The sequence below is a fragment of the Bradyrhizobium roseum genome, from assembly GCF_030413175.1.
GTDB classification, from domain to species: domain Bacteria; phylum Pseudomonadota; class Alphaproteobacteria; order Rhizobiales; family Xanthobacteraceae; genus Bradyrhizobium; species Bradyrhizobium roseum.
On sequence record NZ_CP129212.1, the window covers coordinates 1,362,247 to 1,419,917 of the forward strand.

The window sequence follows — 57,671 nt, forward strand, 5'->3', positions numbered from 1 at the left end:
TTTGCCAAAAAGGAGAGCTCCGATGAAATGTTACGTTGGATTGGACGTCGGCATCGAAGAAACCAGCGTTTGCATCCTCGACAGCCAGGGTCTCACGGTCCGCGAAGTCAAGGTCAGCACGGAGCCAGCGGCGATCCGCTCCGCTGTTGAGGGCTACGCGGATCGCCTCGATAGGGTAGGGGTCGAGGCGTCATCGCTGGGCATCTGGCTGTATCGTGAATTGCAGCCGACCGGGATGCCGATCGTTGTCGTGGAGGCACGCCACATGCGCGTCTCGCTGTCGACGATGCGCAACAAGACCGACCGCAACGATGCGCGCGGCATCGCGCAGATGATGCGGTTGGGCTGGTACCGCGCCGTGCATGTCAAGAATATCGACATGCAAAGAATGCGCACGCTGTTGACCAACCGGAAGCTGCTCAAGCGCAAATTGGTTGACCTCGAGAACCATGTTCGAGGCGCTCTGCGGGCCTATGGTTTGCTCGTCGGCGCCGTCGCACGAGGGGCCTTTGAGGACCGCATCCGTCAGCTGATCGAGCACAGCGATCCGATTTTTGTGATGTCCATCCAGGTCATGCTCGACGTGCGCCGCGCCATCCTCGAGGGTTATGATCGGCTGCATCGCGTGCTGCTGCAGGTAGTCCAGCATGATCCTGTTTGCCGGCGTCTGATGACGGTTCCTGCTGTCGGTCCAGTGGTGGCCTTGTCATTCAAGGTTGGCGTCGATGACCCCCATCGCTTTGCCCGATCACGTACGGTGGGCGCCCATTTTGGCCTGACGCCGAGGCGCCACCAGTCCGGTACATCGATAGACTTCGAAGGTCATATCAGTAAACAGGGTGACATCTCCGTGCGGGAGGCGCTCTGTGAGGCAGCTGCGAGTCTGCTGCTCCGGGTCAGAAAATGGTCCGCCTTGCGGGCTTGGGGCCTGCGAATTGCCAAACGGTCGAGCATGCTGTGCGCGATTGCCGCGGTGGCGCGGAAGCTCGCCGGCATTCTCCACCGGATGTGGGTCAGCGAGACCGACTTCCACGTCGGGTTTGGTGCTAAGGTCACGCAACGGCTGCGCCTGAAGCCGGCGCAGTAGCGACTGAGAATACGAGCAGGGAAGGGCTGGGTTTATCCTAGCAGCTGAGGAGGGAAAGGAACCAGAGATCCGCGCGCGCGGTGAGCGTCCCCTGGCGGGGCCGCGAAACGGGGAATGTCCGCTATCTCTTGCCTGCTGCCACCCTTCGGGGATGAGAGCGCTAAAGTGCTTGGACAGCCCTGTTTACGAACCTGATGAAGAGCATGCGACGGCCCTGGTGCTGAGCGCGAAGGAACGCATGGACCCCGCCTGGTGAATGCCCGTCGCAAGCGCGGCTGTGGCTAGATTTGTCCGTGTAGATGGAGGGAAGCAGCGATGCTTGGTCTGCGAGGAGTCGAGAAAATCTGCAGGAGGGAGTTGACTTTGCCCGCCCGATTAGGAATGGCGGCGTAATCGGGCTTGAGCAAGAGGCGGCGGGTTCGCCGGAATTGTCGCACCATGGCGGTGGATCAATCCTGATTCGCCGAAAAGGACGTCCCGCCATGAAACTCTCTGCAGCGCTTGATACTTCCAGCTCCAGGACAGCAGTTTGTGTGGTCAACAGCCGCGACGGTTCTGTCGTATTCGAAGTGAGCGTCGCGACAGATCCAGCTATCATCTTTGCTGCGCTGGCGCCGTTCCTTCCTCGGCTCGATCGGGTCGGCCACGAGGCCGGCAGCGTGGCACCGTGGCTGCATCGCAAGCTGACCGCTCTTGGCCTGCCCATGGTGCTATTAGAGACCCGGCATGCAGCGGCCGCGCTGGATGCTCAGCGCAACAAAACCGACAAGAATGATGCGCGGGGACTAGCACATCTGGTGCGGTCAGGCTGGTATCGCCCGGTCCATGTCAAAAGCGAGGAAAGCCACAAGCTCCGCCTGTTGCTCGGGCATCGGCGCACCTTGAAGCGCAAGCTGCTCGACATCGAGAACGAGGTTCGCCAGTCGTTGAAGGTCTTTGGTTTAATGGTTGGGCCGCGTGCGCAGCGGACCTCATTCGAGGCGCGGGTCCGCGAGTTGGTTGCTCCTGATCCGCTGGTTGCGGCGGTGACCGAGTGCATGCTGCGGGCTTGGGCGGCGCTATGGGCCGAGTACAAGCGGTTACACCAGGTGCTGGTCCAGATTGTCGGCAGGGACGAACTTTGCCGGCGCTTTTGCCGGATCCCGGGCGTTGGTCCGGTCACGGCCCTCTCGGTGAAAGCCGCGATCGATGATCCGCGCCGGTTCGTCAAATCGAAGACGGTTGGGGCGCATTTTGGTCTGACGTCGCGACGCATTCAGACCGGCGATTCGATCGATATCGAGGGCCGCATCTCCAAGTGCGGCGATGGAGAGGTCCGCACCGTACTTTATGAGGCGGCGAGCGCCATGCTGGTGCGCTCGAAGCAATGGTGCGCCGTCAAGGCATGGGGTATGCGGATCGCGGCCAGGCGCGGCCACAAACGGGCCGTTGTCGCAGTGGCGCGGAAGCTCGCCGTGATCATGCACCGGATGTGGCTGGACGGCAGCGAATTCCGGTTTTCTTCAGCAGCCGGGGATAGTGGCAACGGAGCAAGCGGGACGACGGCGCTCGCCGCCGCTTGTTGAGGCTCTGGCGAGCGCCGTCTCGCTGACGGGTTGACGGCAGAAAATGGTTTTGGGTTCCGCCGCATGGCGGACAGACGTCTGGTGGATCGAAGCGGATGCGGAGAGCACGATATCTTGCCGGCGCCGACACCTCCCTGGAGGTTGAGAGCGCGCGGGAATGCCGGTGTTGCCCCGTGATCCCGACATCGACATGTGCGCCCGCGCGGCACGCGGGGCTGAGCACGAACTACTGCATGGACCACCAGGTGTCGTCTTCTAGCGCAATCAGAATCCCAACTAAGCCTGGAGTTGGTGTAGAATGCTCTACATCTGCTTCAACGCGCGCCCCGTCATTGCAGATCACCTGGCGTCATTCGATGTGCCTGATTGATACAGCCGAGGGAGAGTTTTATGGCAAAGAAGCAAGTGGATAAGCGCCCGATTACTACGGCTCTTCAAATCGGGCTTCGAGATATCGGTGCACGGGGATAGGAAGGTGGTGGCCGAATCCGGAGCCTGGTGCAACGACTTGGAAGGTCGTTGCCAAAAGGGAGAGCTCCGATGAAACTGTACGTTGGATTGGACGTCGGCCTTGAAGAAACCAGCGTTTGCATCGTCGATGGCGAAGGTCTCACAGTCCGCGAAGTCAAGGTCAGCACGGAGCCAGCGGCGATCCGCTCCGCTGTTGAGGGCTACGCGGATCGCCTCGATAGAGTAGGGGTCGAGGCGTCATCGCTGGGCATCTGGCTGTATCGTGAGTTGCAGCCGACCGGGATGCCGATCGTTGTCGTGGAGGCACGCCACATGCGCGTCTCGCTGTCGACGATGCGCAACAAGACCGACCGCAACGATGCGCGCGGCATCGCGCAGATGATGCGGTTGGGCTGGTACCGCGCCGTGCATGTCAAGAATATCGACATGCAAAGAATGCGCACGCTGTTGACCAACCGGAAGCTGCTCAAGCGCAAATTGGTTGACCTCGAGAACCATGTTCGAGGCGCTCTGCGGGCCTATGGTTTGCTCGTCGGCGCCGTCGCACGAGGGGCCTTTGAGGACCGCATCCGTCAGCTGATCGAGCACAGCGATCCGATTTTTGTGATGTCCATCCAGGTCATGCTCGACGTGCGCCGCGCCATCCTCGAGGGTTATGATCGGCTGCATCGCGTGCTGCTGCAGGTAGTCCAGCATGATCCTGTTTGCCGGCGTCTGATGACGGTTCCTGCTGTCGGTCCAGTGGTGGCCTTGTCATTCAAGGTTGGCGTCGATGACCCCCATCGCTTTGCCCGATCACGTACGGTGGGCGCCCATTTTGGCCTGACGCCGAGGCGCCACCAGTCCGGTACATCGATAGACTTCGAAGGTCATATCAGTAAACAGGGTGACATCTCCGTGCGGGAGGCGCTCTGTGAGGCAGCTGCGAGTCTGCTGCTCCGGGTCAGAAAATGGTCCGCCTTGCGGGCTTGGGGCCTGCGAATTGCCAAACGGTCGAGCATGCTGTGCGCGATTGCCGCGGTGGCGCGGAAGCTCGCCGGCATTCTCCACCGGATGTGGGTCAGCGAGACCGACTTCCACGTCGGGTTTGGTGCTAAGGTCACGCAACGGCTGCGCCTGAAGCCGGCGCAGTAGCGACTGAGAATACGAGCAGGGAAGGGCTGGGTTTATCCTAGCAGCTGAGGAGGGAAGGGAATTAGAGATCCGCGCGCGCGGTGAGCGTCCCCTGGCGGGGCCGCGAAACGGGGAATGTCCGCTATCTCTTGCCTGCTGCCGCCCCTCGGGGATGAGAGCGCTAAAGTGCTTGGACAGCCCTGTTTACCAACCTGATGAAGAGCATGGTATCCCTCCGCCAGAGGCCGTCTTGTTTGAGGGACGCGAGGGCTGCAGGTCCTAGGAGTAATCCTAGGAGAAGCACTATGACGATTTCGCGGGCGGAGGTGATCACATCGGTCGCGCGGCGGCGCCGGTGGTCGCTGGATGAGAAGGAACGGCTGGTTGCAGCATCGCTCGAGCCCGGAGCCAGTGTTTCCGAGGTGGCCCGCGTGGCAGGCCTACATGTGAGCCAGCTGTTCAGGTGGCGCAAAGCGCTTTGCAAGCATGGTGAAGCGAGTACAGCGCCGTTCGTGCCGGTCGAGATTGGGCCGTCTGCACCGCCGCGGGAGGTGGCCAAAGCGCCATTGACGACGACGGCGGCTCGTCCACGGAAGAGCCAGGGCATCATCGAGATTGATCTTGGTAGCGGGCACTGCATCCGGGTCGATGGCGACGTCGATGGAGACGCGCTACGTCGCGTTCTCGATGCTTTGGTACGCCGATGATCCCGGTTCCGACGGGCGCGCGAGTGTGGCTGGCGACAGGCTACACGGACATGCGCCGAGGCTTTCCATCGCTGGCACTCCAGGTGCAGGAGGTTCTTCGCAAGGACCCGCTCAGCGGTCATCTGTTCGTGTTCCGCGGTCGCCGAAGCGATCTTGTGAAGGTGATCTGGCACGATGGCCAGGGAGCCTGCTTGTTCACAAAAAGACTGGAGAGAGGAAAGTTCATCTGGCCATCGGTTGCCGGTGAATCGGTAACGATCTCGCCGGCGCAGTTGAGCTATCTGCTGTCCGGGATCGATTGGCGTAACCCTCAAGAAACCCATCGGCCGACGCGGGCCGGATAGCCGCTTTTACGGTTTGAATCTGCTGCTTGATCTGATTCAATGGCTTCATGATATCGAAGCCGGACGATCTTCCATCGGACCTTGCGAGTGCCCTGGCGGCGCTGCAGGCCGAGCGTGAGGCGCGGCTGCGAGCCGAGGCGGTGGCTGCCAGTGCGCAGGCGGAGCTGTCGGACAACGAGGCGCTGATCGCGCATCTCGAGCTGCGGATCGAGAAGCTCAAACGCGAACTGTACGGGCCGCGCTCCGAGCGCACGGCGCGGCTGATCGAGCAGTTGGAATTGGAGCTCGAAGAGCTGATCACCACGGCGAGTGAGGATGAACTCGCCGCGCGTGCCGCGGCTGCAAAGGTACAGAACGTTCGGGCCTTCACGCGCAAGCGGCCGGTGCGCAAGCCGTGGCCGGACGACATCGAACGCGAGCGGGTCGTCATTAAGGCGCCAACGACCTGCGCCTGCTGCGGTGGGGCGCGCTTGGCGAAGCTGGGCGAGGATGTGACCGAGACGTTGGAGGAGATTCCGCGTCGGTTCAAGCTGATCGAGACGGTTCGAGAAAAGTTCACCTGCCGCGATTGCGAAAAGATCAGCCAGTCGCCCGCACCGTTCCATGCCACGCCGCGCGGCTTCATTGGTCCGCAATTGCTGGCGACGATCCTGTTCGACAAGTTCGGCATGCATATCCCGCTCAATCGCCAGAGCGTGCGCTTCAAGGCCGAGAGGATCGACTTGCCGCTATCGACGCTGGCCGACCAGGTTGGCCACGGAACCTTCGCCGTCATGCCGCTGTTCCAACTGATCGAGCGGCATGTGCTCGCGGCGGAGCGCCTGCATGGCGACGACACCACCATCCGTATCCTGGCCAAGAGCAAGTGCACGACCGGACGAATCTGGACCTATGTGCGGGATGACCGGCCCTACGGTGGGCCTGCGCCGCCAGCGGCGGTCTATTACGCCTCGAGCGACCGACGAGGTGAGCATCCGCAGAAGCATCTGGCCGCCTTCACCGGCATCCTGCAAGCCGACTGCTACAATGGCTTCGAGCCGCTGTTCGACCCGCAGAAGAAAGCGATGCCAATCACGCCGGCATTTTGCTTCGCCCATGCGCGGCGGGGCTTCTTCGAACTGGCCGATATCGAGAAAACCGCCCGGGACGGACAAAAAGGCAAACCGGTCTCCCCGATCGCGCTGGAGGCGGTCAGGCGTCTGGACGCCCTGTTCGAGATCGAGCGCGCCATCAATGGCCGCAGTGCCGACGAACGGCGTGCCGTTCGCCAAGAGCAGAGCAAGCCGCTGCTCGACGACATGCACGCCTGGCTGCTCCGCGAGCGAGAAACCCTATCGCGCTCCGCCGAGGTCCTGAAGCCCATGAACTACATGCTCAGGCGCTGGGACGACTTCGCCCGCTTCCTCGACGATGGCAGGATCTGCCTCAGCAACAACGCCGCCGAAAGAGCGTTGCGCGGCATCGCCTTGGGAAGGCGCAACTGGACCTTCGCCGGCAGTCTGCGTGGCGCTGACCGCGCCGCCATCATGCTGACGATGATCACGACCTGTCGCCTGAACGACGTCGATCCCAAAGCCTGGCTCGCCGACGTCCTCGCCCGCATCGCCGATCTTCCCGTATCCCGTCTGCACGAGCTGCTGCCATGGGAATGGAAGCTCCTGCGCCAAGCCGACAACCCCACCGATCAGCGAGCCGCCTGACCTTCACGCATCGCCATCATAGAACTCGCCGTGCCCGCGCGCATGCGTCAATCAGGCGGTCTTCATCGTATGCGTACAGAGCATGCGACGGCCCTGGTGCTGAACGCGAAGGAACGCATGGACCCCGCCTGGTGAATGCCCGTCGCAAGCGCGGCTGTGGCGAGACTTGTGCGTGTAGATGGAGGGAAGCAGCGATGCTTGTTCTGCGAGGAGTCGAGAAAATCTGCAGGAGGGAGTTGACTTTGTCCGCCCGATTAGGAAGGCAAGATAAAAGCAATGGCGCCTGAGTGCGGCTAAGTCACTGTCTGCACATCCAAGAGTTGGAGCTAGCGGCACGTGCGGTGTCGTTACAATGTCGCTAAGCACTCTAACCCGCTCGGCCCAAGAGCTTACGTTGGACCTTGGGCATGTTTGCCGGACAGATGCATCATGGCTTCCCTTACAAGAGCCACTGAACGACAGAGCCGTTGCAAAAGAGAATTCAAATCGGCAGAAGTGATTTCCTCAAGGTGTAGGCTGTCGACCGAAACGGTCTGAGCGATGACTCGGTCAATCGGTTCGGTGACCGATGGCAGGCCATCTCTGAGGCTAAATTGAATGTGTCCGTCCGACGCTATGGCCACCGCTAGCTCCGCATCTCTAAAAATTGCGCTTTCGACGATTGAGGCAGGAAGTTCCAGCGCGCAAACGACATTTCCCGTTTCACTGCAGCGATAGCCTGCCCGGTAGGTAACCGGGCCAAGCGGTCCGCTGCTTCCAATTGTGAAGAAAGCTTCAATCCTATTGGTCATCTCGTCTATGGCTTTCGTCGAACGGGCGAGAAACTGAGATGGCCTGCCATCGGTCATCCGCGGTCAGCTTTACATACTATAGTTGATAAACTTAAAGTGTGTAATCGATTTTGTTTCCGCGCATGGATATGCGCAGGCTGGTCGGCCAAAACGTCAAGAGGATCAGACTTGAGAAGAAGCTAACTCAGGAGCAGTTCAGCAACATATCTGGGTTCAGCCAACAATATCTAAGTGGGCTAGAGTCTGGGCGCCGCAATCCGACTGTCGTCACTTTGTACGAAATTGCAAAGGCCTTAGGAGTCAGTCATTTGGAGCTGCTGGAACCGCTGTCGTCTCGACAGAAGCGCAGCAGCTGAGGTCGCTTTCGCCGGCTTCCCCGGCGATTGATTCCTAAGTGTTCATCTGAGGCGAGCAAAGCCACTCTCGGGTTCTTCTTATAGTATTGCATGGCTCGCCTAACTTTGTTCGTACGACAAAGCTTACCGATCGGCTTTCAGTTGAATGGCGGGTACTTGTCTGCGGCAATATTGCGTTTTCGGCGGATTACTTTATCAAGCCAAGCACACGGATCGAGCGAAGCGAGAACTAAAGGGTTTCTCGCGCCGCGCCTTCCATGCAAGTTGTGTAGACGGTCCTGTATGTATCGCCGTTAAAGTTGTCGCGAATCTCCAAAGCCCCGCGCGTTTATCAATGGGTCGTCGAAAAAGGTCACTAACCGGTTTTACGGCAGAGGCGGCGAAGTCCCTCGAGATGGTTGGGATCGACGATCTCCATAAGCGCCACCAAGGCAGCTGCGGCAGCCTTGCTCTCTTCGAGAGTCATGGCCGAGAAGCCGATCAGGTCGTCAATATTATCCGAATGGGATTCGAGTTGCGCAAGGCGCTCTAGCGCGGCAACCCGGTCCGCATCGAGGGCGCTATGTTCTCGGCGCAACTGCTCCATTTTAGACGCAAATCCCGCACTGCCTGGGCATCGAAACGCCAAGAAGACGTCTAGCACGCGCCGGAGAACGTTCGGCATCATATAGGCATATTCGTAATCACGGTCGTCGCTGGCGTCGAACGACAGGACATGATCGACGAGGTAGTGATACTCCGAGTCGTACTCGCGCAACAGCCGCGACATCTCAACGAGCGTCGACGAGCGGATCCCGCCCTTGGGCACTTTCACGTCGAGAAACAGCAGGGACGCGGTTGGCTGGGTCGCTGGATTGCGCGGCCTGTGAAACTTGCTCCACGCCTTCTTAAACTCGTTCATGCAATTCTGATTGTGCGTCAGCACGAAGACCTGTGCCGCGTCACCAAGCCGGCTCAGCAAGAGCGAACAGGCGTAATTCAGCGCCTTGCTGTCGAGGCTTGAGATCGGATCGTCGACAACGACAATGCGATCTTTGATCGTGCGGCCTTCGGCTTCAAGGGTGGAAAGGAAATAGCAAAGCGCGATCGCCGTCTTCTCGCCTTCGCTGGGGCTGCCTGCAATCGGCTTGCCACGGCGATGTATCTCGTAGCCGTTTTCGACGCTGACGATCGACAGCTCATTATGTCCCAGGTATGCCTCTATCAGCCGATTGATTTTGGCTGCAGCTTGCCCGTGCTCCTTCATGCGCGTGCGTAGGTCGGTCGCCGTTGCATTTAGGCCGGTGAGCTCACTAGTAGCGTCATCAACGGCCTTATTCGCAATGTCGATGGCGTCACCTGCCGCTTTGTACCCACCTTGCTTTTCAGCAAGGTAGTGGCGTCTCAGCGCAATGCGAGCTGCTTCCTGGCGATCGGCGAATTTATCACATGATTCGTTATGCCGTTGAGCAGTGATGTCGATCACTTGTGCCCAGGATTGAACCAAAGCCAGGGACTCGGCCACGGCGTCGATCCAACCCAATGCGGATGCCGGCAGCCTGGTGGTTGGTCGTGCGAGCTTGGCGTCGATAGCCGCAAGCGCCGGTTCGAAAACGTTGACAACCGCGTCTCTCACCGTTTCGTTCACCCGGGCCGAGGCTTCGTTGTAACGCTCTCGCCAATCCGCCGTGACGTCTTTCGAGGCGGCCAACGACAGGGGGAGTTTGAGATACTGATCTTTCTGCAGCGCGAGGGTGCTTCGGGCCTCACTTAATTGATCAATCAGCGTGTCGAACCCTTCGTCCAAGGACTGCGCCAGCATCTCCTTTCGGGCGTCGGAAAGAGAGCCGCCACAGAGAAGGCAGTCCGCGAGTCCGTGATCGGCGTGATATTTGCTGCCCTCCTTCACCCACAACAGCATCTCCGGATGCTTCTGCAGTTCGGCAATCACCGTAAGAGCTGGCGTCTGTTGAAGAAGGCCGACGATGGTGTCGAGCGTCTGCTTAGCCTCTTTGCTGTCGAACGCCGGCTTGCTTAACTGCGCCATGGCCTCTTCAAGACGGCACAGCTCCTTGTGCGCAGATAACGCTTTTTCATCAAGGGTCGCGCCGGTCCCCAGATCGAGGGTCGCAAAGTCGGCCGTCAATTGCGGCGCTTCGTACTTTCGATTAGCCAGTCGGATATCGCGCGAGATGAGGCGGGCCTGCTCACGTTTGAAGGTCGTCAGAGCCTGTTCCTCAGAGCGCATCATGCGCTCGGCGGCAACTTTTCGCTCTGCGGCGGCAGGAATCGCCGCTTCGGTTTTCTTGAGCTCGGCCGCGACTTCGGCCTGCTCTTTGCCGATGTAGAAGACGGGCCTTGCTTTACCTGACGACCACTGCAGATTCTCGTTAATGAAATTGTCGTTGAAGACGGCAACTTGGCGGCTCAAGGCATTGCCGGCACCGATACGCACCGTTGCACCGTCGCTGGTCAAGACCTCGAATTCCCAGCCGGTCGGGAGGCGGCCTGTTTCCTGATCGCCTTGCATAGCCGCAAAGCAACGCGACAACGTGCTCTTCCCTGAGCCGTTGAACCCGTAGATCAGGTTGTACCGCTTAAAGCCGATACTTGGCTGTTTAGCCGACAGCTCGGCCAGAATGGCCGCTTTCCGCAGTTTGCAGATATGTTCGATCAACATCATGCACCTACGCGTGCAGACTATTCTTGATGGGAGCTGGTCACAAACGGGGATTGCAAAAATGTTGTGAACAACCTTCAATAAAGGTTACATTAGTGGGCCCGGAGGGACTCGAACCCTCAGCGGGAGATTACGCCGTATGAGTGGGTGGATCCTGATGAGGAGCGTTGAGGTCGTGTCAAAGGGGATGGGAGCCCTTCGGCATCGACGCGTTCCGCGCCCGCTAACCGTGTCAGCTCAAACGAGCGCCCTGAAGATAGCAACGACGCCTCCAACAAAGACGCTGAGGGCTAGGATCGGGCCGCGGGGGTATTCGGCGATCCTTCGGACAGTAAATTCGATCAGCGCTAAGGTAGCTGAAGCGAGATAGACAAGGACTAACGGTAATACGGCCACCATCCAAGCAAGGGTAATCATAGACCCAAAAAAGGCGGTGATTCCAAATAGTCCGGAGCTGAAGTTGAATTGACCCGGCACGGGAGGATATCTATTTAAGCCATAAAGACCAAATGCCGTGACGCCGCAGACCAGAAAAGGAAGTAGCCAAAAGAAAATGCTTCTTGGCGACGTCGCAACGACTGGCAGAATATACTTGATCGTCCATCGTCCAAGCATGGACGCAGTCATGATCGCAGCAAGGTATCCAACCCAAGGCGGCCCAGGAATCGGTTCCGTCCCACTCGGATGTGGTATTGAGGCAGCGTACAGGAAGAACGCCCAGCTTAGCGCTAGGATTGTCCACTGCCACTTACCGCCGTCACGCCACCATTCAACGAGTGAAAAGCTTTTGAGTTCGTCCAAGCGGACCCACGCAGCAACGGCCTTATCGTTGAACCACGCCTTTTGCTTTGGACTCAAATAGAAGTCCAGCAGCGTGAGACCTGCGACGACGACAGAAAGAATAATAATGAGGTCCGCTAACAGTCCGCCGAGCAATGCTCGCCCCCCAAGGTATCACATCCGAAGTGCAAGTCCTTTGATCCAACTCATGCAGAATTCGATGGCCCAACTCTCTTGATAGGTACTAAGAGTAATCATTTCGCTGCTACCGGCACCATGTCCCATTGGGTTACGAATTTTGGAAAAGAATATCTTCAAGCTCTCAGCTTCCCAAAGCTCGATGAACTTGGCCTTGCTGGACAAAAGATTATCTATGTAGTTGTGGGCTCCTCGCTCTCCCCCATGAGTCCAACCCTTCTCGTCCGAAATAATCTTGATAGTACTCTCAAGAGCACGAGCTGCATAAAATGCAGGGTCTCGTGTACCCTCGTCGCGTCGATCCACTGCCTCCTTCATATCAATATCGACGTTCTTCCATTTCGGCGCAGCGACGATGTTCCAAAACGGCTGCTCTACTGTACTTAGGACGAGGCTATCCTCCGAACGCTGGATGAAGCCGTTATGGTAGTGCAAGCTGCAGCCGGCTTGTCGAAAGCGAGTGTTCAACTCGTCGACGAGCTGTCGGAATGTATCGTTCAGCTTCTTGTTAGACTCTCGGACACCCGCAGCCGGATCCCCAGGCAACTGAAGAGTGCCAGGTATTTTACGCGACGCTCGCAAGCGTGCATTTTCGATCGCTGTAGGTAGGTGTTGGTTGACGGTTGCGAGTTGCTCGTCCCGTGTTCTGAAGCCCAGCTCGATGAGACTCAGTCTCTCCTTGACGTAGGTATCCGCAGACTCGCTCGAGGTGCGGTCACGTAACATCCAAGTTTCGCAAACCTTAACGATGGTGTACGTGCCGCTAATCCACTGTTTTGTGGGCGAGTAGTACCCATAAACAAGCGGGGAGAGAGAGGGGAGTCCGAGCTCCATTGAGATACGCGGATGCAAGTCCGTCCAAACTGCCTTCATTGGAAGCGTCTCGTTTCCGCTGCTATCGTAATACGAGAACAGCTGCTCCTTTAAAATACGGAACGTTTGGACGAGTAGCCGGCGCTCCGGCTCACCAAATGTAGTCCAGATAGGTACGTTCAGATAACGATTGGAGAAGACGTCTGTAAGCACCGCAGCATCCTGCCGAACTAGTACGTGTTGATCTTTGGGCGCGCCTAACGACCGCGTTGCGGGCAACCGCCTGCCAGCAACCCCGGCGGTCCGTTGCCAAATTGTACCCCATCCCAATATGCTCGCTAGGATTGATGGAGGCGAATATGAGGTCAATTCGTTTCAGGCGCAAGCGGCCCAAGCCAGTCGAAACGAAGTCTCCAGTTCTCACGTTTGTTCAGGCGTGGGTGCCAATTATAGCGGTGATCCTAGGAGGACTCTTTACCACTTGGACGTACGTTAACGATCATAGGGTTAAGTTGGTCGAGTATGAAAAGACCCAGAAGATAGAAGCGCAGCGTCCTTTTCTAACTAAGAAGATGGAGCTGTTCTTGGAAACCGCACGGACCGCTGGCGATCTGACTGCAGTCAAAGTGGGGTCAAAGGAGTGGAAAGCTGCAAAGCAAAAAATATACGCCTTGCGTTGGGGTGCAATGGAAATGTCAGGAAACCCCGTCGTCCGTTTAGCAATGCGCGAAGTAATCGCGGAGGTGAACGCCCTGGAATCAGCAACGCCTGAAGACAGAGAAAGACGACACGCGCGGCTTCGCAACAGTGTCGAGTGTTTGTCTGATGAACTACGCTATTCGTTGGAGGAGGCGTGGGGTAATCCTGTTGAACCCGTCGAAGATCGTGCCTCATCTTCCGAGCCGTCTCGAACCGATCTGCCTACGGGATGCTGGCAGCCAGAAGAGATAAAGAAGCAACAACGCGTTATATTTCACTCCCGGCCCAATTTTACTCCCTTCTAACAACGACCCCGATCTGTGATTTTGTCGCGTCAGTGCCACAGCACTCATCCACGGCGTCTGCTCCACTGTGGCCTTGGTGAGGTTGATAAACTGGAAGAGGACTGTTGCGCCGATAGATGCGCCGCCGTTCACTCGATAGGACGATAGGATTCACCCGCTAATAGTAGCACCGTCGCGCTGCTTAATGATAAAAGTGCTCGGGGAGCTGGGAATGCCGGGTCTGAATGAAGTCATGAAGGCGCTGGGCGTCGGCCTGCCGTTTCTGTACGCGGCGGGCACGTATTACCTCTTCCATCGCCTGGACATGCGAGCGTCCGGTCCAGCAAAGAAGGCGTTCTCCGACTGGTTTACAAGACGGTACGACCGCTCTGAGGTAGCTTCAGCCGTGGTCGAGGTGTTCGACCGCGTTTACACCCGGCCGCTCTTTGGCTGGCGCGCATTCTTGCGCTCTCTAGCCCTCACTCTCCTAACTGCCGTCATCTTCGTCGAGATGTTTTTCCCGATGATATTCCCCGTCGCGCGTTCGTCAGCAATCCTGGTCGCGACTTGAACGGCAGCATACCCAATGAAAACGCAGATGCTCACCACCACCCAAAAGTAACGGGAGCTGCCAGACGTTATTGGGTAGCCAATGGACATTGCAGATGCCCGATTTTGGAGTGAATACGGGCGAATATGCAGTCTGAGGAGTTAAGGCAAAATTAGCATTGGCATAGGCGCGGTAGGGGCTGTGTTCTGCCGGGGCATCGAGCATACCGCTTCGTGATGGCAGCATCATAAACAGAAAACTAATTCACTCTCCTTTACGGGCGATTCATCCCAAAACGATGATCAGGGCCTCATCCCGACGAAAGCAATTGTGTTCCTCCAGAAGTTGCATAATGTTCCAAGGATAACTGGGGGAATAGACATATGGCAAAGTTATCGTCCAAAGTAGCGGCTCGAATTGCGGTTCAGTTGAAGAAATATCAGGGCATCCTTACTGGCCTGCAAAAGCGCGATGTGAGCGAAGCGGACACGGTCACCGTCGTTAACGACATGCTTTCCGACATCTGCGGGTATGATAAATACATTCATGTTACGGGTCAGCTCGCCATTCGTGGCACCTTTGTTGATCTTGCGGTTCGTGTTGATGACGAAATTCGTTTCTTGATTGAGGTCAAAGCGATTGGGATCGAACTCAAGGATGCACACGTTAAGCAAGCAATCGACTACGCTGCGAACGAAGGCATTGAGTGGGTCGTGCTGACGAACGGTGTCAACTGGCGCATCTATAAGGTCCACTTCGGCCAGCCTATCGAGAAGATCTTGGTCTTCGATCTGGATGCTATCGAGGCAAGTGCGAAAGGCCCTGAAGTTCTTGAATGCTTCGGAAACTTGAGCCGGGAAGGCTTCTCAAAAAACACCATGGCGGAGTTCCTGCTCCATAAACAGGTGACCAATAAGTTTACGGTAGCTGCGGTTTTGCAGACCGATTTTGTCTTGGAAGTCCTGCGCCGTGAGATTCGTCGGATGAGTGCTGGCGTCAAGGTTGAGGTCGAATACCTCAAATCGCTGCTTCAGGACGAGGTGATCAAGCGCGACTTAATTGAGGGCGAAGAAGCGAAGGCTACGCTTCAGAACATTCGGCGTTTGCAGCGAGCAGCGACGCGGAAAAAAGCTGGCGTTAAGTTTGTGGATGACGCTCCAACTGTTGCTCCGGTCGGCGACGCTTCGGCTACTCCTCCTAGGGCGATTGTTGAACCAGTTGTGACGGTGAAATCCGCATAAGCAGCGTTGCGATGTAATCGAACTGGAACCGCCTCCTGTGGCCAGGACGGTAGTACCGCGTTGAAATGAGGGTGGCAAAGGTCGCCTCATTTAGTCGTGACGATACGCGTCGGCCAAGCATACGTTCTCGCCCATCACCTCTATTGCATCGTAGCACCATCGGCGTTGCTTCACGATACCCATCCCTCAATCTGACTGCTTCACGTCTTGTTGTACTGTTTCATCACATTCGTCCAAATTTCCCTGAGCTTGATTACATGTGCGAGTGCTGGCTTGAAAAGCCGCCACTCATTCGCGTGCTTCACGGGTCTGTTGCAGTCTCTTCGTTGTTGCGCATTGTATAGTTCGATGTTGTCTCACAACACGTCGTAATGCAGCGTCTTGTTTGCGACGAGGAGGGTTTATGGCGGATGGCCAATTGGTGAACGGTAGACGAAGATCGGCGAATAATGTTCCGTCGACTGCGAATGGTCGAGAGGCAAAGACGATTCCGTTTGCCGAGCGTCTGAGCTGTACGATCGACGAAGCGTGCGAAGCAACCGGCTTGGGGCGCACTAAACTTTACGAGCTGATAGCAACCGGCCAACTCATCGCTACAACGGTCGGACGTCGACGCTTGATAATGGTGCGATCACTCTTCGCGCTACTTGGCGAAGCCGGTGTGATAGCCAAGGACAGTGGGTGAGCGGCGTCATCGCTGTGCCCCACGTCCTGAGCCGCCATTGCCGCCGCGGCCCTTGTACGACCCTGGCACCATGAGACGCCGCTCAGAGACCTGTAGGTCGCCCACGCGCATACGCCTGAACTGGGCATAGCGCGCGCCGGTCGCGGCCAGACAACGACGATGTGATAGAGATCGCCGTCGTATCTCTGCTCCCTGTCAACTTCCAACGCTTTTGAAGTAGTTCAGCGATCTGCTGATCTGTGAGGATCTGGTTGTCTCGAGCTAACCGTCGTCTCATCATCGTCCTCAATCCGCTCGGCTGTGAAGCCGGCTTTCACGTCGGTGAGGAACGTGGGATTTAACTTCTTTCGATTCGCGGAAAGCCGGGGCCGCAGGTCGTTCATAAGCCGCTGTTTTGTCGTGACCTTGAGTTCCTTCGGTAAGCCCTAACGCCACATTATCAGATCATCTTCCTTCACCTCCTGCAGATGCACCGCCGCGAGAGGTGTAGCCTCGATCGCTCGCTGAGTGCAGCGGTTGTCTTGGCCGAGTACGTAGCGCCGGAGTTTGTTGGCGGCATCGGACCGCATGTCGCGACCTGTTCGCCGCCGTTTACGAGCGTCGCGCTCCTTGATGTAGGCCTCAACGGCTGATCGCACGGTAGGGACAGGTCCCGCTGCCTGCGCCGCCGCTTCTGCCCCGGACCGAGCGACGGCGTCTCCGAGCTCGACTTGCCGAAGTCAACCGAGGAACGAGCGGCCGAACCCAAGGGCGTCAAAGGGACCCGGGCACCGCCATCCTCGATTGAAATTGATGTCTTGACATCCCTCGGTCGCACAACCCATGATATAGGCATATTTTATTGATCGGAGGCTGCGATGTATCGCCTGGTTCCGTTCTTCATTTCCGCATTTTTAAATAGTCCGGCCCTTAGACGTTTCATGGTTCTGACCGCGGTTTGCTTAGTGTTAGGGACACCTGCCCAAAGCGAGCCCTATGATATTCCGCAGGACACGGCGGCCGCGATTAATCGTCCTGACGAGTATGCGTGGAAATTGTTTGTAGCGCTCAATTGGCCAGCAGATGTGACAAAGCGCGCGGCAAGTCCTACCGCAAAATTTGGTGCGGACGGACCGGTTGTCTGGGAAACTTGGAAGAACGCGCGCGGTGAGGTTTTTCGATCGGATGGAAAGGATCCCGGCGATTGGCTGGACCAGCCGGCTGTGGTCGCCTCGCGGAACGCTACCGACGTTGATCCCAGGCCGCTCCAACAAATCGCCCGCGACAATCAACTTGGAATTTTTCAGCCGGCGTTTGATCCCGTCGCGGCAATAAACCAAATCAACGAAACCCGCCTCAATAAGGAGGCCTACGAATTCGTCCGCAGCAAGACGCTTTACAATCGCGACGGCCAGAACGCGCTCGCCAAGGCCGGTGAATTGACGATCTCGTTCCCGCTTCCGGCAAAGGAGATCAAGGCGCAATGGCGTGTGATTAGCGAAGCGGACAAGCTCCGGTACCACTGGACGACGCTTCGCCAGGGCAACACGACCATCATTTTCGGTCTAACCGCGCTCCATATCACCACGAAGGATCTGCCGAATTGGTTCTGGGCAACCTTCGAGCATGTCGATAACCCAACGCGCCCGGGAAATGAACCATGGATGCTCGAATCGCGCGACAGCTTTGCATGTCCGACCGCTCCGCATAATTGCAACTTGGCGCCCAGCGGAATCGGTTTACAGGGAACCAAATGGGCGTTCTTTCGGCTGAGGGGCACGCAAACAGATTTCGTTGACTCGCGTGGAAACATTACGCTGCTCGCGAACTCGCAACCCGAAGGAGGGTTCCAGAAGAGCTCGTCGTGCATCACTTGCCATGCACGCGCGACCATCGGCGCGAGCGGCAACGATCGGCTACAGGTCTTTATGCCGAATGGCGAGAGCGCTAACGGACCGCCGGATTCGAACTGGTTCGTTACCAAGGACGCCAGCGGCAAGTCGATCCTCCGATATACTCAACTGGATTTCGTTTGGTCGCTATTCCGCGCCCAGCCGAAGCAATAGGGCTGGAGCTTCGCAATGTCTGATGAATCCCGTCGCCAGCGCGTGACACGGTCGCTGGGCGCTGCCGCGCTGCTACTCGCGCTTGGCAGCATTTCGTCCGGTTACGCGGCCGAAATCGTCATGAAGAAAGCTACGCCTGCCGGCGCAGGCGCCCCCCAGATCGACGGCGGCACTAGGCAGGACGTAGCGACGTGGCCGGCAACGCTCAAATATTTTCTGTCGGATAATTTCGCCTGCACCAGCACCATCGTTGGCGAACGCGCGGTGATTACGGCGGCACATTGCGTCGCTGGTGCGACCCAGGCAAAAGTGGATTTGGGCGCCGATATATTTCCGATCGACTGCACCACGCATCCGCTTTTCGTCCGCGAGACACTCGAGGCCGATATTGCCTTGTGCTACAGTTCGAAGGATTTCCCCAGCACCATAGGATTTGAAAATCTCGATCTGCGGTCGACGCGCGTACGCATCGACAGCAACCTGTATCTGCTCGGGTTTGGCTGTCGCAATGTGAATACACTCGCCGGCGACGGCGAGCTTTATGGCGGCAGCGCGAGGGTATACCAGTTGGCCACGTTGCCGACCGGCCATGTTCGAACCCGGGGCGGCGTCGTGATTTGTCCGGGTGACAGCGGCGGCTCCGCCTACATGCTGGCGGTCGACGACAAGCCGGTAAATCCACGGTCGATCGTCGGCATCAATTCGGGCTATATCGCTGTTAACCGCGTCTCCGCGATAACAGGACTTACCGGGGTGATGGCGGACTTCATCCGCGACTGGGCAGACGACAGGAAGGCACGCATATGCGGCGTTCACCAGGACGCGCGGTTTTGTCACGATCGATTCTCGCCTTGAGGGCCACGATGCGCGCTCGTAAGCTGCTCGTCTCCTGCTGCATTATTTCCTTGCTTGGACTCTGTTCGCCATCGGCTCTTGGCCAGGACACCAGCAAGGACCTTCTCATTAAAACGAAAAAACTCACTCCCGAGCTGGTGGTAGCGGCCGCCAAGCTCGGAAAAGAACGGATGATCCCGGCCAAGGCCAACTCGGACATCTTGAAGCTGATCGCGGAGATCTGCGGTACCGCCAATGCGCGCCGCTACTATCTTCCGGTCTTTCTATCGGCCAACGCCGGCAATGAGGATATTCGATCTGGGAAGACGATTCTTACCAAGGACGCAACGCTGGTCTTTCCGGCCTGCCTCTATGCAGATGAGCAGCTTGCGACGGCCAAGGCATCGAACACGCGCATCGAATGGGGCAAGCTGACCCCGACCACGGCGCGTACGTTGCAGGATGCGATGCGCAAGACCGAGCCGTCTGCTGCCGCGCTCCCCAAGAGCACCAAATGGATCGCAAGCGCGAGTACGACCGCGGCGCTCGAGGATGTCTCCAGCACTAATTGGGGCGGGCAACTGATAGGCTATGAACATCTCAACAAGACGATTCCAAAGAAATTGGTCCAGCAGGGCCCCGCCATCGTCGCGGGATTCGACAGCGGGCGCATTCTCGATCCTGGTGCGAGCGAACAATACAAGAAGCTGCTGAAAGGGTCGCTCGCCACCGACGCAACGTCGCTCGACAGCAACCTGATCCTGAATTCGACCGCCTTCGAGCGCATTGCGCGAGCGCAAGATATTCGGGCGTCCAATCAGACGACTGACTTCAGCAGACTGCCTACCGGCTCCAGCGTTGTTACGTCGGATTTCGCGCCTGGCGGATATCAGCTCACCCTCAAGGAGGGTACCGATGTCAAGGCGGCCGCGAAGGAAATCTTCGCTGCTTTGCCGCCGACGGGCTCGGCGGTCGGCCAATTGTCGAAGTTCACGCCGTACTTTGCCGAACCGCTCAGTGGCGGCGCCGGCGACTGCACGCCCGGCGCGGCCAAGAAATGGCCGATCGATCTCGACGAACTCAAGACCGTCCTAGAAGCGCGCAAACGCATCGGTAAAATGCCGCTTACGGGCAGGCTGCTGATCCTCGACACCGGATTCCCGCGCGGGAAGGTCGGCACCGCCCCGTTCAGCCAAAATTTCTTCCATCCTAGTCCGCGCGATGACGATCCACTGAGGGAGCGCTTCTTGTGGACGGTCGCGCGTCCACCGGAATACTTCAACGAGAACTCAGAAAATGCCAGCCACGGCGTCGGCGTGCTCGCGCTGGCGCTCGGAGGGACGCAGCTTCTGGACGAAGGCTGGCTCTGGCAATACATCGATACACAAGGCGGCTTCATCGTCGACTTAATGGGCTATCAGCGGATTCCCGGCAACAAGTTGGGTGTCGATGCCAACGCGGTCACGCGAAGCCTGTCCGGAACCGGCTGGGGTCAAGCCGATATCGTGTCCGTCAACCTCAGCCTCAAATTCAATATCGAGACGATGGAAGAGGCGCCCGACTTCAGCGGCTATTTCAACGAGCAGCAACAAGTTCTGTTTGTGATCGCCGCCGGCAATGATGGAGCCGACGTGGTCGGCATCATCCCGGCGCAGTGGGGCGGCACGTCCAAGCGAAATGTACTGACGGTTGGCGCCGTGTCATCCGACAACAGATATTGGGCGAAATCCAACAAGAGCCAATCCTTTGTCGATATCGGCGCGCCAGGTTGCGCGGTGCCGACCTTGTCCTGGAACAGCACATCGCAAAAGTTCGAGCCGGTCGTGCTGAGCGGTACATCGTTCTCCGCCCCGCTGGCGTCCTTTGCTTCCAACCTGCTCCAGGAATTCACGGCCGGTGCAAGGCGCAAGGCGCGAATCCTGTCGAGCGGCCGCTTCTCCAGCGACCTTCGGAAAACAACACGATCGTCCCGGGTGCTCGATATACCAGCAGCGCTCGCTACTCCTTTTGACGTTGTACGCATGGGTGACGGAAAGATGCGTCTCGGGCGCATTACCTGGGCTCCCGGGCGCACGCTTTGCAATGTCCCGTTCGTTCAGAACAGTTTTGCGCAAGTTCATCGCACCGACACGCCTGACGAGGTTAGCGTCGTCCGCAAGATTGGGCCAACCAATCAGGGGGCGATAGATTTTCCGAATTGCACGCTGGCGAGCGGCCAGCTCAGCAGCATAGGCTTTCAGGAGGCCGTGGCATCTGACGATGGACTAAGACTCGGGCCCGCCGAGACGCTGGATTTCAGAAATCTCGAGAGCATCACCTTCTGCGACAACTGCGACTTGTGGCAGCCGTAGGCCGATGTCGGGCTTTGCGCGTAGCGGTCCGAACCGGGACGAGAGACCCGAAGCAGCTCAATGCGGCCTCGTAGCATCGCCGCCTGCCTGGAAGAGGCACGGCTAACCTCCGGGCGGCTTGCGCTCGTTGCGCGAGGGCGGTGACCGGTATTTGGTGCATCGCTTAGCTGCCTCTACGTTCTTGTCGTTGCAGGTCGGCATCTAACTTCGGCTACGGAGGGACGAGGAGAAACGATGTTCAATGAGAGATTGAGAGTGATCGCTCGCGGGCACTTGCGATCTGTCCCAACTTATGATTGATTTGATCTGTTCATTGATGCGTTTGATGCGCGGGCGTTTACGATGCCTTCGAAGAGTTACTGTTTGGCTTTCGCGTTATTCGCCCTCGTCACGTCCGGCGCAGCTGTGATTCAGCCGTCCAGCGCGAGAGCTCAAGCCGCTCTTCCAGCGGGTGTCTCCAAGGAAGAGGCCTTCGGTACCGTTCTGAAAGCGTCAAAGTGGGAGCGTTTGAACATCCAGGTCTGCTGGGAAAATCCAGTCACAGACGACGCGCCTTACCGTTTGATCGTGCGATCGGCTGTGGAGGAAACGTGGCAGCGTTATTCGAGGATTAAATTCGAAGGATGGGGGAAGTGTGCACAAGACACGCCCGGAATCCATATTCGCATTTCGGATGAGGGCGCCCACACCAAGGCACTCGGCAAGTTTCTCGACCAGCGCCCCGACGGGATGGTCCTCAACTTTACCTTCAAGACATGGAGCAAAAGCTGTCAGGCGACCCGCGAGTTCTGTGTATACGCCGTCGCGGCTCATGAGTTCGGGCATGCCTTGGGTTTTGCCCATGAGCAAAATCGTGCAGACGCTCCCGCCGAATGCCACAAGGACGCCCAAGGAACGCCTGGCGACTACAACGTTACGAAGTACGATCCACAATCCATCATGAATTATTGTAACCCGATATGGAACGGCGACGGCAAACTCAGCGACCTCGACATCGAGGCGCTCCAAGCCTTTTATGGAAAACCTGGCTAGGAGTCTCGATTGCGCAATGCCTTACCGTCAGCGCCTTGGCTGACGCGGCTGCGGTCAAGGTCGCCGGAAAATACAATGCCCGCGTCGCCCACGTGGAGACGATCGGGACGCTCTTCAACGACAAACAAGACGTCGGTGCGGGCTCCGGCCTTTTAATTGGTGAGACGCTCATCGTTACCAATAATCATGTTGTTCCGGATGCGAACAACTACAAGCGGCTGGACATCTTCATCCGCCTCAAATCCCGCCTAAACAATCCGCAATCCGCTACTATTCTGGCACGTGATCCGCAGCGGGACTTGGCGTTGCTGCAGTTGAGTACGCCTGTCTCGGATGCCGGCGGTAAGCATTGTCCAATGCCTATCTTGTTGAACCCATCCCAAGCCCCGATGGGTACAACAGTGCTGGTACTCGGCTTTCCGCTAAACCAGGACCTCAGCTTATCGGGCGGTTTGATCAGCAACCAAGGCTCACCTCCCAAAGAAGTCAGATGGCAGACTGACACTGTCATGAACCCGGGCAATAGCGGGGGGCCGGCATTCGAAGACCATGGATTCCTATTGGGTATCGCATCCGGCGGCATCGTCCAGTGGACGATCGGCGGCGAGACGCGCAACGTGAACGGCGTAAACTACTTCATCCCGGTATCAGAGCTCGTCGCGAGCCCCCTCTACCAGCACATAGACGAAATCCCCCAGGAAAAGCGTTGCTGGCGCGCATCTCAGGAGGATCTGGTCGTCGATGCGAGCACCTCAATCGCGATCGGTGATTCAGGATCATCGAAAGCACCTCCGGGTCCTACCGCACTTCAACGGAGCTATACAGTTTCAGAGACCAAGGACGATCATCCAGTAGCGTTGGCATCGCATTCCCGGAACTATCAGTCTCGTTTCCAGGCAGAGCCCGGCTACAAGGTCGTCGCGTGTACGCCGAAGGCGGAGAGCGCAAATCATGCCAACGATATTGTCTGTAACATTGATAGCGGCGGAGGATCTGCTGTCTTTTCGTACCGCTTGGAAAGCGGTCCCGCTATCGATCGCTGGCGCGGGTGGTGGGCCGGATACGTGACGCTGCGACAAGAGCGCATCGGAGGGGATAACGCACAATAGGAATTAGACGACAGCCGTACACGATCGATAGCGAGGGAAGCAATCTTCAAACGAGCGGCGATTGCGAACGAACGGTAAGGGGCGAAAGTGGCACGATTGCAGCGAATAGCGCTTACGCTTGCATGCGGGCTCGGCGGATGCGCCGTCATGCCCGACATTGCACCGGACTGGGCACTTCCGATGCGGGAGATCATGCTCCATTCCGCCTGTGAACTTCAGGATGCGCTCGGTACGCTTGATCGGGAGGTACCGCACGAATTGTTCAATGCGCGAAACTGGAAAATCGCGGTCACGCTGAATCCGAAATCGGAAGCGGACATCGTTCCCGGTGCCGGTTTAACTCGGAAGGTTCCCCCTCCCGCGACGACTCGCTTCTCGAACTGGATTGTGGGAGGCGGTAACGGTGTCACTCTTGATATGAGGGGAAACCGTACTGGAAGCGTCGATTTCAATTTCGACTCTGAAAAACTAATCCTTGATAGCGCTCTGCCCTGCGAGCGCGAAACGATTTCGTACCATTCGCTCACAAAGAATCTGGCCATTAAAGAATGGCTTTATCGTTCCGTGCAAGCCAACGCGGTAGCGGGTTCGGTCATCGACAATCCAAAATTCACGGCGCAAGTAGTCGTTAAGTTCAATGGGACCGCGAGCTACACCTATACATTCCCGCCTGGCACCGACTTTTTGACGCTTGGAGGGTACCTTCAGCTCGACCAGACGCTGAGCATTGTATTCACAAAGAAGCCGGCCGTCGTGGCAAAATATGATCTCGTGACGTTGCCGGCTGGCGGCGACGGGTTCAAGCGAAACCAGGCACGTCAGGTAACATCAAGCATTTCGATTCTAGAAGACCAACAGGTCTCGCTGCAGCAGATTCGGCAGCAATTGCAGAATCTGCGGGCAGTCGGCCAATAAGGGGGGCACCATGGCTGAGTCACTGCCGACGACCCTTCTGATCTTGTATTTCGTTGGGCAACCGCCGGTCGATCCGAAGGGCATTTCCAAAGCGGACTTGGAAACAAAAATCAACTGGACCCTTCAAAGCACTAGCCAGATAGAAACACGTAGCCCTGAAGCTTGCCGCGTTATCGGCAACCAGCTCATCACAAGGATAGACAAGGTCAATACCATGACTGTACGCGCATACTGCCTGTGCGCAGATGTCTCAGGGACGGTTTGCAAAGGAACGGAGGAGATGTCCCAGGGGCGAGATGCCAATGAAAAGAGCGTTCGAAAAGTAGAGAGCGCGATCGTAGAGGCACTTGGCCGGACCTCAGGAACGCAACGGCGAGCCCCGCCTAAAAACTGATGCTCGATCGAAGGCGCTGCGGACTGCCAATTTGGCGAACGATAGACGAAGATCGCCGAATAATGTTCGTTCGACTGCAAATGGTCGAGAGGTAAAGACGATTCCTTTTGCCGAGCGTCTGAGCTGTACGATCGACGAAGCGTGCGAAGTAACCGGCTTGGGGCGCACTAACTTTACGAGCTGATAGCAACCGGCCAACTCATCGCTACAACGGTCGGACGTCGACGCTTGGTCATGGTACGATCACTCTTCGCGCTACTCGATAAGACGAAACCGGAGTGATAGCCAAGGACAGTGGTGAGCGGAGCAAAAGCATCTTCGCAACTGCTCGAGAAAAGCAGCGCGTGAGCGGCATCATCGCTGTGGTGCCCCACGTCCCCGGGGCACAAGCGCCGCAACGCTCATGCGCGTTTCTCCATAGGCACCACGTTTCCGCCGCTCCTACGTACCAGAGGCACGACTATCGCCCTCGCGAGCTCTTCCAGGGCCGTCGCAATGTATTTGGCATAATGCCGCTCGATCATATTGACGGAGGTGTTATGCAATTTGGCGACGTGCTGGATAGGCAAACCCTTCCGGAGACCGCGCACGATGCTCGAGTGCCGCAAAGCGTAGGGAATTACGTGAGGCATTGCGGCACGTTCGCGAATAGCGTGCCAGGGGCGCGTAAGTTCAGCTGTTTTCCATGGGCCGCGTTTGGACCTTTTCCACTTTATGCCGTTAGACTCCTGCTCGTGGATCCAGCGCTCGAATAGCGTCGCATCACTCGGCCGCCCGACGATCGCTGGCAAAAGCGTCTCGATGACATCGTCACCGACCGGCACGGGGACTGAGCCGCCATTACCGCCGCGGCCCTTGTACGACCCCGGCACCATGAGACGCCGCTCAGAGACCTGTAGGTCGCCCACGCGCATACGCCTGACCTGGGCATACCGCGCGCCGGTCGCGGCCAGACAAACGACGATATGATACAGATCGCCGTCGTATCCCTGCTCCCTGTCAACTTCCAACGCTTTTTGAAGTAGTTCAGAGATCTGCTGATCCGTGAGGATCTGGTTGTCTCGAGCAACCGACGTCTCATCATCGTCGTCAATCCGCTCGGCCTTGAAGGCGGTTTTCACGTCAGTGAGGAACGTGGGATTGAGCTTCTTTCGCTTCGCGGAAAGCCGTGGCCACGAGGCGTTGAGGGCGGCCTTCAGGTCGCCGATGAGCCGCTGTTTTGTCGTGACCTTGAGTTCCTTCGGTAAGCGCTCGCGCCACGTTAGCAAATCGTCTTCCTTCAACGCATGCAGATACACCGCCGCGAGAGGTGCAGCCTCGATAGCTCGCCGAGTGCCGCGCTTGTCTTGGCCGAGAACGTGGCGCCGCAGCTTGTTGGCAGCATCGGACCGCACGTCGCGACCTGTTCGTCGCTTTTCCCGATCATCGCGTTCCTTGATGTAGGCCTCAACGGCCGAGCGCACGGTAGGAGCAGGTCCCGCTGCCTGCGCCGCAGCTTCTGCCCTGGCTCTGGCAACGACTTCTCCGGCCGTCTTGCTGGCCTGCTGGAAGGTCAGCATGCCAGCGGCCGGTTTGTCGTTGACATCGTTCGCCGTGCCAACAGGGGACTGTTTGTAGCTGGCACCATCATAGTGATTGCGCCAACGGACTAACCAAATGCCGCCTCGTTTCCCCTTGCGATAGCCGAGGTGCGCTTCCGCATCGATGCGGCGCCAATGCACCCCGGCTTCCAATTTGGAGCGCGCCTTTGCTGTCGTGACTTGCGACTCTATGAGGGCCTTTGACATCTCATCCACCTGTCGACCGCATTGCGACGGGCAAGTTTTCGTCGAATAACCGTCGAATAAGCATCGTTGTACCGAGGCGGACGATAGCGGAGCAAAACCTCCAAGTCATTGATTTTATTGAATGTTGGCGAACGGGAGCGGACGGGTGAAAGCGTTTTCTCGGGCACTCTCAAGGCTGAAACAGGGGTTCGATTCCCCTAGGGAGCGCCATCTGGGCTTCTCGCTCCAGCAACATCAGTCACTTAGAGCCCGTTTGTGCAATTGTTGAATCGTTGTTTATGTAAGCTCCGTTCCGGCTTTGGTCGGTGAGCCGGCTAGGGGCCTTTGCGGCGGCTTCGCGCATCTTGGCCGCGCCGCTGTCCGCCAGCTTCCTTTTGTCCGCCGCCTTGGTGTAACGCTCCACTTCGCTCAGTGCTCATCCGGGGAAATGCGATATTCGCTATCGAGCCCACGTCGTGTCGAACTCCTTGAATATACGTTTGCAATCCCAAGTATCGACTTTCATCTCTAGTCCGCGCGGCGACGCAATCGCGCTTGCGATTTGCTCCATTATTTGCCCAACGGCTGACGATGAACGCTCTGTTGCAGTGGCGTAGACGACCACATTGCGATCGTGGGAAGCGGTCGCGGTTGCGCGAAGTAATTTCATGTTCTGCTCGTGAAAATGACAGCCCAAGAATATAATCCGCTCCGCATCAGCGACTTTCAATGACAGCTTTTCCAAGAATTGTCGGTCAGAGATTTCCTCGTTGTATGTCGAAATGCGTTGCCAGAGAGCAACGAGATCGTGAGGACTCGGGCTTTTGCCAAACGCATGGCCTCGACCATCAGCCTGCCAAGGCAAGTTCGCTACCTTTCCGTACACATGATCGATGTCCAGTTTGCCATTGACGATCAAAGCGGCTTCATCTGGGGGCAGATGAAAAGCATGCTGCAATCCTTGATAAAGGAAGTGCTCAAAGGTGCGGTCATAGTTGAACGTGATAACGCTCAGCTGATCAAATATATTGATAAGGTTTTTGCTTTTTACGACGTTCGTTTCGAGGATTGACCAAAGTGACTGAAACACGACTGCCGAACGGCATCCTTGTCGCGAAATCCCTGTTTATTTGAAGCGGCTTCTGAATCGATGTAGAGAGCGCAATCCCGTTCGCTTTCAAGAATGATTTGCGCGATGGCCAATTTCCCGCACTGTTGAACTAACGGCTGATCTTGATGGCGATGCAGGTATCCGTCGATTGAATTCGTCCAGCCGGGCAAGCCTCGGGAAATCTGATGACCTGCGAGAAAGTAAGCATTCACGTCGGTTCCGGATGCTTGCGCCAATAACTGCATCGCAGTGCGCGTCGTGCTGTTACCGGTGGCGCTGTTCTTCTCTTCCTCTGTCCAACCCCAATTGTTCTCTGGGCTGAGGTTTAGATACTTTGCGATCGTTGTAGCTAGTGCGCCGCCCATGGGCATCTTTATGTCAGCGCCAGCAACTGCGCCAATTATCAAAAGTGTTTTTCTTCCAAGCATTCGAATTCTCCAAAATATCGTTATGCTCGAACCGCATCCGTTCTCCAGTCACACGCTCGCGCATTCGTATTCGACGAACCATCGGCAAGCCTTAGATTGCGTAAAGATCGCGCGACTCTATTTCACAAGAGCGATCCATTCTTTGATCACCGGCCATGCTGCGATGATTGCAGCCACGGCGGCCACGGCAGTGAGCCCCAGCATCAAACGTTGTTGTCCTGCATTTTGCTTTTGAATGCTCTCCAGCTTATCTGAAACTTCCTTCGAACCGTTCCATTCGTTAAGCGGAATGCCCATTGCTCCTCCGACCGTTATGGAGTGCCGAATCAGTGGACTAGAGGGTGACACAATTTGGAGTAGCGGAACCGGGATCTTGCGTTCTGCCCCGTTATTCACAGCCCACCCGTGAGGCTGTAGCTGGTAGGACTCGCCGCCGTTTAGCTACAAACTATTGACGATTTCGTTTTCACCATTGGCGAGGGTAGGCGGCTTGCGCATCTCCTTCGCGCCAAGCGCAACCGGCCGTCAGGTCGTCGCCGTTCCCAAAAGCCCCTTCCACGCCCGATCGAGCCGTCGGAGCGCGTCGGCAAGCGGCACCGCCGTGAGGCTGCCATCGGTCTCGATGACGAGATCAAACTGTCTCAGCCGCGACAGGGCGTGATCGACGTCGAAATCGGCGGTGACGCCGATCACGCGCGCCAGAAGCGCCTCGATCCGCGCATCGAGTACGTCACGCGTGACGGGCCCCGCTTCGATCAACAGGCCGTAATAGGCAAGCAGCACTTCCTTCCAGTCCTGATCCTCCGCCTCGCCGATCAGGTAGGTGAAGATGCCGGCATTGTTGTTGACGTTGCGGTAATAGACGTTGTCGGTGACCTGCTTCTGGTGGATCAGCGACTGGCGGTGGAAATTTCCCCACTGCCGCAGCAGGAAGGCGCCCAGCGCCAATATTCCGCTGAGCGCGGCCAGCGCCTGCTCCATGTCGCGGTCCTGCATCGTGCCGGAAAGGCCGAGATAGAATCCGGCGACCAAAAACAGCACGGTGAGGGTCGATGCCAGCTTGATCAGGATCGGAACGCCGCCGAGAATGGCCGGCACGCCCAGCATGAGATGGTCAAGCAGGCTTCTGACCACGCGCACATTGGGAAACAGTGCCTTGAGATCGGCGCGCGCAATGTGCCGGAAATATTTGAACAGCACCGCGCCGCTGCGGACCTTTTGCCCACCGCTTCGCGCGCTCGACAGCGCCTTGCGCGTTTCGTCCGAACTCATGTCGTCGGGCTTGGTCGCAACCATCAGCACGACGTCGTCGTAGACCTTGACCTCGAGTGGACGCTTGCGCAGGCCGAACCAGGCCGGAATCTCGATCGTCTCCATGTGGCTGCCGCGGCGGAACATGCGGACATCGCGATAATCCTCGATCGGCGCCTTGATCTTCACCCGTACCCGGGCGCGCTCGGCAAAGGCCTTTGTGATTTCCTCATGCGACACCTCGACGAAGTTGGCATCGGTCAATATGCGGATGAATTCGTCGCTCAATTGCCGGTAGGGCTCGCTCAGATCCTTGGCCAAGCCGAACTCGCGCGGGTCGACCTCGGGATCGAAGTAAAAATAGGTCTCGCGCAGCCGATCGAGCTCTGCGGCGTATTCAAAGTGCAGGATGGCACCGAGCATGCGGGCCAGCTGCGTGAACTTTTCCTGTTCGCCCTCATCAAAACGGCCCTCGGCAACCAGCCCGTCGATGATGTCAGACTTGCGCAGCGGAATGACGCGGTCGCGCTGCTGGCGCGGGGCGACCACGGGGCCGGCCTCGACGGGCGCATCCATCACAAACGGCCCGCCGGCCTCGGAAGCGCTTCCTCGACCCGGATCCGGAACTTGATTGCAACCCGCACCTTCATCGGCCCCGACAGCGTATCAATGCCATTGCGGGGATCGATAGGTCATGGATGGAATGCGGCGTCAAGCCCGGCCCCTGACCGTAGATCATGGCGCAGCATGTCCGTGGTTCTTCAACCAAAGCGCCAGGCGACAAAGCTGACGCCGAGCAAAGCTATCTCGCCGCCGTCATCTGCAACGAGTTTCTCAAAGCCCGTTTGGGGCTCGAGTCCGAATCCGCGATCGGGCGGCGGTAGGTCGCGATGCGGCGGAGCCAGCCGACCTCGAAGACACGGTTGGATGGCAGGTTGCGAACCCGCTGCTGCAGGACGAACTGCGCCGCATCGGCGAATTCGGCGCGCACGGCCTTCGGATCGCCGGTCGCGCCGTTCATCTTGAGCAGCACCTGCTTGAGGCCCCAGCCCTGCCGCCGCCCGGTCTCCCGGTTCATGGCGGCTTCGTTCGGGTTGGTGCCTTCGCCCTTGAAGTTGATGTAGTCGATCAGCGGATAAAAATTGTCGGGGTCGCGAACGACGCGCGTGAACTGGGTGACGAGATGGTCGCGCTCCGTGCCGTCGGGCGTCGTCTTGAGGATCTTCTCCATCGCCCCTTGCGCCCGCGCCATCATGAATTGCGTCTGCTCCGCCACGGTGTCGAGCAGAAACTGCCGCAGCTCTTTCATCTGCGGTGCGTTGGCGTTCCTCTTGAACTCGGCCCGGCTGGTCCACGGGTTGGCCGGAATTTGCGGCTGGTCCAGCCAGCCGGGCAAGCGCACGTTCTTCTTGCGCATGAATTCGAGCAGGGCCGGAAAGCTCTCCTCGAAAGGCAGCCATTTGCCGACAGGGAACCAGATGAAATGACCGATGCCGAGGGAAGCGAATTCCTCGTTCGCACTCCATGACGTGATCGCATCGATTTTTCCGCCGGTTTCATTCAGCCAGATCTTCTGGCCGATCTTCTTCGCCAGATCGCCCGGCAAGACCAGCTGAGGGACAGTTAATTCCTTGGCCAAATCCTTTGCCGAATCCTTCGACAAATCCTTGGCCAAATCCTTCGGCTCTTGGCCCGGTTTCCGTGCGTCCGGCACTTGAACGGCCGCTTCCGGCGCCGGCTTCTGCACCTCGGGCTGCCGCAGGGCTGTCTCGGGTTCCGGCTTCGGCGCCTGGGATGCCGGCGCGGCGCCAGGCCCAGCCGGCTCCTTTTCGTTATCAGGGGCGCGTGTCGCGGCCGGCGCGGCTGTTTCGGCCCATGCCGTTGGCGTCGCCATGTCGGCGACGATGACAGCCGAGAGCAGCCATGAGACGCAGGCCAGCCCCGTCGCGCCGTAGCGTCCGGGTGTCGCCTGCCGTGCCGCTCTCCGGCCGCTACCGGCACGCCAGCGGCCCATGAAATCACCGCCCATATCCATGTTTCCGAAGGCTAGCCTGACGGGAAGGGTCGTGGGAGCGAACAACACGATGCATATGGCGAAATCGTGGGGCCACCGTGGCGGCCCGGTGCCGGCGCCCGGGTGTTGCTTTGCGGTGGCGACAAGTCCAGCCAGCGGATGATGGGGGGCAAGAAAGCGGTCCCTGAGAACTTCCTGAGAATAGCGTTTAGCGAGCATCGCTCGGCTGCCCGTATTACGCTGACGGGCACAGAATTCCTACCCCGACGTTGCTTGCGCTGCCGCGGGCGTCGGCCAGCGCCAGCACGGTTTCCGGAACCAAGCACGTTACCGATCATTGATCCATAACCTGTTCGGCAGGTGCACTTCCTCACACTCCGGAGATTTCATGCTGGTCCCCAAGGGAACGATCGTAGCCGTCGCCGACGGCGAAAAGTTCAATTTGTTCAGCAACACGGGTGACGAGACCGCCCCGGCGCTCACCGCGATGCCCGAGGTGGATGTCGAGAACGTCAACAAGGGGTCGGGCGCAAGCCATCAAAGCAGTTCGGCCAATCCGGATGACAGCCAGGCCTCGGAAGATGGATTCGCCGGAGGCATCGCGGATCTGCTCAACAAGCGGGTGCTCGATGGCAAGATTTCCGATCTGATCATCATCGCCGCTCCGCGCACCCTCGGCGAGCTTCGCAAAAGCTACCACAAAAAGCTGTCCGAAGTTCTTCGCGGCGAGATCCCTAAGGATCTGACGGGTCATGCGGTGCACGATATCGAGAAGACCATCGCTGCGGCGTGACGCTTTGTCGGCATGGCGCAAACAACAAAAACCCCGCCGCGGAGGCGGGGTTTCGTTTGGCGTGATGTCCACACGCGCTAGTTACTCCGCGGCCGCGCGTTGCGTTGATGCGCCGGCGACTTCCCTGATGGCTGACATGACTTCATTCGTCGCAGTCTGCTGTATCATGTGGCCATTGCCGGTGATCCTGCGGATCGTGCTCTGGGAGACGTCGTCATGCAGCCGGGCTGATTGACTGTCGATGTCGATCAGCTTGTCGTCTTCGCCGGCGATGATGACGGTCGGCATTTGCAAGTCCTTATACTTGCCGCGCAGCCCGAATGCGTCGGGAATCATCAGCGCAGCCTCCGATGCGGATGCCCTGATCTGCGAGGGCCGCAGCGCCATCTCCTTCGGGAAAGCCTGGAATTTCGTCGGCACCGATTTCGGGCCAAAGAGTTTTTTGAGCATGAGAGGCCATATCGCGCGGCTCAGCAGGGGCGATATCGTCTGGCTGAGCAAGTCGCCAACGATCGGTAGCGCAGGCGCGCCCATCGCGACCACATCAGGCCTGACCGTGGGATAGTAATATCCCGATGCCAGAACCAGTCCACGGACCAGGTCCGGATATTTCAGACCCATGGCGACCGCCACCGACGCGCCCCAGGAGTGTCCAAGTATGATTGCCCTGGAAACGCCAAGCTGCGTCAGCGCCGCCTTGATCAGTTCTGCCTGGGCACCGGGCGTCCACACCGTGCCGCGCGGACGTTCGCTATGGCCGAAGCCGGGACGATCGAACACGACGACCCGAAAATTCTTGGCGGCGAGGTCGATCAGGCCGCTCGATTCGAAATCCTGGATCATGCTTCCGTTACCGTGCAGAAGCACCACGGTGTCGCCTGTGCCGCGTTCGACGTAGTGCAGCCGCACGCCGTTGACGTCCAGGAAGCGGCCGACCGGCGGATTGTCACGTTCCGCCTTGTTCGCGAGATATCGATTGACGGCGGCGGCAGCAGCCAAAGCTGCGATCGCGATCGTCGAAGCCGTGACGAGCGAAGATGCCTTGCGATTTCGACGCCGACCGGAAACGGAGCGGCGAAGAGGCTTCAGAAAGGGAATGGCGGCCATGGGGATATACTCGGTCGGCGCCTGCACGAATTCTCGGACTATTCCCAGAAATGTTGCAGCGCATAACGAACCGGCGGCCGCGACGATCGTTCCTGACGTTGGTGTTGATTGCTGAGACGCGGGTAGTCTGCGCCTCGTCTGGCGCTGTCCCTCAATCGCTCTCAGGCCTGACGCCGACGATGCAATTGCGGAGCGTCTATTAGCGAAAACGAGTGCGGTCTCCGTTCGCCCGCGGACGCGCATTCCCTTGCACCTCAGCGCCGCCGCGCGACAGCCACACCCAGCAGGAACGCAACCAGCAGCGATCCCAGCGGCGCTTCCCGCGCGATGTTGCTCAGCACGCTGAGCGGCATGCCGGGCTTTTTGCCTCGCTCGATCGCGTCGCCGACGCGGTGGGCGGCGCCCTTCACGGCGTCGGAAACTTCTTCAATCGTGGACTTCGGTTCCGGACTGGGATCCAGCCCTTCATACACGAGCGGCGGGGAGGGCATGTCGTCGGCCATGGCGAATTTCCTGATGAGCAAGGGGTAATGGATTGGGCCGCATTTCGTTCCGGTTTGCGAACGTGATCGCGGCGCTATCTCACCGGACGCGACATCGGACGGGGGCTGTCGGGAGGGCGAGGTTTCGGCGGCGCTCGTCCGGCGGCGGGGGTGCGCGGCAAATCGGCGAATTCGGAAGAGTGGTAGTCTCGCCCTTCGGGCGTCGTGATGGTGATGTCGTAGCAACCGGCGCGCGACAGCTCCCGGGCCTTCTTGAGCGCGGCTTCGGCCGTCTTCCGGCGGTGGACGAGATCGCCGTGTTGGCACATCGCTTTGATCGAAAAACTCATTTCTTCTTCTTTTTCTTGTTCTTCTTGAGGATATCGGCCTGGGTTCGAAAGGCCTGCGCCAGCGCTCTCATCTGGCCGGCGACGACCGCGTCAGCCGTGTTCACCGCCACCCGCTCGGCGGTGGCTGCCTGTTGCCGGATCGCCTTGACCATCTTCATGCCGGTCAACTGTTCTGCTGTTTCATGGTTCCAGCGGAAGTCCCCCTCTGTGACAAATGCTCACGCCTGCGCATCGTGCGGACGGGAGCGCTGGTCATGTCGAGATTCCTCACGGCGCGCGCAGGCAAGCGCGGGGGTCTGTCGCGCAGGCGGCGCTTGCCGCAGCTGTCCGGTGCATTTCAATTTGGGAAGAAGGTGAGCCGCCTACCGACGCGTTCGCTGGTGCGGGCGAGGGCTTTTACAGAACGACGGAATGGTGAAGGAGTGCCGCTGATTTGCCCGACATGTCAAGTTGCCTTTCGCGCGCCGCTTCTACTGTGCATGGGGTTGTTTTCGATGTTTTGGAATCGCGCTTCTTCGAAGCGGGCCGATGCATATTTCCGGCAACACCGGCGCGACCTCTGACGCGCCGCGACTGCTTCAGCGCCATCCCGATACAGGCGCGATTGTGAGCGAGGATATCCGGTCTCGTCCGGCGGTTACCCACAGCGTATCCGAGTAGTCCTTCCGTAGAAACACGGGACGTCACGCGCTCTTGCGATGCAAATCCGATGTCCGCGTTCAGTCGCCGGATACCATCAACGCAAAGTGTCGGCGACGATAACCAATCCGTGAGACCACGGACGTTATGCCGCGGACTATTGCGCTAAAGCAATGCAGAGGAATATGTCCGTGGTAGTTGCACAGAAGGGCGATTGCGCGGGTACCGATGTACAGGTGCCGTCACATCGACGAGAGGCTGTCTGACAGGGAGGGCAGGGATGAGCGATGTCTACGAGGGCCGGCGTCAGATTTACGTTGTCGATGACGACCCCATCGTCCGCGAGGTGTTGTCGATCATCCTGCGCAAGGAAGGATACGACGTCATTTGTTTCGCCGATGGCGCCGCGCTGCTGGCAGCGGGCAACAAGAAGCTGCCGGCCTGCATCCTGCTCGACATCGATATTCCCGGTCCGTCCGGCATCGAGGTCCTGAAGAAGCTGCGCGCGAGCAAGTGCACGGTGCCGGTCTTCATCATTTCGGGCAAGGGCGATATTCCGACCGCGGTCGAGGCGATCAATTGCGGTGCGGTGGATTTCATCGAGAAGCCGTTTCGCGGCAGCGACGTCGTCGCGCGCCTGCGCGCCGAGCTTGCGGGCGACCCGAGCCGGCAACCGGCCGCCTCCGACATTTGCCCGACTTTCGAATGCCTGACCGTCCGCGAGAACGAGGTTCTCAAGCTGTGCGTGGAAGGCGCGTCGAGCAAGGAGATCAGTGCAAAGCTCAACATCAGCTTTCGCACCGTGGAGGATCATCGCTCCAACATCATTCGCAAGCTCGGCGTCAGGAACACCGCCGAGATGGTGCTGAAAGCGATGAGCATGGCGCCCGCAAGGATGTCCGCCGCCTCCTGATGAAGGCGGGCCTGCGGGCCTGCCGCCGGATGTCACGCCGGAGCATGATCCGGCTTTTCAACAATCTCATGTTCGAACGAGAAGATGCGATAGTGGTGCGATTACTTCAAATCGCATCATGATCTACACGCTCACCGCACGCGGTCGGTCTTGCGACGAAGCTTCCGCCGGGCGGGCGCCCCAGTGCAGGATCGCAGCGGCAAGCAGGTTCGGTTGGATCGGCTTGGTCAAGAACGCATTCATGCCGGCGGCCAGGCAGCGCTCCCGCTCGCCCACCAGCGCATTCGCCGTCAGGGCAATGATCGGTATGTCGCGCTCGAGTCCAGGCAGCGCGCGGATCTGCCGGGTGGCCGTAATGCCGTCCATCACTGGCATCTGCATGTCCATCAGCACAAGGTCGTAATGCTCCTTCTGCATCGCCTCGAGCGCCTGCGCGCCGTTGGTCACCAGGTTCGCCTGATAGCCCAGCCGCGCCAGCAGTTTTGAAATCAGCGTCCTGATGATGGGGCTGTCTTCAGCGACGAGGATCTTGATGTCGCTGCCGGCGGAAACGCCCCGCGGCGCCAGTGGCGGCGACGCCATCGCCGGCGGCTCCAGGCACGGTGCGCAGCGCACGTTGAACCAGAACACGCTGCCGCGGCCCGGTTCGCTCTCGACGCCGATATCGCCGCCCATCATGCGGCACAATTGCCTGCAGATCGCCAGCCCGAGACCGGTGCCGCCATATCTGCGGGACACCGACGAGTCCGCTTGCGTGAACGGGCTGAATAGTGAGGCAAGGACATCCGGCGGGATTCCCGGGCCGGTGTCGATCACCTTGATCCGGAGTTCGATCTGGTATTCGGCGACGACTACCTGCGACGCTTCGATCCGGACCGATCCTTGCTCGGTGAACTTGATGGCGTTGCCGACAAGATTGAGCATGATCTGGCCGATCCGGTTGGGATCGCCGCTGAGATACTCCGGAATCTCCTCGCTGACCGATGTCTCGAGCAGCAGGCCCTTGCCGCGGGCCTTGAGGCCAAGCAGGTTGACGACGGCCGCGACCGAATGCTTCAGGCTGAACGGAATCGACTCAGGCGTGACGTTGCCTGCCTCGAGCTTGGAGAAGTCCAGAATGTTGTTGACCACGCCAAGCAGGCTGTTCGCGGATTCGTGCGCGATGTTGGTGAGGCTGCGCTGCTCGTCGTCGAGATCGGTACCCGCCAGCAGGTCGATCATTCCCATCATGCCGGCCATCGGCGTGCGGACTTCGTGGCTCATCATCGCCAGGAAGTCCGATTTCGCGCGGCTCGCGGCCTCGGCGGCGTCCCTCGACCTGCTCAGGGCCTCCGTGGTCGCCATCAGTTCGAGCTTCTGGGCTTCCAGCGAATTTCGCGCATGAGTCAGTTCGGCCACGCGATCTGCCAGCGTCGCCGCGGCGATCTCGCGCTCGGTAATGTCCGCATGCGTCGAAACCCAGCCGCCGCCGGGCGTCGGCGTACAGCGAACCGAAATGGAGCGCCCGTTGGCAAGTCTCGCCACACGATGCTCCTGCCAGGCGGTGTCACGGTTGGAGCCTTCCGGCAATTCAAACCGGTCGCCACCGGCGATCGCCTTCTGCATCAACGTGTCGACCGAGACGCCGGGCTCGACCTGCCGTTCGTCGAGATCGTAAATCTCCCGGAACCGAGGGTTTGAAAGGACGAGCTTGCGATCCCTGTCGGACATGCAAAGACCTTGAGACATGCTGGTCAGTGCGTCGTCGAGGCGCTGCTTTCCGAGCGCGAGCTGCTGTTCCGAAGTCCGGCGCTCCTGCGAAAAGCGCCAACCGATCAGCAGGAATACGGCCACCATCACCGCGGCGAGGAGGCAGGCGACCACAAAGAGAAGGCGCGTCTGCTCGCGCCAGTCGGCCAATGCCATCTCCGTCGTCATCGTCGCTACGACCCAGATCGGATAGTTGCGAAGTTGGCGCGCTGAAGCCAGCCGATCCTCGCTATCGGCCTCGGCTTCCAGTCTTACGGTCGCGGGGCCGGATGTCGTCACCGCCTGCTTGAATACGGGATCGTCGGCAACGCCCTCGCCGATAAGTCTTTCATCTCGCGGAAGCCGTGCGATCAGTTCCCCATTGCGGTGAATCAACTTGATCGTTGAGCCCTGGCCGAGCATGGTGGCTCCCAGCAGCTTCTCGAACCTGTATGCTTCGATTCGTCGCGTCAGTACGCCGAGGAAGACGCCGCTCGCGTTGGTGAGTTTGCGCGCGAGAACGGTAGTGCGCTTGCCGGTCACGATGCTGCGAACGGATTGCACGATTGTCGTGGCCGAGGTCGAGTCGGAGCGGAAAGCCTTGAAGTAGTCGCTTTCCGAGATGTTGGTTCTGGGCAGCAGGCCCGGCTGCGACGTGTTGATGACGTTGCCGTCGACATCGAAAATGAAGACGTCGCTCGGATCGAAGTCGCTGCCGATCTCGTCGTTGAGCAGCATGCGTACGCCGGGCGTCGATTTCTGAGCCCTGAACTCTTCCGCTGTCTCGATGTCGGCGAGAGCCAGCCGGTTCGCCAGCCGCGCCTGACCATCCGTGAAGTCTTCGAACCGCTGGTCGAGGTGGCGGGAGAGCAGCAGCACCGTATTTTCTATCTCGCGTTCGGCTTTCGCGAGCGCTCTCTCGCGAAAATGGCTGACCATGATGATGGTGCCCGCGACGAGCCCGATGATCAGCAACAGACCAAAGAGGACGATCCACGAGACTTCCAGCCGATGCGCGGTACCGGCTTTCGTGGATATTCCGCTGTCTGCCTGTCGTGCGTCGTTCAAGGGACGTTGCTCCGTTCCGAACTCGACGCCTTTGCGGAATTCGTGGCGACATTCACGCACTGCCGGCTAAACAAAGCGTTATGCGGCCTGTCCGGGTGGCCGGCGCATGTCGTCGATCAGCCCTCGCGTGGCGCTCTATCGCGTATCGCAATTGCGTTGCACCGCGGGCGCGAGCCAGACCATCCGTGGTTATCCGGTAGCCACTCTTAAGACTCTGTCCGCGATCGCATCGATAGAATTTTTCGGGCTGCCGGTCGCGTTCGTTCCAGTGAGTTCAAGCGGGGCGCCAGATTGCGCCTCCGGAAAAAGGGTATCGTAAACGCATCGACGATCTCGGGATTCCAAAGAACGCCGAGAACTGGGCCGCCGCCCGGACGGAAAAGGAACTCTCGATCGCGAGACTCGCGGCCGCATGAGAGCACGCGTTCACCGAGTGTTATGGAAAACAACCCGTGGTCGTACGGGGTATGAAATTAACGTGCGGGCAATGGCGGTCCGCCACACTGAAGGCGACACGATCAATAGTTGAGTCGAACCGCACTGGATAACACGTAGCTGGGTACCGCCGCCGCAGGGGCGGACCGCGGATTTCGTTTGACGCATTGCCTTGAGAAACTAGCAACCCCGGGACTCTCCATGACTGCAATAGCCGGAGACGAGAACATCACCTCCGTTTCGGAGACCGGGGATGGCCGCTACAGCGTGCCCGCCACGCTCGATCTGACCGCCGCGCGGGAATTACGCGAGCGCCTCGTTGGGATGCTGTCCGGCAATAGCGTCGTACTCGACATGAGCGCGGTGGATCGAATGTCGACGCCATGCGTGCAGGTCCTGCTCGCAGCCGGACGCTCTGCTGACGCGGCGAAGGTTTCATTCCGGATCGTCGATGCATCCGACGCGTTTCGTGCGGCCGTCGCCGATCTGGGCCTGGAAACACAATTTTTTAAGTGGGTGTCTTGATATGACGAAGCGAATTCTCACCGTGGATGACTCCAAGACCATGCGCGACATGGTTTCGTTCACGCTCAAGAAAGCCGGGTTTGATGTGGCCGAAGCCGAGGACGGCAAGGTCGCGCTGAATGTGCTCGGAGGCGGGAAGTTCGATCTGATCATCACCGATCTGAACATGCCCAACATGGACGGCATCACACTCATCAAGAACGTCCGCGCCGGTTCAAACCATCGCGGCGTTCCGATCCTGATTCTCACCACCGAGAGCGACGGTACGAAGAAGGCCGATGGCAAGAATGCCGGTGCGACCGGTTGGCTCGTGAAGCCGTTCAGTCCGGAAAAGCTCATTGAGCTGGTTCAGCGCGTGTGCCCATGACCACGCAGAATGAGGGCTACCCGCTCGAGCAGTTCAGGAAGACCTATTTCGAGGAATGTGCCGAGCTTCTTGATGCGCTGCAAGCCAATCTTGATTCGCTGTCCAACGGATCGGGCGACGACGATACCTTGCATGCCATCTTCCGCTCGGTGCACTCCATCAAGGGTGGCGCCGGCGCTTTCGGTTTTGATGGGCTGGTTGCGTTCTCGCATGTGTTCGAAAGCCTGCTCGATGCCATGCGCGAGGATAAAATCCCGGCGACACCGGATGTGACGCAATTGCTGCTGCGCGCCAGCGATGCGCTCGGCGACATCGTCAACGCCGCGCGCGCCGACCGGGCGCTGCCCGCCGATTTCGCGTCCGACATCCGATCCGCGATGCAGGAGGTGCTGCTCGGAGCCTCGGATGAGGCCGACGCGACGCCGATCCAAAACGAAACCGTCGCGGCGGCGGTCGACGTCAGCGGGGAGCAGCGCTACCGCATTCAGTTCACCCCGCATTCGGAGATGCTGCAGAAGGCCAACGAGCCCCTGTTGCTGGTCAAGCAGTTGCGCAAGCTCGGCGGCCTGACCATCGAGGCCGATGTGTCCAAGTTGCCGGTGCTGAACGCGCTGGAGCCTGAAGCCGCCTATATCGGCTGGACGTTCGTGCTGGAGACCGGTGCGCCGCAAAGCGCGGTCCATGAAGTATTCGAATTCGTCGAAGACGATTGCGATCTGAAGATCGAGATGCTGGGCAATTCCGCCGGCGAAAGTGCAGAGCCTCCTCCGTCGGCCGCCCCGGGTGCCACGGCCGCAATAGCGACGCCGGCGAACGAACCGGCGGCAACTCCGGCTCCCACGCCTACGCAATCCATTCGGGTGGACGTCGACAAGGTCGACCGGCTGGTCAACCTGGTCGGCGAACTCGTGATTACCCAGGCAATGCTCACCGAGCAGGGCACGCTGCTTCCCGTCGATCAATACCCGGCGATGCTCCATGGCATCGAAGCGCTGGCCCAGAGCGCGCGCGAGTTGCAGGAGAGCGTGATGGCGATCCGCGCCCAGCCGGTGAAGTCGGTGTTTGCGCGGATGCCGCGGGTGGTCCGCGATCTGGCGGCGACTTTGCACAAGGAAGTCAGGATCGTCACCGCAGGCGAGATGACCGAGATCGACAAGACCGTCATCGAGCAGCTGAACGATCCGCTCACCCACATGATCCGCAACGCGCTCGATCATGGCATCGAAGGCCCCGACGAGCGCGCCGCCGCCGGCAAGCCCCGCCAGGGAACCATACATCTGTCTGCGGCACAGCGCAGCGGCCGCATCGTGATCGAGGTCTCCGACGACGGCCGCGGGCTCAACCGCGAAAAGGTCCTTGCCAAGGCCCAGGACCGCGGCCTGGTGGCGCCGGGCGCCAGCCTGACCGACGAGGAAATCGACAACCTGATCTTCCTGCCGGCATTCTCGACGGCGGACGTCGTCTCCAATATTTCCGGGCGCGGCGTCGGCATGGACGTGGTGAAACGCAACGTCCAGGCGCTCGGCGGCCGCATCAGCGTGCAGTCGCGCTTCGGCCACGGATCGAAGTTCACGCTGTCGCTGCCGCTGACGCTGGCGGTGGTCGACGGCATGGTGGTTTCGGTCGGCAAGGAGACTTTCATTCTGCCGCTGACCGCCATCATCGAAAGCCTGCGACCGCAGCCGAACGACATCCATCCCGTGGTAGGCCGAGGCGACGTGCTCGCGCTGCGCGGCGAATACCTGCCGCTGACCTACCTGCATCGCTGCTTCGCGATCGACACCTTAGTGACGGACCCTTGCCAGGGCATCGTCATCATCGTCCAGCGCGACGGCGCGGGCACGATCGGCATCGTGGTCGACGAACTGCTGGGACAGCAACAGGTCGTCGTGAAGAGCCTGGAAGCCAACTACGACGCCGTCGACGGCATCAGCGGCGCCACCATCCTGGGAAACGGCCGGGTGGCGCTGATCCTTGACGTGACGCATCTCCGCGAGATCGACGACGGTTCCGGCGGAAATCTGAAGCCGCAGCGGCCCGCCCAACCAATCGAGGTTCAAGAGGATATGACCCATGCAGCCTGAGAATCAGTCGATCAGCACGTTGAGCCAGGACAGCCTTGATCGGGCCGCGGCCGGCGAAAACACCGAGCAGTTCATCACGTTCACGCTCGGCGAGGAGGAGTACGGCATCGACATCATGGTCGTGCGGGAAATCAAGGGATGGACCGACACCACGATGATTCCCAATGCGCCTGCGCATGTGCGCGGCGTGATCAACCTTCGCGGCGTGATCGTGCCGATCTTCGATCTGCGCGCCAGGTTTGGCGTCGGGCTGACCGTTCCGACCAGCATGCACGTCGTCATCATCGTCGCTGCGGGGACGCGGACCGTCGGCCTCTTGGTCGACACCGTCTCCGATATCATTTCGGTCGATCCGAAAGCCATTCGTCCGATCCCGGAAATGGGACTGCCGACGGAAGACCAGTACCTGGCGGGCCTTGTCGCCATCGAAAACCGGATGGTGACCCTGGTGTCGTTGGCCGGACTATTCGGAAAGCCGGCCGATACGACCAGGCGAGTTGCCAATGCCGATTCACCCGCCCCGAAAGCCGCCTAACCAGTTCCAGTTTATCCGCAATTTTCAAAATTTGAACTCCACTCGAGGACGACGAAAATGATGCACGAATTCGACGAGCAAGCGGCCCAGGAACTCGAAAGTCAGGTCGCCAAGCCGAAAGCAAAGCCGCGCGCCAAGAAGGCCAGCGGGGCGGCCGCGGGTCCGGCGAAGAACGCCGAGTTGGCTGCGATCAACGCGTCGCAGATCGTGGCGGAATTCAGCCTCGACGGGAAAATCATCCGGGCCAACGAAAACTTCCTGAAGGCGACCGGCTATCTGGCGACGGAGATCGCCGACCAGCATCATTCGATGCTGGTGGACGCGACCACCAAGCAGAGCGACGAATATCGTTCGTTCTGGGCGAAGCTCGGCCGGGGCGAATCCGATGCCGGGCAGTACAGGCTGGTCGGCCGTGGCAACAGCGAGGTCTGGTTGCAGGCAAGCTATGCGCCCGTGCTGGATGGCGCCGGCAAGGCGACCCATATCGTTGCTGTCGGCATGGACGTCACGGCTTCCGCGCAGAAGCGTATCGCCGATGAAGCGGAACTGAAGCTTCGCAGCGAGATCATGGATACGACCAGCATCGTGTCGTATGCGGATCTCAAGGGTGACATCCTCTCCGTCAACGAGAAGTTCCTCGAAGTCTCCAAATATCCCAAGGAAGAGCTGATCGGCCGGGGGCACAACACGACGCGCCATCCGGACATGCCGAAGGAAGTCTTCAAGGACATGTGGAGCACGATCGGCCGCGGCAAGGTTTTCCGCGGTATCGTCAAGAACCGGGCGAAGGACGGTACGCCCTATTACGTCGACGCGGTCATCGCACCGATCATGGGCAACAACGGCAAGCCGAAGGGCTATCTCGGGGTCCGCTACGACATCACGGAAGCGGAGATCGAGCGCCACAACATGCGCGGGCTGTTTGCCGCCATTGATGAGAACTACGCTTACATCGAATTCGACACCGGCGGAAACGTCATCACCGCCAACCAGAACTTTCTGAACGTGCTGGGGTACCAGCTCAGCGAAATCGCCGGCAAGCATCATCGTACGTTCGTGGATCCCGTCGATTCCGGCAAGCCGGCATACGCTCAGTTCTGGGCTGATCTGAACGCGGGCAAGTCGTCCAACGATGTCTTCAGGCGGATCACGAAGACCGGCAAGGATATCTGGATCCAGGCCGTCTACACGCCGATCAAGGATGAAGTCGGACGCGTCGTGAAGATCGTGAAGATTGCGACCGACGTGACCGCGCAGCGTCTCCAATCGGCGGATTTCGAGGGACAGCTTGCGGCCATCGACAAGGCGCAGGCTGTCATCGAGTTCTCGCTCGACGGCAAGATCCTGCGCGCGAACGACAACTTCCTCAACGCTCTGGGATATGTCGGGTCCGAAATCACCGGCGCGCATCACTCCCTGTTCGTCGAGCCGGGGTATCGGCAGAGCCCGGAATACCGCATGTTCTGGGACAAGCTCGGTCGCGGCGAATACGACGCCGGCCAGTACAAGCGTATCGCCAAGGGTGGCAGGGAAATCTGGATCCAGGCGAGCTACAACCCGATCTTCGGCCTCGACGGCAAGCCGTTCAAGGTCGTGAAGTACGCCACCGATATCACCGCGCAGGTCAAGGCATCCGAGGCGCTGCAGGCCGCCGTCGCGCAGACCCAGGAAGTTGTTACCGCCGCCAAGGAGAACGATCTGCGGCACCGGATCCCGCTGGAAGGCAAGAACGGCGAAATCGCCACGCTGTGCGAGGGCGTCAACGGCCTGCTCGACACGATGTCATCGATGATCGGCGACATTTCCGAGACGTCGCAGACCCTGCGTACGGCCGCCAACGAAATCGCCACGGGCAATACCGACCTGTCGCAGCGGACCGAAGAGCAGGCGGCCAGCCTGGAAGAGACCGCGGCGAGCATGGAAGAGCTCACCGCGACGGTGCGCCAGAACGCCGAGAACGCCCAGCAGGCCAACAAGCTGGCTTCGTCGGCCTCCGATGTCGCGGTCAAGGGCGGCTCGGTCGTCGCCGAAGTCGTGCAGACGATGGACGGCATCACGCAGGCGAGCCGCAAGATCGCCGACATCATCGGCGTGATCGACGAAATCGCGTTCCAGACCAACATTCTGGCGCTCAACGCCGCGGTGGAAGCGGCGCGGGCGGGCGATCAGGGGCGCGGCTTTGCCGTCGTCGCGGCCGAAGTCCGCAACCTGGCGCAGCGCAGCGCCAACGCGGCCAAGGAGATCAAGGGCCTGATCTCGGACTCGGTTTCCAAGGTCGAGTCCGGTTCGCGCCTGGTCGACACCGCCGGCAAGACGATGGAAGAGATCGTCCAGTCGGTGAAACGCGTGACCGACATCATGGCCGAGATCTCGGCGGCATCGCAGGAACAGCGCGGCGGCATCGAGCAGGTCAACAATGCCGTGACGCAGATGGACAAGGTCACACAGCAGAACGCGGCTCTGGTGGAGGAAGCGGCGGCTGCCGCCAAGTCCATGGAAGACCAGACCGGCGCCATGGCGGAGATGGTCGGGCAGTTCATGTTGTCCGAGGAATTCGAACGCGGCGCGCCCCCGTCGAGAAATGCCGGCAAGCTGACCGGCAACCCCGTCGTCGACCGCTCGCTGCGGTCGGCCAAGGAGCCGATATCGAATGTCAGCGCGGCTCGGTCGGCAACGCCCAGGCTTGAAGCCGCCCGCAAGCCCAAGATCGAGGAGGAACCTGCGCCGCGGCGGAAAGCGGTCGGCGCGGACGATGCGAACTGGAAGGAATTCTGATCTGAACGCCGCCGGTTCGTCCATGGAGGAACCGGCGGCTTCGAACTTTAGGTGTGTAAAGTGACCGTGCAACAGGAATACGAGCTTCGGGACAAGGACTTTCGCAAGATCGTCGAACTGGTCATGAATACGGCCGGCATTGTACTCAGCGAAAAGAAGCGTCCGTTCATCCAGGGGCGCCTTGGACGGCGGTTGCGCGCGCTCGGAATGGAGGATTTCCGGCAATATTGCAATCTGCTCGAAACGCCGGCCGGCGATGAAGAGCGTTCCAATTTGATCAATGCCATCACCACGAACCACACCAGTTTTTTCCGCGAGCCGCATCACTTCACCTATCTCACCAGAACGATCCTGCCGAAGATCGTGCAGGACGCGGGAGATCAGCGCCGCCTGCGCATCTGGTCGGCCGGATGCTCGACCGGAGAAGAGCCCTATACGATCGCGATGACGCTGCGCGAGCAGCCTTCGATACAGACCGGCTGGGACGTCAAGATCCTCGCCACCGATCTCGACACCAACGTCGTGGCACACGCCGCAGCGGGGGTCTACGACGCCGAGCGGCTGGAAGCCGTGCCGTCGTCTGCGCGCAAGCGATTCGTCACGGAGCTTTCGGGAGGAAAGGCGCAGATGAACGACGAGCTCTGCTCGCTCATCACCTTCGCGCCGCTCAACCTGCTGCAGAAATGGCCAATGAAGGGGCCGTTCGACATCATCTTCTGCCGCAACGTCGTGATCTATTTCGACAAGCCGACGCAGCGCAAGCTGTTCGACCGTTATGCCGATATTCTGAAGCCTGACGGCTGGCTGTTCATCGGGCATTCCGAGAGCCTGCTCAATGTCACCGATCGGTTCGACCTGGTCGGACGGACGATTTACCGCAGGACCAAATGACCGTACGAAGAACAGCGCATGAAAAGCAGCGGCCCGACGGCGAGAATGCTTCGGCCACGGGTTCGCGCAAATACCGCGATCCGCGCTTCGATGCCGTTGCGGTAAAGGTGTTTCCCGGCGATCACTACGTCACGTCGGTTGTCGATGAAATGCTGGTGACGATCCTCGGCTCCTGCGTCACCGCGTGCATTCGCGATCCGCTGGCCGGCGTCGGCGGCATGAATCATTTCATGCTGCCTGAATCCGCCGGTGCCGGCTGGGATACAGCCTCGGCCAGCATGCGGTACGGCAACGTCGCGATGGAACGGCTGATCAACGACATCCTCAAGCGCGGCGGCGCGCGCGATCGGCTCGAGATCAAGGTGTTCGGTGGCGGCAACGTCATGAACGGCACCACCAATATCGGGCATCGCAACGCCGAGTTCGTCGAGGAATACCTGGCCGCGGAAGGCCTTCCGATCGCCGCCCGCCATTTGCGCGGCAATCTTCCACGGCGGGTTCACTACTTTCCGGCCACCGGCAAGGTGATGTTGCTGGAACTACAACGTTCCGAGCAGGAAGAGGTCGTTCGCAGCGAGCACACCTATAAACACAAGATCGAAGTCGAGCCCGCGGCGGGTTCGGCCGAACTGTTCTGAGGCATTACGCCATGACCGCCATACGCGTGTTGATCGTCGACGACTCTGCGTTCGTGCGCAAGGTGCTGACCGAAATGCTTTCGAGCGATCCCGCGATCGAGGTGGTCGGTGCGGCGCCCAACCCGCTCATCGCCAGGGACATGATCAAGACGCTCAATCCCGACGTACTGACGCTCGATATCGAGATGCCGCAAATGGACGGGCTTTCCTTCCTGGAAAAGATCATGGCGCTGCGCCCGATGCCCGTCGTGATGATTTCGTCGCTCACCCAGAAGGGTGCCGAGACTGCGCTGAAGGCGCTCGAAATGGGGGCCGTCGATTACGTGGCCAAGCCCGCCATCGGGCTGGTCGGCGGGCTTTCGACCCTGGCTGAGGAAATCGTTGCCAAGGTCAAGATGGCCGCTTCGGCCAAGGTCCGGCCGCGCGCGGCGGAAAAGCCGCAGGCCGCGCGGCTGCCGTCGGCGGCATCGTTCAATTCGTCGGAGAAGATCATCGCCGTGGGCGCCTCTACCGGCGGCGTGGAGGCATTGCAGGAGTTCCTCACGGCGTTTCCTCCGGACGCGCCGGCCATTCTGATTACGCAGCACATGCCCGCGATGTTCACCGCGTCGTTCGCGAACAGGCTGGACCATTGCTGCGCCGTGGGCGTCAGCCAGGCCCGCGACGGCGAGCGGGTGCTGCCGGGTCACGCCTACATCGCGCCGGGCGGCTACCACCTGGAATTAACGCGAAGCGGCGCCAACTACATGTGTCGGGTTCACGAGCAGCCACTGGTCTCCGGTCATCGTCCCTCGGTGGACGTGCTGTTCCGTTCGGTGGCCAAGGCCGCCGGCGCGAACGCGATCGGCGTCATCCTGACCGGCATGGGCAGGGATGGGGCGGCGGGCTTGCTCGAGATGCGCCAGGCCGGTGCGCCGACGATCGGGCAGGATGAGGCCACCTGCGTCGTCTACGGCATGCCAAAGGCTGCCAGGGAATGCGGCGCTACCGAAGTCGAACTGCCGCTGGGCAAGATTCCGGCGGAGGTTCTGCACAATTGCCGGGGACGGGGCGTACGGGTGTAGCGATGTTGAGTGTGTTGCGTGGTGGAGTTGCTGCGGAAGCCGTGCCCGTGCCCGACATGGCCGGCGTGCCGCAGACGGCGGAAGTGCCGCAAGCGCCGGACGATCAAACGGCGCTGCTGCAGCGCTGGATGTCGCTCGCCAGCATGCAGCAGCGCGTCATTGAAGCGCTGATATCGGAAATTACCGGCACGTCGACGTTTGTCGAAACCGAGGCGGAGGCATTGAGTGGCCGGTTTCAGCGGCTCGCTACCAGCGCGGAGCAGCAGACGGCCCGGGTCGAAAGCCTGACCAATCTTGCAAAGGGAATCGAGGTCGACGGCGAGCAGGTACCGATCGAAAGTATCGCCGGATTGCTCGAGGAGACGCTCAGCGATGTCGTCGCGAAGATCTTGATGCTGTCGAAGGATTCGATGGCAATGGTCTACGCGCTGGACGATTTGAGCAAGAACGTCGTGCAGATCGAAAAATGCACCGTCAATCTGAACCGCATCAACAAGACGACCAACATGCTCGCCCTGAATGCGAGGATCGAGGCCGAGCGCGCGGGCACAGCCGGCATGGCATTTCGCGTGGTTGCCGGTGAGGTGCAGGAATTGTCGAAGGCGACGGAAAGCCTTTCGCGGGAAATGAAGGCCGAAATCAAAACGGTGACGACCGGCATCATCGAAGGTCAGGCGACGCTGCAACGCGTCGCGACCATCGACATGTCCGAAAACATCATGGCGAAGGACCGCCTGGAAGTGCTGCTGGCCGCCCTGGTCAACCGGAGCGACAACCTCAGTTCCATCGTCGCCGATGCCGTCCGGGAGGCCAGCCTGATCTCCGCTGACGTCGACGGCATGGTCACGGGAATCCAGTTTCAGGACCGCACCAGACAGCGCCTCGAGCATGTCGTCGATACGCTTCAGGTCATCGGCCAGGCGCTGGAGGACACCAAAGGCAGGACCAAGGCCGTCGTTCCGGAATTGTCGGGCGAGTCCGGGTCCGACGTGGAGTGGGTCAAGGGGCTGCTGGACAATATCAAGATGAGTGATTTGCGTGCTCGCTTCGTTGCTCAGGTCCTCGATGGAAAGCAGCTTTGCGAAGTTCAAGATGCGTCGGCGCACGATGGGCCGGCGGTGAGTGGTGATGTCGAGTTGTTCTAGGAGGTATCAATGCAGTTTGAGTTTGTCGGAAATGATGCGTGCGTTCGGATGACCGGTGACCTCACGTTCACCGACCATGTCGCTTTCAAGACCATGACGGATCGCCTGTTCGGCGGCACGGACCAGTTTGTCACCATGGACCTCGCCAAGCTCGAATTCATCGATTCGGCGGGCCTGGGCATGCTGCTGCTGGCCAGGGATGTCGCCGACAAGGCCGGCCGCAAGCTGGTCCTGCGCAGCCCGGGTGGCCAGGTCAAGCGGATGTTCGGACTGACCAAGTTCGACACGCTGTTTGCGGTCGAAGAGTAGAGACACGACATGGCGCCGGAAGGACAGGCGATCATATCGACGGCTTCGGCTCCTAAAGGGCCGAGACTGACCTATTGGGACGGCGGTTCCAGTAGCTCATTGATATCGGCGCTTTCGCCGCCTGCGACGCAATGTATCGAGGCCGACCTGGCCGACGAGTGTCAGATCGCCGAGCCACGTCACCGGATCATGGGGCACCTCAGCCTCCTGGTAACGACCAAGTCGGCTTACCGGCATCACATCAGCAGGGCATTCGTCGAGGCTATCGAGAGTCGGACGACGCTCTCTAACGATCTGCACGACCGAATCTACACCGCGACTCAGGAGGCGGTGATGAACGCCGTCCTGCACGGAAATCTCCGGATCGAAGCGGGTTTGCGCGACAACCTGGAACGCTTCGTCGAATTCCACGAGTCGATCGAGCGCAAGCTGGCGCTTCCCGAGGTTGCCGGCGGCATGGTTCGAGTCGATGCGCTCTGGAACTCGAAGATGCTCTATGTCGTCATTCGAGACAGCGGCGACGGTTATGACAAGGCAGCTGTGCCCTCGTTGAGCGAAACGATTGGCGACAGTCCGGTCGGCAGAGGCCGTGGGCTGTCCATCCTGGAAACGATCTGCGACCGCGTCGTCCTGCTTCACGGCGGCAGGGCCATCAAGCTGGGCTTTCGCATATGACACAAGGTCCTGCCGAGACGCTGTTGCGGGCCGGTGCGGTGGACAACGCCGTAAGCAACGGCATTCGCGATGCCAAGATACTGATCGCCGACGACGATCCGCTCAGCCGCCGTCTGCTCGTCGGCATTCTTCAGAAGCAGAATTTCAGGAATCTGAAGGTCGCCGAGGGCGGAAGGGCGGCGCTGGAGCTGCTCTATTCGTTTCGCCCGGACCTCGTATTGCTGGACATGCAGATGCCCGATATCGGCGGGCTGGAAGTCTGCCAGAAGGCGCGCGCGCATCCCGATTCCGTCGATATTCCTATTCTGGTCCAGACCGCCACGGTCAACCGGCGAGAGATGGGGAACCTGTTCGCCGCCGGCGCTTCCGATTTCCTGTCCAAACCCATCAACCCATCCGAACTGATCGCGCGTGTCATCGTGCATCTTGAGCGGCGGGAATTGCTGCAGGAGTTGCGCGAGTACCGCGAGCGCACGTCGCTCGAACTCGACGCCGCCCGCCGCATGCAGCTCGAGCTGCTTCCATCGCCGGAAGTCCAGCAGGCGTTGGCGTCCTCCACGGGGCTCAGATTGGCTTCGTTCAGCCGGTCTTCCTCGGAGATCGGCGGCGACCTCTGGGGCCTGTTACCGATCGACGAAACCAGCTTCGGGGTTTTTGTCGCCGACTTCACCGGCCACGGCGTGACGGCGGCGCTGAATACGTTCCGCCTGCACGCGCTGATTCACGAATACAGATCGCTGCATCACGATCCGTCGCGGCTGCTGTCGATGCTCAATGAGCGGCTGACCCATCTGCTGCCGCGCGGGCAATTCGCCACCTTCCTTTACGCGGTCGTCGATCATGCGGCGGGAATGTTGCGGATCGCTTCCGCGGGATCTCCGCCACCGATCATCGCGGCTGGTGTCGAGGGACCGTCCCGTCTTTTCGAGATCGCAGGGGTTCCGTTGGGGATTGCGCCCGGCATCCAGTATGAGCAGCGGATTCATGCGTTCGAGCCGGGCTCGCGGCTGCTGTTGTTCAGCGACGGGTTGCCTGAATTCGCGGGCTCATCCGGAAACCGGATCGGAGAACCGGGCCTCGTCGAGGCGGTCGATGCCTGCCACTCCGATCTTGCCCCGGGCGAGGTCATCGACGGGCTGTGTCGCGTAACGGGCATCACGGACGCGGTGATGTTGCCCGACGATACGACGATCGTGTGCGTCGATCGGCGGGGCGGTCCCTTACCGGGTTCCAGCAAGCAATCTGCGCTTTCAGGTGATCGTTCGTCGAGCCAGGCGGAATTCCACCTGACGAAACAAGAAAAATCAACATGCTCGACCGGTTAGAAAATATCTCGTTGCTTGATGACGAACAGATCGGCCTGCTTCGCGAAGCGCTCGAACCGGACGAACTGGCTGCAATGCTGTCGGAGTTGCCGCTTGCCGCTCGCCACGCGCTCGCGGCAATCGAGGCGGCTGTCAAGTCGGCGGAACTCGACGAGGCGCGGCGTGCTGCGCATGTCCTGAAGGGGGCTGCGAGCAGTTTTGGCGCTGCGAGGCTGGCGGAAGTTGCCCGCGCGATTGAACTCGACCTGCCTTCGATCGCGGACATAGACCGGACCATGCCGCTGCTCGTCGAGATCATCGCACAGACCACCGCGGCGCTCCCGCTCCGAACCGGGAAGCCGGCATGATGGCTCACGAACTACCCGGGCAGGCTGGCGTTGCGGCGGCTCGATCGTCAAAGGATGCCATCGTACCTTATCTGCCGATGATCGTCGCGGCTTTTCTGATGGTGCTGTCGGTCGTCGCGGCCGGAACCGCGATCTGGAACCTGCATGACCGGGTAGAGAAAGAGACGCGAGCAGGCCTCGATCGGGTCGCGCTCGTGATCGCGGAACAGACGTCGCGCTCCTTTCAGTCCGTCGATCTCGTCCTCAAGGGGGTGATCGACCGCGTCGCCTCGGCATCTGCCGGAGAGGCGCTCACCGGACAGGATCTCACCGGCAAGGGATTGCACGAATACATGGCCGGAGAGGTTGTGAACCTTCCGCAAGTCGCCAATCTCATCCTGATCAATGCCGAAGGTGACTACAGCAACAGCTCGCAAGCCTGGCCCGTGCCCGCAATGTCGCTGGCCCACCGCGAGCAATTCAAGTATCTCCGCGACAATGCGGGTGGAGGCTTGTTTGTCAGCCAGCCGGTCAGGAACAAGCTTGACGGCGCCTGGACGCTCTATCTGGCGCGCCGCCTCTCCGACAAGAATGGCGTGTTTCTCGGCGTGGCGCAGGCGGCGGTGCGGCTGAAGCATTTCGAGGATTTCTACGCTTCGGTGTCGCTCGGCGAAGGCGGGTCGATTGCGTTGCTGCGGAACGACGGAATGATGCTGGTGCGATACCCGTTGATCGAAAGCATGGTCGGTGAAATCGTCGGAAGGCGATGGCGCGAGACGGCCGATCCGGGCGCACTGGAGCGAAAGGAGGTGTGGGCCGAGGGCGTCGATGGAAAGATGCAATATGTGGCCCTCAACGCCGTACCCGAGTTTCCGCTGGCCGTTTCGGCGGCGCTTACAAAGGAGGAGGTGCTCGGTTCCTGGCGTCGCGATGCCATCCTGGTGACGGTCGGCGCCATCGGCGCGGCTGCAGGCATCACCCTTCTGCTGATGGTGCTGGTCCGGAAGATGCGCAGGATGCGTCATTCCGAAATGCTGCTGGAGCGGCAGAACCGGGAGCTGGAGCGAAGCAGCCGCCTCCTGCTCGATGCCCAGCGGGTAGGGAAGCTGGGTCACTGGTCGTCCAATGAATCGGGAAAATATGCAATCTGGTCTCCGCAATTGTTCGACATCGCGGGAATTCCTCCCATCTCGCCGGTGCCGTTCGACACCTTACTTTCGCTGATCCATCCCGAGGACCTGCAGGGCTACCTTGTCGAGCGCTCCGAGGCGCGATCGACGGGAAAGCCCTATATGCACGAGCATCGCTGGGTCCGTCCCGATGGAAGCATTCGATGGGTGCGGATCGAAAGCGATCCTCAATCTGCTTTTGACAAGGAGCGCAGCGGCACCTTCGGCATCGTGCTGGACTTGACGGAACGGAAGCAAGCGGAAGCCGTCGCCGAGGAGTCCCAGGCCCGGCTCGTCGACGCCATCGAGTCGTTGGCTCAGGGTTTCATACTCTATGACCGCGAAGATCGCTTCGTGCTGGCGAACAGCCATTTCAGGGAAATGTTTCCCGAACTCGCACGCGTCCTGACGCCTGGAATGCAGTATGACGAGGTGCTGCGCGCCGCATTGCGGCTGGACTTGTTCGGCAAACTCGACGCCGACGCTGAAGAATGGCTCGCGCGCACGAAGGCATGGCATTATGCCGGCAGCAAAGCCGTGGAGCGCATGAATGATATGGGCCGGTGGATCCAGTTCGTCGACCACAAGACATCCGACGGCGGCACCGTCGGCCTGAGAACCGACATCACCGAGTTCAAGCAAGTCCAGACCGCGCTGGAGCAGAAGCTCGGAGATCTCGAGCGGATTCGAGCCGATCTCGAGATGCAAAAGCGGGAATTGCTGGAAACGTCGGAAGACCTCGTCAAGGCAAAGGACGCGGCAGAGGCAGCCAGCCGGGCCAAGTCCGATTTCCTGGCGATGATGAGCCACGAAATCCGGACGCCGTTGAGCGGCATGGTCGGGATGATCGAGTTGCTCCGCGAGACGCCGTTGAGCCTGGAGCAGGAGCGTTTCACCGCGCTGGCCAAGGAGTCGTCCGACGGGCTTCTCAACGTGGTCAACGACATTCTGGACTTTTCGAAACTGGAAGCCGGGCGAATTTCGCCGGAGTTCATCGAGTTCGATATCGTCCACGTGGTCAAGGGCGTTGCCTCGCTCATGACGTCAAAGGCGCGCGACAAGGGACTGGAGCTCTCGATCGCCGTTGCGGACGGCCTTCCGCATTGGCTGAAGGGGGACGGCAATCGCATACGCCAGGTTCTGCTCAATCTGGTCAACAACGCCATCAAGTTCACGGACGCCGGCCGCATCGGCATAGAAGTCTCTCATCAATCGTTGGCGGACGACCAGGTGGAGTTGCGGATCGAGGTCACCGACACCGGCATCGGTATCGGCCCGGAGACGCAGCTGCAGCTTTTCAATCCGTTCGTTCAGGCCGATACTTCCGTCTCGCGAAAGTACGGTGGCAGCGGATTGGGATTGGCGATCTGCAAGCAGCTCTGCGGCCTCATGGGGGGAGCCATCGGCGTCGACAGCCATTCGGGCAAAGGCAGCAGGTTCTGGTTCACGGCGCGATGTGGGATCGGCTCGCCCCGTATCGCCGACGCGCCTTCCCTCGTGCCGGACCTCGATCGTTCCATCAAGGTGCTGGTCGCCGAAGACAGTCCCATCATCGCAACGTTGATATCGAGCCTGCTCAAGAAGCAGAACTTCGAGGTGCAGATGGTCACGAACGGCTTGCAAGCCGTGGCCGCGGTTACGAAAGACACATACGATATTGTCCTGATGGACATTAACATGCCGGAGATGGACGGCATCTCCGCGACGCGGGCGATTCGCGCGCTGCCCGGACGGCAATCGAGCCTTCCAATCGTCGCGTTGACGGCAAACGCCATCGTCGGCCAGCGGGAAATCTATCTCGCCGCCGGAATGAACGACTACGTGACCAAGCCGATACAGCCGCATACCCTGTTCCAGGCCATCCAGCGCTGGGTCGCCCCGGCTGGCGCCGGAACGGCGGCCGCTTCGTCAGCGGACGAGGCGAGTGAAAGCACTCAGCTCCAAGGCTGAAGTCTTCGAGCGATCCCGTCGCCTCAGTCAGGAGATGCGCGGCATCGTCAGGCCGATGGTCTGCTAAGGACGTAGACCAAGCCCACCAGCATGAAGACGCCGACGCTTGCCATCAGGATCGGGCCGGGCGCGCTGCCAAGCCAGAACAGCAAAAATCCGGTGCTGATGCCTGTAACGGCCAGCAGTTTGGCCCGCAGCGGGATAGCGCCGCGTTCCCGCCACGCGCGCAACGACGCCCCGAAACGGGGATGCGAGAGCAGCCAGTTTTCCAGCCGCGGTGAGGATCGTGCAAAGCAGGCGGTGGCGAGGATGAGGAACGGCGTCGTCGGGAGCACCGGCAGGAATGCGCCGATGAAACCAAGGGCGATGAAGAGAAGGCCAAGAACGAAATAGACGCTGCGCATCGGCAGCAACCTGCATCATGGGACGAGAACTTGCAATCGCGCGGCAGGCCCGGAGCGGCGCAGCGCGGCGATCAGGCAGGTTGCGCCCAACACGATGATGACCGGAAAAGACGTCTGCCGCGCATGATGCGTCGGCATCGGCGGAGGTGGTCGCCGGCCCGAAAATCTGTCTCTATTGGCTGCCGGCACGTGGCCGGTCTGCGTGCCACGGCGCTGCCGCCGGCCCTGCCTAAAGTTTTTGCTGTGGAGAATGAGATGGGTGGTTTGGTGATCAGTGGCGGCCGGATCGTGGACCCGGCGAGCGGGATGGACGCGATCGGGGATGTGGCGGTGTTGGATGGCAAGATCTCCGCCGTCGGTACCGGGCTCGGCGGCGCCGAGCGGGTGATCGACGCAACCGGCCTCGTGGTCGCTCCCGGCTTCATCGATCTGCATGCCCATGGCCAGTCGATCCCGGCCGACCGCATGCAGGCGTTCGACGGCATCACGACGACGCTCGACCTCGAGGCGGGCGTGCTGCCGGTCGCATCCTGGTACAACCGCCAGGCCGCCAAGGGGCGCGTGCTGAACTACGGCGCCGCCGCCAACTGGGCGTTTGCGCGGATCGGCGCAATGACCGGCTCCAACGCCGAAAGCTCGCTGGAGGCGTTCGGCAACGCCATGCGCGACCGGCGCTGGATCGACAACATCGCCAGCGACGCCGAGGTGGCCGGCATTCTCGACCGTCTCGCCATCGGGCTCAACGAGGGCGGCATCGGCATCGGCATCCTCAACGCCTATGCGCCGGGCGCCGGCGTGCAGGAACTGACCGCGGTGTGCCAGCTCGCGGCGGCGCAGGATGTGCCGACCTTCACCCACGTCGCCTACATGTCCCGCATCGATCCGGAAAGCGCGGCCGAAGCCTATATCCGCCTGATCGGCTATGCCGGGGCCACCGGCGCGCACATGCACATCTGCCACTTCAATTCGTCCAGCAAGACCGACATCGAGCGTTGTGCCGTGCTGATCGCCAAGGCGCAGGCGCAAGGCCTGCCGATCACGGTGGAGGCCTATCCCTACGGCACCGGCTCGACGGTACTGGCAGCCGCCTTCTTCAGCGATCCCGAGTTCGAGGCGCGCAACGGCCTCGGCTACGATTCGGTGCAGCGCGTCACCGACGGGCATCGCTTTCGCGACCGCAAGGAATTATTGGCGGCGCAGGCGGAGGAGCCGTCCACACTGGTGCTGTGGCATGTGCTGGATATCGAGAACAACCCGCACCATCGCGATCTGCTGGACATGGCGGTGCTGTATCCCGGCGGGGCGATCGCCTCCGACGCGATGCCCTGGTCGCTGCCGGACGGCAGCGCCTACACCGGCGACGCCTGGCCGCTGCCCGACGACGTCACCTCGCATCCGCGCTCGGCCGGCTGTTTCACCCGCTTCATCCGCGAATGGGTGCGCGAGCGCAAGAAAGTGTCGCTGTTGGATGGCATCCGCAAATGCGCGCTGATTCCGGCGGAGATTCTTGCCCACAGCACGCCCGCGATGCGCGCCAAGGGCAGGCTTCAGGCGGGCGCGGACGCCGATATCGTCGTGTTCGATTTCGAGACGCTGAGCGACCGGGCAACGTTCACGGCGATGAACCGCCCGTCGGAGGGCGTACGGCATCTGGTGGTCAGCGGCCATCCGCTGATATCGGATGGCGTGCTCGATGTGGCGGCGCGGCCCGGCCGGCCGGTGCGCCGGCCCGTCGCCGAGGCGTGACGTTGCCGGTCCCCATCCTGCTGGTCACCGGGTTTCTCGGGGCGGGCAAGACCACGGTTGTGAACCACCTGCTGGCGCATGCCGAGGGGCGGCGGATCGCCGCCGTGGTCAATGATTTCGGCGCGATCAACATCGATGCGGAGCTGATCGCGGGCGCCAGCGACGGCGTGGTCAGCCTCAGCAACGGCTGCATCTGCTGCTCGCTGGAGGGCGATCTGCTGCGCACGCTCGCCACGCTGCTGCGGCGCGAGCCGCGGCCGGAATTCATCGTGATCGAAACCTCAGGGATCGCCGATCCCGCCGATATCGTGCGCAACCTGATGGATCCCCTGATCTGGCAGGAAGCGCCGCTGGAAACCGTGCTGTGCGTGGTCGACGCTACGACGGATGCGGAGAAGTTGAACGATGCGCTGCTGCGCTCTCAATTGCGGGCCGCCGACGTGGTGGCTCTCAGCAAGATGGACCTCGTCGACGCAGCGGCCCGCGCAAAACTGTGCGATGTGATCCGCGCGCAGCGTCCGGCGGCGGTGGTGGTCGATGCGCTGCATGGCGAAGTGCCCGCAGCATTGCTGTTCCCGGCGGATGTCGACCGCGTGCCGGCGCCGCGCGAGGTCGGGCCGCGCCGGCCGGCGGTGGACCGGTTCGAGACGCTGAGCTGGACGTCGGAGCGGCCGGTGTCGCTGCCGCGCCTGCAGCAGGCGATCGGCCGGCTGGCACCGAAACTCGCCCGCGCAAAGGGATTGTTCGAGACAGTGGAGCAGCCCGGCCGGCTGACGGTGTTTCAGCTCGCCGGCGGCCGAGCGACGCTGGCGCCGGGCGGAACGCTCGCGGCCGGGGTGCCGCGGACACGGATCGTCTTCATTGCCGAACTCGGCGTTCTCTCGCGCGCCGAGATCGATGGGATCATGAAAGCCTGTGTCGAAGCCGGGTAACGT

The 57,671-nt window shown here is 60.1% G+C and carries 52 protein-coding genes; 36 read left to right on the forward strand and 16 right to left on the reverse strand.

Annotation, left to right across the window (positions count from 1 at the left end; translation table 11 throughout):
* Positions 1 to 22 precede the first annotated feature (22 nt).
* The 6 genes from QUH67_RS06400 to tnpC all read left to right on the forward strand — a co-directional run bounded on the left by QUH67_RS06400 (position 23) and on the right by tnpC (position 6,987).
* On the forward strand, positions 23 to 1,087 hold the full coding sequence (locus tag QUH67_RS06400; RefSeq protein ID WP_300945829.1) for an IS110 family RNA-guided transposase: 1,065 nt from the start codon (positions 23 to 25) through the stop codon (positions 1,085 to 1,087).
* A gap of 482 nt (positions 1,088 to 1,569) precedes the next feature.
* Positions 1,570 to 2,652, forward strand: coding sequence for an IS110 family RNA-guided transposase (locus tag QUH67_RS06405; protein ID WP_300945830.1), 1,083 nt, complete (start codon positions 1,570 to 1,572; stop codon positions 2,650 to 2,652).
* Positions 2,653 to 3,192: 540 nt separating this feature from the next.
* The gene (locus tag QUH67_RS06410) at positions 3,193 to 4,257 is read left to right on the forward strand and encodes an IS110 family RNA-guided transposase (RefSeq protein WP_300945831.1); all 1,065 of its coding nucleotides are present in this window, start codon (positions 3,193 to 3,195) and stop codon (positions 4,255 to 4,257) included.
* Between the two features lie 284 nt (positions 4,258 to 4,541).
* Positions 4,542 to 4,943, forward strand: coding sequence for an IS66-like element accessory protein TnpA (gene tnpA / locus QUH67_RS06415; protein ID WP_300941319.1), 402 nt, complete (start codon positions 4,542 to 4,544; stop codon positions 4,941 to 4,943).
* Complete coding sequence (gene tnpB / locus QUH67_RS06420; RefSeq protein WP_300941317.1) at positions 4,940 to 5,287, forward strand: IS66 family insertion sequence element accessory protein TnpB; 348 nt, start codon at positions 4,940 to 4,942, stop codon at positions 5,285 to 5,287. The genes tnpA and tnpB overlap by 4 nt, the downstream gene beginning before the upstream one ends.
* A 47-nt stretch (positions 5,288 to 5,334) precedes the next feature.
* The gene (tnpC, locus tag QUH67_RS06425; protein ID WP_300941314.1) at positions 5,335 to 6,987 is read left to right on the forward strand and encodes an IS66 family transposase; all 1,653 of its coding nucleotides are present in this window, start codon (positions 5,335 to 5,337) and stop codon (positions 6,985 to 6,987) included.
* Positions 6,988 to 7,376: 389 nt separating this feature from the next.
* Here tnpC and QUH67_RS06430 read toward each other — a convergent pair whose 3' ends face one another.
* Positions 7,377 to 7,835 (reverse strand): hypothetical protein, encoded by a 459-nt coding sequence (locus QUH67_RS06430; protein ID WP_300945832.1) that lies wholly within the window; start codon positions 7,833 to 7,835, stop codon positions 7,377 to 7,379.
* Between the two features lie 65 nt (positions 7,836 to 7,900).
* On the opposite strand from QUH67_RS06430, the gene QUH67_RS06435 reads away from it, so the two are divergent.
* Complete coding sequence (locus QUH67_RS06435) at positions 7,901 to 8,134, forward strand: helix-turn-helix domain-containing protein (RefSeq protein WP_300945833.1); 234 nt, start codon at positions 7,901 to 7,903, stop codon at positions 8,132 to 8,134.
* A gap of 355 nt (positions 8,135 to 8,489) precedes the next feature.
* On the opposite strand, the gene QUH67_RS06440 is transcribed toward QUH67_RS06435, so the two are convergent.
* The 3 genes from QUH67_RS06440 to QUH67_RS06450 form a co-directional block, all read right to left on the reverse strand.
* Positions 8,490 to 10,796 carry an AAA family ATPase gene (locus tag QUH67_RS06440; RefSeq protein WP_300945834.1) on the reverse strand — a complete coding sequence of 769 codons (2,307 nt, stop codon included), beginning with the start codon at positions 10,794 to 10,796 and terminating at the stop codon, positions 8,490 to 8,492.
* Between the two features lie 234 nt (positions 10,797 to 11,030).
* Positions 11,031 to 11,729, reverse strand: a complete 699-nt coding sequence (locus QUH67_RS06445; RefSeq protein ID WP_300945835.1) for a hypothetical protein — start codon at positions 11,727 to 11,729, stop codon at positions 11,031 to 11,033.
* Positions 11,730 to 11,747: 18 nt separating this feature from the next.
* Positions 11,748 to 12,797, reverse strand: a complete 1,050-nt coding sequence (locus tag QUH67_RS06450; protein ID WP_300945836.1) for an AbiJ-NTD4 domain-containing protein — start codon at positions 12,795 to 12,797, stop codon at positions 11,748 to 11,750.
* 146 nt (positions 12,798 to 12,943) lie between these two features.
* Here QUH67_RS06450 and QUH67_RS06455 point away from each other — a divergent pair, with 146 nt between their 5' ends.
* The 11 genes from QUH67_RS06455 (at position 12,944) to QUH67_RS06505 (ending at position 24,723) form a co-directional block, all read left to right on the forward strand.
* Positions 12,944 to 13,588: a hypothetical protein gene (locus QUH67_RS06455; protein WP_300945837.1), complete on the forward strand. Its 645-nt coding sequence runs from the start codon at positions 12,944 to 12,946 to the stop codon at positions 13,586 to 13,588.
* Positions 13,589 to 13,799: 211 nt separating this feature from the next.
* A complete protein-coding gene (locus QUH67_RS06460) occupies positions 13,800 to 14,138 on the forward strand; it encodes a hypothetical protein (RefSeq protein ID WP_300945839.1) in 339 nt (112 codons plus the stop codon).
* Between the two features lie 362 nt (positions 14,139 to 14,500).
* Entirely contained in the window at positions 14,501 to 15,358 is an 858-nt protein-coding gene (locus tag QUH67_RS06465; RefSeq protein ID WP_300945840.1) for a type I restriction enzyme HsdR N-terminal domain-containing protein, read from the forward strand.
* A 403-nt stretch (positions 15,359 to 15,761) separates the two neighbouring features.
* Positions 15,762 to 16,043: an excisionase family DNA-binding protein gene (locus tag QUH67_RS06470; RefSeq protein WP_300945841.1), complete on the forward strand. Its 282-nt coding sequence runs from the start codon at positions 15,762 to 15,764 to the stop codon at positions 16,041 to 16,043.
* Between the two features lie 857 nt (positions 16,044 to 16,900).
* Positions 16,901 to 18,088: a hypothetical protein gene (locus tag QUH67_RS06475; RefSeq protein WP_300945842.1), complete on the forward strand. Its 1,188-nt coding sequence runs from the start codon at positions 16,901 to 16,903 to the stop codon at positions 18,086 to 18,088.
* A gap of 15 nt (positions 18,089 to 18,103) precedes the next feature.
* Positions 18,104 to 18,943, forward strand: coding sequence for a trypsin-like serine protease (locus QUH67_RS06480; protein WP_300945843.1), 840 nt, complete (start codon positions 18,104 to 18,106; stop codon positions 18,941 to 18,943).
* Between the two features lie 8 nt (positions 18,944 to 18,951).
* On the forward strand, positions 18,952 to 21,273 hold the full coding sequence (locus tag QUH67_RS06485; protein ID WP_300945844.1) for a S8/S53 family peptidase: 2,322 nt from the start codon (positions 18,952 to 18,954) through the stop codon (positions 21,271 to 21,273).
* 363 nt (positions 21,274 to 21,636) lie between these two features.
* The gene (locus QUH67_RS06490; RefSeq protein WP_300945845.1) at positions 21,637 to 22,305 is read left to right on the forward strand and encodes a matrixin family metalloprotease; all 669 of its coding nucleotides are present in this window, start codon (positions 21,637 to 21,639) and stop codon (positions 22,303 to 22,305) included.
* 35 nt (positions 22,306 to 22,340) lie between these two features.
* Positions 22,341 to 23,414 carry a S1C family serine protease gene (locus tag QUH67_RS06495; RefSeq protein WP_300945846.1) on the forward strand — a complete coding sequence of 358 codons (1,074 nt, stop codon included), beginning with the start codon at positions 22,341 to 22,343 and terminating at the stop codon, positions 23,412 to 23,414.
* A gap of 147 nt (positions 23,415 to 23,561) precedes the next feature.
* Positions 23,562 to 24,329 (forward strand): hypothetical protein, encoded by a 768-nt coding sequence (locus QUH67_RS06500; RefSeq protein WP_300945847.1) that lies wholly within the window; start codon positions 23,562 to 23,564, stop codon positions 24,327 to 24,329.
* 10 nt (positions 24,330 to 24,339) lie between these two features.
* Complete coding sequence (locus tag QUH67_RS06505; protein ID WP_300945848.1) at positions 24,340 to 24,723, forward strand: hypothetical protein; 384 nt, start codon at positions 24,340 to 24,342, stop codon at positions 24,721 to 24,723.
* A 401-nt stretch (positions 24,724 to 25,124) separates the two neighbouring features.
* Here the strand turns inward: QUH67_RS06505 and QUH67_RS06510 are convergent, their stop codons facing one another.
* From QUH67_RS06510 to QUH67_RS06535, 6 genes are all read right to left on the reverse strand, one after another.
* The gene (locus tag QUH67_RS06510; protein ID WP_300945849.1) at positions 25,125 to 26,510 is read right to left on the reverse strand and encodes a tyrosine-type recombinase/integrase; all 1,386 of its coding nucleotides are present in this window, start codon (positions 26,508 to 26,510) and stop codon (positions 25,125 to 25,127) included.
* A gap of 439 nt (positions 26,511 to 26,949) precedes the next feature.
* Positions 26,950 to 27,579, reverse strand: a complete 630-nt coding sequence (locus QUH67_RS06515) for a hypothetical protein (protein ID WP_300945850.1) — start codon at positions 27,577 to 27,579, stop codon at positions 26,950 to 26,952.
* Entirely contained in the window at positions 27,537 to 28,028 is a 492-nt protein-coding gene (locus QUH67_RS06520; protein ID WP_300945851.1) for a hypothetical protein, read from the reverse strand. The genes QUH67_RS06515 and QUH67_RS06520 overlap by 43 nt, the downstream gene beginning before the upstream one ends.
* Positions 28,029 to 28,145: 117 nt before the next feature.
* Entirely contained in the window at positions 28,146 to 28,325 is a 180-nt protein-coding gene (locus tag QUH67_RS06525) for a hypothetical protein (protein ID WP_300945852.1), read from the reverse strand.
* A 228-nt stretch (positions 28,326 to 28,553) separates the two neighbouring features.
* Positions 28,554 to 29,855: a DUF3754 domain-containing protein gene (locus tag QUH67_RS06530; RefSeq protein ID WP_300947957.1), complete on the reverse strand. Its 1,302-nt coding sequence runs from the start codon at positions 29,853 to 29,855 to the stop codon at positions 28,554 to 28,556.
* Positions 29,856 to 30,081: 226 nt separating this feature from the next.
* The gene (locus QUH67_RS06535; RefSeq protein ID WP_300945853.1) at positions 30,082 to 31,308 is read right to left on the reverse strand and encodes a hypothetical protein; all 1,227 of its coding nucleotides are present in this window, start codon (positions 31,306 to 31,308) and stop codon (positions 30,082 to 30,084) included.
* A 373-nt stretch (positions 31,309 to 31,681) separates the two neighbouring features.
* Here QUH67_RS06535 and QUH67_RS06540 point away from each other — a divergent pair, with 373 nt between their 5' ends.
* A complete protein-coding gene (locus tag QUH67_RS06540) occupies positions 31,682 to 32,086 on the forward strand; it encodes a host attachment family protein (protein ID WP_300945854.1) in 405 nt (134 codons plus the stop codon).
* 81 nt (positions 32,087 to 32,167) lie between these two features.
* Here the strand turns inward: QUH67_RS06540 and QUH67_RS06545 are convergent, their stop codons facing one another.
* From QUH67_RS06545 to QUH67_RS06560, 4 genes are all read right to left on the reverse strand, one after another.
* Positions 32,168 to 33,193 (reverse strand): alpha/beta fold hydrolase, encoded by a 1,026-nt coding sequence (locus QUH67_RS06545; protein ID WP_300945855.1) that lies wholly within the window; start codon positions 33,191 to 33,193, stop codon positions 32,168 to 32,170.
* Between the two features lie 254 nt (positions 33,194 to 33,447).
* Positions 33,448 to 33,696, reverse strand: a complete 249-nt coding sequence (locus QUH67_RS06550; protein WP_300945856.1) for a hypothetical protein — start codon at positions 33,694 to 33,696, stop codon at positions 33,448 to 33,450.
* A 74-nt stretch (positions 33,697 to 33,770) separates the two neighbouring features.
* Positions 33,771 to 34,025 (reverse strand): hypothetical protein, encoded by a 255-nt coding sequence (locus QUH67_RS06555; protein ID WP_300945857.1) that lies wholly within the window; start codon positions 34,023 to 34,025, stop codon positions 33,771 to 33,773.
* Positions 34,022 to 34,192 carry a hypothetical protein gene (locus QUH67_RS06560; RefSeq protein ID WP_300948321.1) on the reverse strand — a complete coding sequence of 57 codons (171 nt, stop codon included), beginning with the start codon at positions 34,190 to 34,192 and terminating at the stop codon, positions 34,022 to 34,024. Before QUH67_RS06560 ends, QUH67_RS06555 begins: the two co-directional genes overlap by 4 nt.
* A gap of 752 nt (positions 34,193 to 34,944) precedes the next feature.
* On the opposite strand from QUH67_RS06560, the gene QUH67_RS06565 reads away from it, so the two are divergent.
* A complete protein-coding gene (locus tag QUH67_RS06565; RefSeq protein ID WP_300945858.1) occupies positions 34,945 to 35,577 on the forward strand; it encodes a response regulator transcription factor in 633 nt (210 codons plus the stop codon).
* A 123-nt stretch (positions 35,578 to 35,700) separates the two neighbouring features.
* Here QUH67_RS06565 and QUH67_RS06570 read toward each other — a convergent pair whose 3' ends face one another.
* Entirely contained in the window at positions 35,701 to 38,373 is a 2,673-nt protein-coding gene (locus tag QUH67_RS06570; protein WP_300945859.1) for an ATP-binding protein, read from the reverse strand.
* 636 nt (positions 38,374 to 39,009) lie between these two features.
* Here QUH67_RS06570 and QUH67_RS06575 point away from each other — a divergent pair.
* The 14 genes from QUH67_RS06575 to QUH67_RS06640 all read left to right on the forward strand — a co-directional run bounded on the left by QUH67_RS06575 (position 39,010) and on the right by QUH67_RS06640 (position 54,586).
* The gene (locus QUH67_RS06575) at positions 39,010 to 39,333 is read left to right on the forward strand and encodes an STAS domain-containing protein (RefSeq protein ID WP_300945860.1); all 324 of its coding nucleotides are present in this window, start codon (positions 39,010 to 39,012) and stop codon (positions 39,331 to 39,333) included.
* Position 39,334: 1 nt separating this feature from the next.
* Positions 39,335 to 39,700, forward strand: coding sequence for a response regulator (locus QUH67_RS06580; RefSeq protein WP_300947958.1), 366 nt, complete (start codon positions 39,335 to 39,337; stop codon positions 39,698 to 39,700).
* A complete protein-coding gene (locus QUH67_RS06585; protein ID WP_300945861.1) occupies positions 39,697 to 41,784 on the forward strand; it encodes a chemotaxis protein CheA in 2,088 nt (695 codons plus the stop codon). Before QUH67_RS06580 ends, QUH67_RS06585 begins: the two co-directional genes overlap by 4 nt.
* A complete protein-coding gene (locus QUH67_RS06590; RefSeq protein WP_300945862.1) occupies positions 41,774 to 42,319 on the forward strand; it encodes a chemotaxis protein CheW in 546 nt (181 codons plus the stop codon). Before QUH67_RS06585 ends, QUH67_RS06590 begins: the two co-directional genes overlap by 11 nt.
* 57 nt (positions 42,320 to 42,376) lie before the next feature.
* Positions 42,377 to 45,094 carry a methyl-accepting chemotaxis protein gene (locus tag QUH67_RS06595; RefSeq protein ID WP_300945863.1) on the forward strand — a complete coding sequence of 906 codons (2,718 nt, stop codon included), beginning with the start codon at positions 42,377 to 42,379 and terminating at the stop codon, positions 45,092 to 45,094.
* A gap of 66 nt (positions 45,095 to 45,160) precedes the next feature.
* Positions 45,161 to 45,985, forward strand: a complete 825-nt coding sequence (locus tag QUH67_RS06600) for a CheR family methyltransferase (RefSeq protein WP_300947959.1) — start codon at positions 45,161 to 45,163, stop codon at positions 45,983 to 45,985.
* Positions 45,982 to 46,623 carry a chemoreceptor glutamine deamidase CheD gene (cheD, locus tag QUH67_RS06605; protein ID WP_300945864.1) on the forward strand — a complete coding sequence of 214 codons (642 nt, stop codon included), beginning with the start codon at positions 45,982 to 45,984 and terminating at the stop codon, positions 46,621 to 46,623. Before QUH67_RS06600 ends, cheD begins: the two co-directional genes overlap by 4 nt.
* Before the next feature lie 11 nt (positions 46,624 to 46,634).
* Positions 46,635 to 47,687, forward strand: a complete 1,053-nt coding sequence (locus tag QUH67_RS06610; protein ID WP_300945866.1) for a protein-glutamate methylesterase/protein-glutamine glutaminase — start codon at positions 46,635 to 46,637, stop codon at positions 47,685 to 47,687.
* Complete coding sequence (locus tag QUH67_RS06615) at positions 47,600 to 48,832, forward strand: methyl-accepting chemotaxis protein (protein ID WP_300945867.1); 1,233 nt, start codon at positions 47,600 to 47,602, stop codon at positions 48,830 to 48,832. Before QUH67_RS06610 ends, QUH67_RS06615 begins: the two co-directional genes overlap by 88 nt.
* 9 nt (positions 48,833 to 48,841) lie before the next feature.
* Positions 48,842 to 49,141 carry an STAS domain-containing protein gene (locus QUH67_RS06620; RefSeq protein WP_300945868.1) on the forward strand — a complete coding sequence of 100 codons (300 nt, stop codon included), beginning with the start codon at positions 48,842 to 48,844 and terminating at the stop codon, positions 49,139 to 49,141.
* 9 nt (positions 49,142 to 49,150) lie between these two features.
* Positions 49,151 to 49,816 carry an ATP-binding protein gene (locus QUH67_RS06625; RefSeq protein WP_300945869.1) on the forward strand — a complete coding sequence of 222 codons (666 nt, stop codon included), beginning with the start codon at positions 49,151 to 49,153 and terminating at the stop codon, positions 49,814 to 49,816.
* Complete coding sequence (locus QUH67_RS06630) at positions 49,813 to 51,141, forward strand: PP2C family protein-serine/threonine phosphatase (protein ID WP_300945870.1); 1,329 nt, start codon at positions 49,813 to 49,815, stop codon at positions 51,139 to 51,141. The genes QUH67_RS06625 and QUH67_RS06630 overlap by 4 nt, the downstream gene beginning before the upstream one ends.
* Complete coding sequence (locus QUH67_RS06635) at positions 51,126 to 51,488, forward strand: Hpt domain-containing protein (RefSeq protein WP_300945871.1); 363 nt, start codon at positions 51,126 to 51,128, stop codon at positions 51,486 to 51,488. The genes QUH67_RS06630 and QUH67_RS06635 overlap by 16 nt, the downstream gene beginning before the upstream one ends.
* Positions 51,485 to 54,586: an ATP-binding protein gene (locus QUH67_RS06640; RefSeq protein ID WP_300945873.1), complete on the forward strand. Its 3,102-nt coding sequence runs from the start codon at positions 51,485 to 51,487 to the stop codon at positions 54,584 to 54,586. Before QUH67_RS06635 ends, QUH67_RS06640 begins: the two co-directional genes overlap by 4 nt.
* 47 nt (positions 54,587 to 54,633) lie before the next feature.
* On the opposite strand, the gene QUH67_RS06645 is transcribed toward QUH67_RS06640, so the two are convergent.
* Positions 54,634 to 54,990, reverse strand: a complete 357-nt coding sequence (locus tag QUH67_RS06645; RefSeq protein ID WP_300945875.1) for a YbaN family protein — start codon at positions 54,988 to 54,990, stop codon at positions 54,634 to 54,636.
* A gap of 255 nt (positions 54,991 to 55,245) precedes the next feature.
* Here QUH67_RS06645 and QUH67_RS06650 point away from each other — a divergent pair, with 255 nt between their 5' ends.
* Both QUH67_RS06650 and QUH67_RS06655 read left to right on the forward strand, forming a co-directional pair.
* A complete protein-coding gene (locus tag QUH67_RS06650; protein WP_300945876.1) occupies positions 55,246 to 56,736 on the forward strand; it encodes an amidohydrolase family protein in 1,491 nt (496 codons plus the stop codon).
* 2 nt (positions 56,737 to 56,738) lie between these two features.
* Positions 56,739 to 57,668 (forward strand): CobW family GTP-binding protein, encoded by a 930-nt coding sequence (locus QUH67_RS06655; protein ID WP_300945877.1) that lies wholly within the window; start codon positions 56,739 to 56,741, stop codon positions 57,666 to 57,668.
* Positions 57,669 to 57,671: the final 3 nt, after the last annotated feature.

Coding starts and splice junctions, on each gene's coding strand:
- QUH67_RS06400 (WP_300945829.1), top strand. CDS start 23: ATGAAATGTTACGTTGGATTGGACGTCGGCATCGAAGAAACCAGCGTT.
- QUH67_RS06405 (WP_300945830.1), top strand. CDS start 1,570: ATGAAACTCTCTGCAGCGCTTGATACTTCCAGCTCCAGGACAGCAGTT.
- QUH67_RS06410 (WP_300945831.1), top strand. CDS start 3,193: ATGAAACTGTACGTTGGATTGGACGTCGGCCTTGAAGAAACCAGCGTT.
- tnpA (WP_300941319.1), top strand. CDS start 4,542: ATGACGATTTCGCGGGCGGAGGTGATCACATCGGTCGCGCGGCGGCGC.
- tnpB (WP_300941317.1), top strand. CDS start 4,940: ATGATCCCGGTTCCGACGGGCGCGCGAGTGTGGCTGGCGACAGGCTAC.
- tnpC (WP_300941314.1), top strand. CDS start 5,335: ATGATATCGAAGCCGGACGATCTTCCATCGGACCTTGCGAGTGCCCTG.
- QUH67_RS06430 (WP_300945832.1), bottom strand. CDS start 7,835: ATGACCGATGGCAGGCCATCTCAGTTTCTCGCCCGTTCGACGAAAGCC.
- QUH67_RS06435 (WP_300945833.1), top strand. CDS start 7,901: ATGGATATGCGCAGGCTGGTCGGCCAAAACGTCAAGAGGATCAGACTT.
- QUH67_RS06440 (WP_300945834.1), bottom strand. CDS start 10,796: ATGATGTTGATCGAACATATCTGCAAACTGCGGAAAGCGGCCATTCTG.
- QUH67_RS06455 (WP_300945837.1), top strand. CDS start 12,944: ATGAGGTCAATTCGTTTCAGGCGCAAGCGGCCCAAGCCAGTCGAAACG.
- QUH67_RS06460 (WP_300945839.1), top strand. CDS start 13,800: ATGCCGGGTCTGAATGAAGTCATGAAGGCGCTGGGCGTCGGCCTGCCG.
- QUH67_RS06465 (WP_300945840.1), top strand. CDS start 14,501: ATGGCAAAGTTATCGTCCAAAGTAGCGGCTCGAATTGCGGTTCAGTTG.
- QUH67_RS06470 (WP_300945841.1), top strand. CDS start 15,762: ATGGCGGATGGCCAATTGGTGAACGGTAGACGAAGATCGGCGAATAAT.
- QUH67_RS06475 (WP_300945842.1), top strand. CDS start 16,901: ATGTATCGCCTGGTTCCGTTCTTCATTTCCGCATTTTTAAATAGTCCG.
- QUH67_RS06480 (WP_300945843.1), top strand. CDS start 18,104: ATGTCTGATGAATCCCGTCGCCAGCGCGTGACACGGTCGCTGGGCGCT.
- QUH67_RS06485 (WP_300945844.1), top strand. CDS start 18,952: ATGCGCGCTCGTAAGCTGCTCGTCTCCTGCTGCATTATTTCCTTGCTT.
- QUH67_RS06500 (WP_300945847.1), top strand. CDS start 23,562: ATGCCCGACATTGCACCGGACTGGGCACTTCCGATGCGGGAGATCATG.
- QUH67_RS06505 (WP_300945848.1), top strand. CDS start 24,340: ATGGCTGAGTCACTGCCGACGACCCTTCTGATCTTGTATTTCGTTGGG.
- QUH67_RS06510 (WP_300945849.1), bottom strand. CDS start 26,510: ATGTCAAAGGCCCTCATAGAGTCGCAAGTCACGACAGCAAAGGCGCGC.
- QUH67_RS06520 (WP_300945851.1), bottom strand. CDS start 28,028: ATGCTTGGAAGAAAAACACTTTTGATAATTGGCGCAGTTGCTGGCGCT.
- QUH67_RS06525 (WP_300945852.1), bottom strand. CDS start 28,325: ATGGGCATTCCGCTTAACGAATGGAACGGTTCGAAGGAAGTTTCAGAT.
- QUH67_RS06530 (WP_300947957.1), bottom strand. CDS start 29,855: ATGGATGCGCCCGTCGAGGCCGGCCCCGTGGTCGCCCCGCGCCAGCAG.
- QUH67_RS06535 (WP_300945853.1), bottom strand. CDS start 31,308: ATGGGCGGTGATTTCATGGGCCGCTGGCGTGCCGGTAGCGGCCGGAGA.
- QUH67_RS06540 (WP_300945854.1), top strand. CDS start 31,682: ATGCTGGTCCCCAAGGGAACGATCGTAGCCGTCGCCGACGGCGAAAAG.
- QUH67_RS06545 (WP_300945855.1), bottom strand. CDS start 33,193: ATGGCCGCCATTCCCTTTCTGAAGCCTCTTCGCCGCTCCGTTTCCGGT.
- QUH67_RS06550 (WP_300945856.1), bottom strand. CDS start 33,696: ATGGCCGACGACATGCCCTCCCCGCCGCTCGTGTATGAAGGGCTGGAT.
- QUH67_RS06555 (WP_300945857.1), bottom strand. CDS start 34,025: ATGAGTTTTTCGATCAAAGCGATGTGCCAACACGGCGATCTCGTCCAC.
- QUH67_RS06565 (WP_300945858.1), top strand. CDS start 34,945: ATGAGCGATGTCTACGAGGGCCGGCGTCAGATTTACGTTGTCGATGAC.
- QUH67_RS06575 (WP_300945860.1), top strand. CDS start 39,010: ATGACTGCAATAGCCGGAGACGAGAACATCACCTCCGTTTCGGAGACC.
- QUH67_RS06580 (WP_300947958.1), top strand. CDS start 39,335: ATGACGAAGCGAATTCTCACCGTGGATGACTCCAAGACCATGCGCGAC.
- QUH67_RS06585 (WP_300945861.1), top strand. CDS start 39,697: ATGACCACGCAGAATGAGGGCTACCCGCTCGAGCAGTTCAGGAAGACC.
- QUH67_RS06590 (WP_300945862.1), top strand. CDS start 41,774: ATGCAGCCTGAGAATCAGTCGATCAGCACGTTGAGCCAGGACAGCCTT.
- QUH67_RS06595 (WP_300945863.1), top strand. CDS start 42,377: ATGATGCACGAATTCGACGAGCAAGCGGCCCAGGAACTCGAAAGTCAG.
- cheD (WP_300945864.1), top strand. CDS start 45,982: ATGACCGTACGAAGAACAGCGCATGAAAAGCAGCGGCCCGACGGCGAG.
- QUH67_RS06610 (WP_300945866.1), top strand. CDS start 46,635: ATGACCGCCATACGCGTGTTGATCGTCGACGACTCTGCGTTCGTGCGC.
- QUH67_RS06615 (WP_300945867.1), top strand. CDS start 47,600: ATGCGGCGCTACCGAAGTCGAACTGCCGCTGGGCAAGATTCCGGCGGA.
- QUH67_RS06620 (WP_300945868.1), top strand. CDS start 48,842: ATGCAGTTTGAGTTTGTCGGAAATGATGCGTGCGTTCGGATGACCGGT.
- QUH67_RS06625 (WP_300945869.1), top strand. CDS start 49,151: ATGGCGCCGGAAGGACAGGCGATCATATCGACGGCTTCGGCTCCTAAA.
- QUH67_RS06630 (WP_300945870.1), top strand. CDS start 49,813: ATGACACAAGGTCCTGCCGAGACGCTGTTGCGGGCCGGTGCGGTGGAC.
- QUH67_RS06635 (WP_300945871.1), top strand. CDS start 51,126: ATGCTCGACCGGTTAGAAAATATCTCGTTGCTTGATGACGAACAGATC.
- QUH67_RS06640 (WP_300945873.1), top strand. CDS start 51,485: ATGATGGCTCACGAACTACCCGGGCAGGCTGGCGTTGCGGCGGCTCGA.
- QUH67_RS06645 (WP_300945875.1), bottom strand. CDS start 54,990: ATGCGCAGCGTCTATTTCGTTCTTGGCCTTCTCTTCATCGCCCTTGGT.
- QUH67_RS06650 (WP_300945876.1), top strand. CDS start 55,246: ATGGGTGGTTTGGTGATCAGTGGCGGCCGGATCGTGGACCCGGCGAGC.